Origin of the sequence: Spongiibacter sp. UBA1325 (assembly GCF_002306875.1) — a bacterium.
GTDB lineage: Bacteria > Pseudomonadota > Gammaproteobacteria > Pseudomonadales > Spongiibacteraceae > Spongiibacter > Spongiibacter marinus.
Window position 1 is genome coordinate 171997 of record NZ_DBTD01000009.1, and the last position, 57671, is coordinate 229667.

Sequence of the window (57671 nt, forward strand, 5' to 3'; positions counted from 1 at the left end):
TCGATTTGGTCGCCAGGTAGACTACCTGCGCCTCTCCGTTACCGACCGCTGCGATTTTCGCTGCGTCTACTGCATGGCCGAGGACATGACCTTTCTACCCCGGCGCGACATCCTTAGTCTGGAACAACTCTACGACATTGGCGCCGCATTTGTGCAATTGGGTGTCACAAAAATTCGTTTGACCGGCGGCGAACCGCTGGTGCGCCGCAATGTGCTGTCTCTGGTGGAGCGCTTAGCGTCGCTGGACGGCCTCGAACAATTAAATATGACCAGCAATGGCGCCCAGCTGGATCGCTATGCTGAGCCCCTGTATCGCGCGGGCTTAACCGGCATCAATATCAGCCTGGACAGCCTCCGCGAAGATCGCTTTAAAGAGCTGACGCGCGTTGGCGAACTGAGCAAGGTATTGGCCGGCATCGACGCCGCCAAAGCCGCCGGTTTTGAGCGGATTAAATTGAATGCGGTCATTATGAACGGCCGCAACGACGACGAGATCCTGGACTTGGTGGATTTCGCCCGCGACCGCCACGTCGATATCAGCTTTATTGAAGAAATGCCCCTCGGCCATATCAGCGAGCACGACCGGGCCCTCAGCTTCTGTAGCAGCGACGAAATTCATCGGCGCATAAACGCGCGCTACCCACTTACCGCCAGCGCGGAAACCAGCGGCGGTCCGTCGCGCTATTACCGTATGGCTGACAGCGCAAGTCGGGTTGGTTTGATCTCGCCCCACAGCCACAACTTCTGCCATCTCTGCAATCGCGTGAGGCTGACCGTTGAGGGGCGTTTATTGCTTTGCCTGGGCAATGAATACTCCGTCGACCTCAAAAGCGTGCTGGAAAACCAGCCAGAGCAGCTTCAGCAACGTATTATCGACGCCATGGACATCAAACCTGAGCGCCACCACTTCGACCTGAATGATGAACCTCAGATCGTGCGCTTTATGAATACCACTGGCGGCTAAGCGCCATGCAAGCGCAGCAAATTATCGAGCAGCTTAAACTGGAAGCCCACCCCGAGGGCGGCTATTTCAGGCGCAGCTTTACCCACCCACAAACCACTGGCGACGGCAGTGCGCAGCGTCCGCTGATGAGCAGCATCTATTATTTGCTCACCGCCGACAGCGCCACTGGCTACCTGCACCGCAATCGCAGCGGCATCCTGCATTTTTGGCAGGGCGGCTCCCCCCTTCACTACACGCTCTTGAAAGAAAACGGCGATGTTGAGCACCTCGTCATGGGGCCAGACCTCGAAAAGGGGCAGCATCTGCAGCTCTATGTGCCCGGCGGATGGTGGAAAGCCTCTCAGCTCAACGAAGGCGACTACGGCTTGATCTCCGAAGCGGTTAGCCCGGGCTTCGACTACCGCGACCATGAATTTGCCAACGCCGACGATATTCAGGCAGTCTACCCACGGCACTGGCAAGCTCTGCAGCAACTAGTGCGGCCCTAGGCAGCGAACACAGGACTCTGTATGAATACGGCGAGACAAGCCATCGATGAACTGATTTCACAGCTGGCCGAGCAGGGCTACATCGCCAGCGAGCAAATCGCTACCACCCTGCACCTTGCCCGCGCGCTCCAGCGCCCTATTTTGATTGAGGGGCCGCCCGGCGTTGGCAAGACCGAGCTCGCCAACGCCAGCGCGGCGATGCTCAAGTTACCGCTGTTTCGACTGCAGTGCTACGAAGGTTTGGACGAAAGCAAGGCACTGTACGACTGGAAATACAGCAAGCAACTGCTCTATGTGCAAGTGCTAAAAGAGCAGCTACAAGGCATTCTTGGCGGCGCCAACGACCTGTCCGCAGCCGTGGAACGCCTGCACAACTTTGATGACATTTTCTACTCAGAGCGGTTTCTGGAACCTCGCCCTCTGCTCAGCGCTCTGCAAAGCGATGACGGCGCCGTACTGTTGATCGATGAAATCGACAAAGCCGACTACGAATTTGAATCGCTGTTGCTGGAAATCCTCGCCGACTTTGCAGTCACCCTGCCGGAAATTGGCACCCTGCGGGCCAAACACAAGCCGCTGGTGCTTTTGACCAGTAACAATACCCGCGACCTCAGCGATGCACTCAAGCGACGCTGCCTGCACCTGTACATCCCCTTTCCCGAAGCAGAGCTAGAGAGCCGCATCGTGCAAAGCCGGGTGCCAGACGTCGCCGACAGCCTGCGCCAACAGCTGGTCACTTTTGTGCACGGGGTTCGTCAGCTCGACCTGAAAAAACAACCGGCCATCAGCGAAACGATCGACTGGGCGCGCAGCCTACTACTGCTGCATGCCGACAGCCTGTCCGCCGCACTGGTTGATGACAGCCTGAATGTGCTGCTGAAATACGAGGAAGATATCAACATCGTGCGGCCTGAAATCACCCGCCTACTCAGCCAGCGTTACTGAAACAACGTGGAAGCCACCTTACTGCAGTTTATTCGCCACCTGCGTCATGCCGGGGTCGGTATTTCCACCGCAGAAACGCTAGACGCCATGCAAGTTGCTGTCAGCCTTGGCTATGGTGATCGCCAGCTTTTACACGACGGCTTGGCGAGCTGCCTAGCGAAGTCAGAGGAACAACGTCAGTTGTTCAGCCGCTGCTTCGCCCAATTCTTTGACCTGGCAGAAACACCCAACGACACCACACACACCGTCGACCCAGAGATCCCACAAGACCGCAGTGCCGACGACGGCGAAACCGCGGGCGAGGGAGAGGGCCAAGGGCAGGGTGGCGGTGGCGGCATGGGCAGCGATGCACTGCGCGCGGAGCTGATGCGCGCCGCAGGCGACGTCGACCTGGCCGCAATGCAATACCCCACCCAGCGCGGCATATACCGCCGCCGCATCCTCGATGCCCTCAATGACAGCGGCCGCCGCGAGCGTATCGCCCAATTGGCCAGTGGCAGCCCACCAGAGCAACAACAGGCACGGTGGCTGGAACGCGAGCGGGAAACGCAACTGGCACAACTCAGCGAACTGCTAGACCGACAGTTATTGCTCAACAACAATGCCGCTACCCGCGAGTTTCAAGAAACCTTAATGCGCGATAGCCAGCTGTCGGCACTGGACACCTACTACCGCGACCGCCTGCCGCCGCTGATACGTAAGCTGGCCAAAAAACTCGCCGCCAAGCACCGGCAGCGTTATCGGCGCGCCAAACGCGGTCGCCTAGACCTCGGCAAGACCTTGCGCCGCAACATCGCACTCGGAGGGGTTCCCTTCCACCGCTACTGGAAAAGCACCCGCCGCGAAAAAAGCGAAATTTTTGTGCTGTGCGACCTCAGTGGCTCGGTTAGCAGTTGGTCGCAAGTGCTAATGCTGTTTATGCAGGCCCTGGCTGACGTACTCCCCAACACACGCAGCTTTGTTTTCTGTGGCGAAAGCGTTGAAGTCAGCGAGCTATTCCGCCAGCACGATGCCGACGAGGCCCTCGCGATTATTCAGCAGCGCCACGGCATGGGCAGCAGCGATTACGGCCGCGCACTGAACAGCTTTCGCCAGTTAGTTGAAGAGCGCGTCAATCGTCGCAGTACCATCATTATTCTCGGCGACGGCCGGGGCAACGGCGGCGACACCGGCATTGCCGCACTGCGAGAACTCTACCACCGCGCCCGCCTGGTGCTGTGGTTCAATCCAGAATCCCAGGGCCGCTGGAATACCGGTGACTCGGAAATACGCCGCTACCAGACGGCGTGTCACTACGTCGCGGAATGCGGTTCACTGCGCAAGCTCGAGCGCTTGCTGGACGAGCTGCTGACACTGATTCGGTAAAAAACGGCAAATATTGCCATTAGTTTCGCAAGCGGTCGTGCCGAGCGCGAACAAACTGTTTACTATTAGCTCCGCCGACAAGCAGGAATCCGCGAGTCATCATGAATAAGTTCAAGCACTTTATCGGCCAGTCATTTATTGGCGGCATCCTTGTTATCGCCCCGATTGTTATCCTGTTACTGGCATTGCGCTGGGCGGTAAATGCCGTGCAAAGTTTGATCGCGCCGCTCACCGAACCACTGGTGAAAATTAGCGGTGCGCCACCTGCCTTGATCGATGTTGTTGTTATTGCATTGATTTTATTCGCCTGCTTCGTGGTGGGTACCTTGGTCGCCACCAGCGCCGGTCGCTTCGCTCAGGGCTTTATCGACCGCCACCTGTCACGTTTCGCCCCCGGCTACCGGCTGATCCGCGACATCCTTCAGCAAATGTTTGGCAACGACAGCAACTCGCCCTTTACCCGCGGCGAGGTCGCTATCGTTCAGCTCTATGGCCGCGACGTTCCCACCCAAGCCACCGCCATCGTCACCAGTCGCCACGACAATGGCTGGTTTAGCGTATTCGTTCCCACTGGCCCCAACCCCACCTCGGGCTTTGTATATCACCTGCCCAGTGATTGCGTTACCTTGCGGCCGGATATAAAACTCGACGCGGCATTTAAATCCATTATTGCCTGTGGCGCCGGTTCCGCTGAATTGGGCGTGTGTCGCAATAACGACTTACCACTGGGCGCAGAGTAGGACCCAGCATGAGCCCTCAGCGCCTGATGATGCCCGTCGTCAAGGTCTGCAGCTTTACCATCGCCGTTTTCGGCCTGAGCCTGATGCTGCCACTGGCCACCGCATGGATTTACAGCAGTGACAACGCCGCGGCCTACACACTGGTACTGCTCATCTGCGAAAGCCTGGCACTGGCTGGCGCCATAGCCACCTGGAATTACCAGATTCACGCGCTCACGCCGCGCCATATGTTCTTAATTACCAGCGTGAGCTGGCTGCTGATGTCCCTGCTTGGTGCCTTGCCGCTGCTATTAACCGACACGGTGTTCAGCCTTAGCGATGCCGTTTTCGAGTCGACTTCAGGGCTGACGACAACCGGTTCAACGGTGCTTACCGGCCTGGGCAATCTGCCCGCCGACATCCTGCTGTGGCGCTCCATGTTGCAATGGATAGGCGGCCTCGGCGTTATTGCCATGGCCGTGGCGATACTGCCGTTCTTACGCGTTGGCGGGATGCGCCTTTTTCAAACAGAGTCCTCCGACTGGTCAGACAAAGCGCTGCCGCGCGCCAAGACGATGATCAGCCGGATCATCTATTTTTACCTGGTACTCACCGCGCTGTGTACTGGCGCTTATATGCTGGCCGGAATGGACAGCTTCCACGCCATTAACCACGCGATGACCACGCTATCGACGGGCGGCTTTTCCACCTCGGACAATTCCTTCGCTCAGTTCGACGACCTGGGAAGCCACTGGGTGGCGATTGTGTTTATGATGATCGGTGCGCTGCCGTTCACCCTTTATGTGCAATCGCTGTCACAACGGCGCTGGCTATTGTGGAAAGATCAGCAGCTGCGCGGCTTCGTATTGATCGTCATCGCTGCCTGTTTAATCCTCAGCCTCTACCAAATACTGGTTAATCATCAGGCGCCGCTGCGCGCCATCACACTGTCCAGCTTTAACCTTATCTCGGTAATCAGTACGACCGGCTTCGCCAGCGGTGACTACAGTCACTGGGGGCCATTTGCCGCCGCGCTGTTTTTCTTCGCGACGTTTATGGGTGGCTGCTCAGGCTCGACCAGCGGCGGGGTGAAAATGTTTCGCTTCCAGCTGCTCGCCATTAGCCTGAAGGAATCGCTTTCACGGGCCCTGCACCCCCGCGCGGTCGTACCGAGGCGCTACAATGGCCACAAGGTAGACGACGCTATCCTTCTGTCATCCGTTGGCTATTTATTTGTCATGCTGATCAGCCTGATGCTGATTACCTTGTTGCTCAGCTTCAGTGGCGTCGACTTCGATACTGCGCTCACGGGCGCCAGCACCGCACTGATGAATGTCGGCCCGGGGCTGGGGGAGTTGATCGGGCCCGCTGGCAACTTCGCCAGCCTGAGTGATTCCAGCAAGTGGATTTTAAGTGTGGGAATGCTACTCGGACGCTTGGAATTTATTACCGTGTTGGTGCTATTCACCCCCGCCTTCTGGCGCAGCTAAGTTTCACCGCGGCCAAAACTCAGGCGAACCAACTCACTGCCAATGGCACAAACAGGGCTGTGAACGCGCCCGTCAGGCACAGCGCCAAACTGGCAAAGGCACCGGCCACCGGGCTGCGCTCGAAGGCGCGCGAGGTACCAATGGCGTGGGCGGCCAACCCCAGGCAGAAGCCCCACAAACGGTCATCACGGATATTTAGCCGCTCAAACAACCAGCTGATTGTGGTGATACCCGCCACCCCGGTGAGAATCACTGATCCAACGGCAACCGACGTAATACCGCCAATCTCTTCAGTCACCGTAATCGCGATCGGCGTGGTGATCGACTTGGTCATCAGCGACAGCAGCGTTTCCTGTGTCGCCCCGAGCCACCACGCTAACAACAACGCCGAGGCGCACGCAAACGTCGCCCCAAAAAACAGCGTGACCAGTAAGGGGCCAGCAAGCTCGCGGAGCAGGGGTAATTGCCGATACAGCGGCACTGCCAATGCAACCGTGGCCGGCCCCAGCAAAAAGTTGAGCCAGTTAATATCCTGATAGTAGGCAAAGTAATCAAGCTGCAGGGCTTTTAAGGCGACAGCAATCAACACGGCCCCACTAATCGTCGGGTGCAACATCGCCATTTTGCCACTGCGAGTGTAGGCCCACATTGCGCATTGATAGGCCAGCAGGGTTAATGTCAGCCCAAACAGCGGGGTGTGCATCAGCTCAGTCATGGCCTTGCTTCCGACCGCGCGTTAGCATTTTCAATAACAGGCCGCAGGCAATCATCGTCAGCACGGTGCCAACACTTACCGCGGCAATAAAACCCGGCCATTGATCCGCAAAGCCAGCGCCAAGGAAGAACACGCCGGCCGCCGGTGCCATCAACAGCATCGGCAGCAACTCAATCAACCGCTGACTACCTTGACTCAAGCCCTCGGGCACCGCGTCGTCGCGCAGCGCACCGCGCACACACAGCAGGATAAACAGCAAGAACATGCCCAGCACCTGCCCCGGCAAGGGCAAGCCCAATACCCGCTGCAGCCATTCACCGGCTAATTGGCAGGCAAATAAGGTGAGAAATCCCGCCAGCATTAACGGCGTACCCAGGGCAGGGCGCTCGCCACGGCGGCCAAGGCTAAACCGACAAAGGCGATCAACGACCAGGTTGGCATGCTCATGCCGAACATGGTCCAGACCACTTCTGCGCAATTGCCATCACCCATCAGCAGTGTACTGAACGCCTCGCTCATTGGCAGATTCTCAAACATGTATTCCAAACTCGGACCACATGCCGGTACTTGTTCCGGTGGCAACCCTTGCAGCCAGATTTGCCGATAGGCAAAACCGCCGCCCGCGGCACAGCTGGCAAACATAAGGCCGCTGGCAATATAACGACCCAGTTGTTGTGGGTGGAAAATCAGCGCCATCACCGCAACAACGCCGGTGAATACAAAGAAGGCCCGCTGGGTAATGCACAGAGGGCAGGGGTGCAAGCCATCAACGTACTGGGTGTACAGCGCGTAGGCCAGTAAACCGGTGCAACAAGCAAAGATAAAAAAGTAAATCCAGCGTGAGCTGATGGCCATGATAATTCCCTTGTTGTGGTTAGCTGCCGCCGGTTCCGCTCGGCAAGTCAAGCGGTAGCTCCGTTGGCAAATTCGTCGCTGAGCTGTGCGAGCAGGCGCGGGTACAAGGTCAGAAAACTGGCTTCGATCTCACCCTGCATAGGCTTCAGGATCGCCCCGCAGTCACTGAGCGGATTGTCCCGCTGCAAACGGCGGGCGATGCGCGCTAGCGTACGCTCGATATTATGCCAGTCTTGCAGCGAGCACAGAACATTGTATTCGGCCAGAAAACGGCTCTGGCGTCGCGCAGCCTGAGGAAAGTGCCGACTGTCTGCCTGCAATTGTTGGTAACACTGCTCGCTGAACGCCGCCAGCGCCTGGGGCGCTGTATCCAGCCAGTCAGCCTGCCAATGGCGACTCAAGAAGTGGTCGTAGCACACGTCCAGGGCAATGCCGCCGTAGCGTCGAAAGTGGGCGGGGAAGGCACGCAGGCACTGACGCGTGGCTGGGTCGCTATCGGTGAGCGCATCAATGCGCCGATGCAGGCGAATCCCCTGTTCCCAGTGACTGGGATATTCGCCCTTCAGCGGCCCTTTAACATGATCCCCTAACAGTGCACCCACTAGCAGGCCGTGATCGGCCTCTCCACGTCGACGACGGATGACGTCGGCAATATGGAAGTGGGCGAGGAAGTTCACAGGGCTTTATATTGCTGGTAGAAACGCGCCAGATAATCCTCGAAACTGCCACTATTTTCCGCCTCAATCTCAGCCTGCTGGGCCTGCGACTCCACTTTAAGGCCAGCGAAACGGCTGACATCGGAGGGCAGCAGCGGTGACTGCTTAAAGCGCTCTGCGTGCTCCTGGGACTGGCGTAAAGCAAAGTGGAAGAAGCTGCCATCGCGCTGCTGGATTTCATCGAGAATGCGCGCTGAAGGCGTTAGCGCAGGGTTGCGCAGCTTGGCTCGCTGCGCGGCACAGCTTTCCCGGTAGTGTGTTTCACCGTGCGCCCGGTCAAGCTGCTCGGCAAGCGCGTCAATATCATCGAGCAGGGATTCTCCCCACTCGACCAATAAACGTTTTTCACCCGCCTCGCCGGTCAAAGTCAGGCCGGGCTTGCGCCCCTCGTTAACCACTTTTAACAGGTTATCGGTGATCGCCGCATTGGCGTCATCGTCACATAGGTCGCTGTTTTGGCACAGGCAGAACAGCAGGAAAGCATCGATAAAGCGCACCTGCTGCGCATCGATACCCAGAGGCAGTAGCGGGTTCACATCCAAGCAGCGAACCTCGATGTATTCCACGCCACCGCGGCGCAACGCACCCAGTGGAATCTCACCGCTGTCGGTCACCCGCTTGGGCCGAATGGGACTGTAAAACTCGTTTTCGATTTGCAGCAGACCACTGCTCAGCTGCTCACTGGCGGGAATGCGTTCGTAATCTGCGTGCGAGGTGGTAATGGCGTTGCGCAGTGTGTCGATATAAAAATCGAGGTGGTTGTAGCAGATATCGAGGTTCTTCTGGGCATTACTCTGGTAACCCAGATCTCCCATTCGCAGCGAGGTCGCATACGGCGCATACAGTGTGTGCTCACCCCACTCCTGGAGATTGTGGCTCTGGCCATTCACAAAACACTTAGACACCGCCGGGGCGGCGCCAAATAAATAGATCAATAACCAGGAGTAACGGCGAAAATTGCGAATCAGCGCAAAATAGCTGTCGGTAATAAAGTCCTTGTCGGCTTTTCCCTCACCGCCCTGAAGCTGAAAGAGTGCATCCCACAGCGCTGGCGGCAGCGAGAAGTTGTAGTGGATACCCGCGATGGTTTGCATTTTCCGGCCGTAGCGATGGCCCAAACCAAGGCGGTAGCGGGTTTTCATAGTAGCGGAATGGCTGCTGCCGTATTGTGCAACGGGAATGTCGTCGCTGGCAGGCAGGCGGCAGGGCATGCTGGCATTCCACAACATCTCGTCGCCAAGACTACCGCTGGCAAAGCGATGAATGCTGTCTAACTCAGCCAGTGTTTCCTCTATGCTCTCGCTCACCGGCGTGATGAATTCCAGCAGCGCTTCAGAAAAGTCCGTCGTGATTGACGGATGGCAGAGCGGTGAACCAAAGGCCTCGGGATGAGCGCTGCGCGATAACAGGCCGTCGCCATCCATTCTCAGGCTTTCCTTTTCGATACCGCGACGGATCGCTCTCAGTAGACTGTGCTGCGCAGGCTCGGCAAGAAAAGCCAGCCTTTGCTCAAAACGTGTAGCCAATACTCTATCCTCGGCGGGGCGCGAAAAGGCCAAACAGTGTAATTCCGCCACCTATTGTGAACAAGCTTTGCCGCAAACGGGATTGCCAGCCCCGCAGCGGCCTGTTAAAAAATGACTTTTCGCACACCAAAAGAGAACACCGCATGAGTCTTCCCCAAGCCGGCATTTTTGTCGAAGGCAGTCATCGTCATATCTTTCTCGAATTTGAATTGTTAGACGCCACCAGTGACGCGGCGTTACAGGCATCGTTGGCAAACGCCATAGGCGCCCTTCAAGACCTCGACGGCCGCCAGCTCAACGTCGTTTGGGCCTTCGGCGCAGACTGCTGGCAGCGGCTGGGCCGCTCTCAACCCGCCGGGCTAAAACCCTTCAGTGCTGTCGGCAATGGCGCCGTCGCCGCCCCCGCCACACAGCGCAGTATTTTACTGTGGCTCAATGGCGACGAATACAGCGCATTGTTTGACGCCGCCATGAAAGCCAGCGAATTACTGGCGGACGTGGCTGCCGTTTCCCTTGAGATAAACGGCTTTCTGTACAAAGACTCCCGCGACCTGAGTGGCTTTATCGATGGCACCGAAAACCCGAAAGGAGAGGGCCAGCGCAAAGTCGCACTGATCCCCGAGGGCCAGCCCGGCGCCGGCGGTAGCTTTGTGCTCTCGCAGCAGTGGCAGCACAATTTGAAGCACTTTCGCGCAATGCCACAACACGAGCAGGAAAAAGTAATCGGTCGCACCAAGCCCGACAGTGTCGAGCTGAAAGGAGATGCCATGCCGGACGACTCACACGTGAGTCGCAGCGATGTGAAGATCGATGGCGTGGCACAAAAATTATATCGACGCAGCGTTCCCTATGGCGGAGTCTCTCAGCACGGTCTTTACTTCCTGTCTTTTAGCTGCGAGATCGAGCGATATGACCACATTTTAGCGAGCATGTTTGGCAAAGCCGACGATGGCATTGTGGATCGCTTGAATGATTTTTCGACGCCGCTAAGCGGCAGTTACTGGTTTGCACCGTCGGCGGCGGAACTTTCTGATTTGGCGTCTGACTAAGATTACGAAGTCTCCTACTCTAGGTATGATTAGGGCGCCCCAAGCGGCGCCCCTTTTTTTGCCTGCTAAACCCCCTCAGCCTCTGACAACGCCCCCGCCATTGCCCCGCGGATACTGGCGACCATTGCCCGCACCGCCTCCATACGCGAATAGTTTGGCCTGACCAACAGGCAGATTTCCCTACTCGGCGGCGGCGTACCAAAAGGCACGTAATGCAGCCCCTGATCTTCGTCGGCAGGGCGCACAGCGAGCTGTGGCATCAAGGTAATACCCAGGCCACTGGCGACCATATAGCGCAGGGTTTCCAGGCTGGTAGCCTGAAAGCGTTGGTCCTCTTTCGCTCCTGCTGAAAAGCAATAGTCCAAGGTTTCATCACGCAGACAGTGCCCATCTTCCAAAGTAAGCACTAACTGACCATCCAGATCAGAGAGCGCAGCGCAATCCAGTTTTGCCAGCGGTGTATGGTTTGGCGCCGCCAACACCAAGGGCTCTCGGTAGAGGTTGTAGCGCTCCACATTTTCGATGCTGTCCAGCCACGACAAGATCACCACATCGAGTTTGCCGTCATCCAACTGTTGCAACAGAACATGCGTCTGGTCTTCGTGGAGATAAAAATTCACCTCCGGCAAGTCCCGCCCCAGTGGCCCCATAATATGGGGCAGTAAGTAGGGTGCCACGGTGGGGATCAGGCCCAGGTGGAAGTCACCCGACAGCGGTGCCGACAGTGCCCGCGCACTGTCCTCAAAGTCTTCAGCAGCGCGCAGTACGGCCCGCGCGCGCCCAATCAAGGCCTCGCCCGCGGGCGTCAGCATCACTCGCTTACGGTGGCGTTCAATCAGCACCAAACCGATCTGCTCTTCCAGTTTCATAATTTGCCCGCTCAGCGTCGGCTGACTGACAAAACACGCCTCGGCCGCACGGCCAAAATGCTGGTGGCGCGCCACTGCATCGAGGTACTGCAAATCGCGAAGTTTAACCATGGCTCCTCCTTGCTTTAGCGCAGCATACCATAGGAATTATCTATTGAAATAATTATTACGATCGATTAGATCGCATCTAAATCCCTGCGTAAACTCACTCCTGTCTTCACATTTTCGACGCCAAACAATACAGGAGAGCACTATGTTCCCAACGATTATTAACAGCAAAGTACAGCCCTTCACGGCGACCGCCTTCCACCAGGGTGACTTCATCGACGTTAGCGATGCCGACCTGAAAGGCAAATGGTCGGTCGTGATGTTCTACCCGGCCGACTTCACCTTTGTCTGCCCCACCGAACTGGGCGATATGGCTGACCACTACGCGCAGCTGCAAGAGATGGGTGTTGAAGTTTACTCCGTGTCCACAGACACACACTTCACCCACAAAGCGTGGCACGACAGCTCCGACACCATCGGCAAAATCCAATTCCCGATGATCGGCGACCCCACTGGCAAGATCTCGCGCAACTTCGGCGTAATGATCGAAGAGGACGGCCTGGCCCTGCGCGGCACCTTCGTAATTAACCCCGAGGGAGAAATCAAGGTCGCCGAACTGCATGACCTGGGTATCGGGCGATCAGCCAAAGAGCTGGTTCGCAAGGTGCAGGCAGCACAGTACGTCGCCGAACACGATGGCGAGGTCTGCCCAGCAGCTTGGCAGCCTGGCGAAGATACGCTGTCACCGTCGCTGGACCTTGTCGGCAAAATTTAAGGCCACACCGGCCCCAAACGGGGCCGCTCTTACCGACTCAATCTACAGGGAGCCACTATGTTAGACCTGAAAATGAAACAGCAACTGGCAAACTACTTGGAAAACCTGAAAACGCCGGTAGAGCTGGTCGCCTACCCCGGCCAAGGCGAGGCCTCCCTGCAACTGGAGGCACTGATTCAAGATATCGATAGTCTTTCCAGCGATATTCGCGTTCGTCGCGATACCCATGCTGACGTCCGCCGCCCAGCCATGGGCGTGCGCCCAGCAGCCGGCGACACCGAAATTCGCTTTGCCGGTTTACCTCTGGGGCACGAGTTCACCTCGCTTGTGCTGGCCATTCTTCACAGCGGCGGCCACCCAATGAAAATTGACCCGGCACTGATAGAACAAATCCGCGACTTGGACGGCGAGCTGAACTTCGAAACCTATATTTCACTGAGCTGCCAAAACTGCCCCGATGTCGTTCAAGCGCTGAACATGATGGCGGCCATCAACCCCAACATCCGCCACGAGATGATCGACGGCGCACTTTTTCAAGATGAGGTCAGCGAGCGCAACATCATGGCCGTGCCCTCGGTGTTGTTAAATGGCGCGCCGTTTTCACAGGGCAGGATCAGCCTTCAAGATATTTTGCTGAAGGTCGACAGCAATGCCGGAGAACGTCGCCGCGCCCAGCTTGCCGATAAAGACGCCTTCGATATGCTGGTTATCGGCGGTGGCCCCGCCGGTGCATCGGCAGCCATCTATGCGGCGCGCAAAGGCATCCGCACGGGAATTCTGGCCGAGCGATTTGGCGGCCAGCTGATGGATACCGTCGGAATTGAGAACTTTGTCTCGGTGTCAAAAACCGAGGGACCAAAATTGGCGGCGAACCTGGAAGCGCACGTCAGTAGTTACGACGTCGATATTATGGAGGGGCAGCGTGCCCGCGGCCTCAGCACCGACCAGCAAGGCCTTATCCGCGTTGATATCGGCGACGGCATGGCGCTGCGCAGCAAATCGGTGATGCTCGCCACGGGTGCCCGCTGGCGCGAAATGAATGTTCCCGGCGAAAAACAGTACCGGGGCAAAGGTGTGGCCTACTGCCCACACTGCGATGGCCCCTTGTTCAAGGGTAAGTCGGTAGCCGTAATCGGTGGTGGCAACTCCGGCGTTGAAGCAGCCATTGACCTGGCTGGCATTGTCGAGCATGTCACGGTGTTGGAGTTTGACACTACCCTGCGCGCCGACGAGGTGCTGCAGCGCAAAGCCAACTCTATGGCAAATATCGAATTTATCCTGAACGCGCAAACCACCGAGGTACTCGGCGATGGCAAACGTGTAACCGGCCTGCGATATACCGACCGCAATTCCGGCGCGTCGCGCGAGCTTGCACTGTCGGGCATTTTTGTTCAGATCGGTTTAGTGCCCAACACGGAATTCCTGCAGGACAGCGTGGCGCTCAGCGAACGCGGCGAAGTGATCACTGGCGACCGCGGCGAGACCTCAATGCCCGGCGTGTTCGCGGCTGGCGACGCAACCACCACCCCATACAAGCAGATTGTTATTGCCATGGGGGACGGTGCCAACGCCGCTCTCGGTGCATTCGACTACTTGATTCGTCAATCGGTAAGCGATGCGCAAGCCGACGGCGACCGACACCAAGCTGCCTGATTCTCCCACCCTGTGCGACACCCCATGCTTGCCCCGGTATCGGGGCTTTTTTAGTGGCGCGACGTCGTACGCGCTTCGGCTCTGTGGTCCAACTGATTTGCCCAGTCTTCAAGCAGCTTGGCATTGCGATCATTTTTACGAAAGGCTATGTCGGCAATGTCACCGACGATCGGTACCGCGCCCAGGGCAAAGTCCAGGGCGATATTGCCAAGCATTTTTACCTTCAGTGCCCGCGGCGCCGATGCTTTGTGGGCCTGCCAGACAATGCCCAAGCCGAGCAGCGCCCCGACCACGTCACCGGCCACAGGAAGTAGACCCAGCAAAGGGTCAATACCGATACGCCAACGGGTAAACGGAATTCCCCAAGCGCCGTCGAGTAGCGTCGCCCACTGACGGCTGCGACGCACCCGCAGTGCGATGTTGTCATCCGTCATTTTTTGGCAATGATATAAACCGCGTGGATAATGCCGGGAAGGTAGCCGAACAGCGTAAGGATGATGTTAATCCAGAAGTGTTTGCCAATGCCCACCTGCAGGAATACACCGAGGGGCGGCAGCAAAATGGCAAAGATGATGCGGATGATATCCATAAAAAAATCCCTGATAAACAAGCTGTTGAGTAACTTAAGGTAGCACAGAAAAAAAAGCGCCGTGAACCTCGGTAAGGCACCGGCGCAAATGGAGGAAGCGCAAATCTCTGCGGTATGGGGGCGTTAACAGCCCCTAGAACTGCACGCGGCCCTCTAGATAATAAGATCGGCGTGGCTCCAGGGTGCCGCGATACCCGCCAACATCCAACACCGTGGGCGAGCCAATACCAATCGTCAGCTCGTCGGTAATATTCTTACCCACCAAGGCAAGGGACCAGTCGCCATTGCTGTCGCCGAGCGCCAAGCGCGCATTGAACTTGGTGTAGGCACCCTGAATGCCGCGAGGGTCTAGGTCACCCGAGGTAAAATGGGTATCTTTAAATGAGGCGTCAGCGGTGAAGTCGAGCATTAAATCGGCTGGCATGGGAATACTCACCGTACCCGATAGCGTGGCCGTCCACTCCGGCGTTTGTTGATTTTCTTTGCCGCTGAGGTCGCATATATCCTCGTCGGCAGTGGCCACACAAGGCCCCTCTTTGTATTCGAGCCACTCAAAATCCAAGTAGGCAAGCGAGCCGCTGAGCATAAACCATTCACTCATTAGCCAGCGCCCATCCAGCTCTACACCTTTCGTCAATGCACTACCTGCATTGGACACCACAAAACCGGCTACGCCATCAAAGACACTGACCTGCATGTCTTCGTACTCAACGTGATACACCGCAATATTCAGTTCCGCCGCGCCATCAGCCAGCTGCATTTTACTGCCTACTTCTATGGCATCGGCCACTTCGTCTTCAAACTCAAAGTTCTCGCCACCACCGCCCGGCCCATCTTTGGCATTGTTGTTGCGCGCGTCAAAACTGCCTGACTTCGCCCCGCGGGTAACGGTGGCGTAGGTCATAATGTCTTCATTGAGATCCCACTGAACATTGACCGACGGCAGGGTGACACCCACCTCGCGGTCACCCTCGATCTCATGCTCCTCAATGTTCAGCGCCCCCAGTACGGTCGCGGTCACCGGATCAACGGGATTTTTCGTCCCCGACTGATAGAGAAATAATTCACGGAAGCCGGTTTTTTTCTCGTTCACGTAACGCAGGCCCAGCGTTGTTCTCAAAGAGTCCGTCCAGTTGAACGTTACCTGGGCAAAGGTCGACCACGCCTCGCTGTCCATGTAGAAATCTTTTTCAAGGTCCGCAGCCACGTTGGTCTGTGTATTGATCAGACAGCCCACCGGATTACGGCCCGCATCTGCCAGTGCGCCATTGCGCACCTTCAAGGGCGTAGACTCGTAGAAGGTCATCTCACCCTCCTGATAGAAGGCACCGACAATGTAGTCGATAAACTCTCCACCTGGAGAGGTAAAACGGAACTCCTGGCTGCGTTGGTCGTACTCTTCAATACCCAACAGCGGCACGGTATCAAAACTGCTGGAATCGCCGTCAAACAAGTCTTCTGATTCGAAGCCGGTCGCCGCGGTTACCGAGCTAAACGTTCCCTTCTCAAAATCGATATCGACGTTGAGTGTGGCATTGTAATTATCGATTTCGGCGTACTCTTCGGCGTCGGTATTTTTAATGCCGTCCAAGGTGACATTTTCACCGCTACAACCTGTCAGTGCGCTCTCGTGCGTAATTTCAAACTGACGACCATCCTGCTTGCGATTGGTTTTTTCAAGCTTCAGGCTGGTCGTGATGTCATCGCTGGGCAGCCAACCAAAGGTGATACGGCCCGAGAATTCCTCGACGCCCGGTTCATCGCGATCGACGGCGGGATTTTCATTGGTCATATAACCATCTTCGTCTCGCGTTCTCACCGCCGCACGAATGCCAAAGGTATCGCTGAGCGGCATCGACAACATTGCAGAGATTTCCCGCTGGCCATCCGGGCCGCCACGCAGCGCGCTAAAGTTCGCCTCCAGCTCGTCGCCAGGCTTGGCGGCAATCAAACTCAGTGCACCGGCAATCGCATTTTTACCGAACAGGATAGACTGCGGGCCGCGCAGCACCTCCACTCGCTCTAAATCCATGAAGGCGCCACGAGTTTGGTGGGGGCGCCCCAAGTGAACGCCATCCGAGAATATGCCCACCGACAGCTCAAAGCCCTGGTTTGAACCGGAGCCCACGCCGCGCATATACACATTGGGAATTAAGCCGCCTTCCACCAGTTTAAAATTCGGCGTGTAATCGGAAAGGTCGCTCAGGTTTTCAATGCCGGCTTTTTTAAGCTTGTCACCGTCCAGTGCGGTTACTGAAACCGGCACATCCGACAAAGACTCCGCGCGCTTCTGCGCGGTCACGATCACTTCTTCCAGCTTGAGTTGCTTGGCGGGCTCAGATTCGGCAGCGCCGGGCAGGGGGGTAACCATTAGCGCACTCGCCGTGAGTGCGCCAGACAAGGCTTTGTGCATAGTCGATCTCGCTTTTATAGTTATTGATGCGATGCTTAGCGACTTTCAGTATTGCACTATTTTCAATATCTGTACATTAGCCAGCTGTCTGGCCGCCATCAATGGCGAACGCGACACCGGTAACAAAGCGCGCCTCCTGCGACGCCAAATAGGCCACGGCGGCGGCAATTTCCTCGGGCTGACTCATTTCCAACAGGGGGAACATACGCCCCATAAGCGCGGGGTCGGCCCCTTCCGGCATTTCAAATTGAGCACTCAGCGGCGTTTCCACCGCGCCGGGACAGACGGCATTCACGCGTACGCCCTTGCCCGAGAACTCCATTGCCAGCGACTTGCTTAACATCACTACCGCGCCTTTGGTTGCGCAGTAGCCCGCGTTGTAGGCCAAGCCCTCCAGGCCCGCCGTCGACGCCATATTAACGATGTTCCCCCGGGTCTCCACCAAGTGGGGCATCGCCGCCTGACACATGTAAAACACCCCGTTTAGATTGATCGCAACGATCCGCTGCCATTCCTCTGCGGTGATGTCAGCAAGGTTGCGACACAGCGATATGCCGGCAATATTGCACAGCACATCCAGCCGTCCGAAATCGATCATGCACTGGGCGACTGCTTGCTGGCAGCTGTCGATATCGGTCACGTCCAGCTCCTGGCACTGCACTCTTGCAGACGGCGGCATCAGACTGAGCGTTTTCTCTAGACCGCTCATATTCACATCGCAGAGCATAACGCTTGCGCCCTCTTGCGCCAGCCGAATCGCTGTAGCGCGCCCGATACCCGACGCCGCGCCGGTAACCAGCGCAACACTGCCCTTATGTCTTTGCATATAATTATTCTCCCTACCTCAGCACTCTGCTAAGTTAAATTCGCTGGGCCGGCGCCATGTCACCCGGCCCGAGCAGCGCCAGCGCCAACATCAAATAAAACACGCCACCGAGCGCCACTGCCAGCCAATTCCAACCCTGTATTTTGTCATTCAGCTCCACAGGGGGCTGCTGAACAGCGTTGATCCGGCTCATCGCGGCATTTGCCGGCAGCAGGGCACTAAAAGACAGTATCGCCAACAGGCCCACTGGCGCTTCAAATTGCGACAGCACCTGAAAGGCAAGATAGAGTAGCGCCCACGCGCCGGCGACAAGCGTGCTTGCTATGTACAGTTCTTTAAGCTGGTCGCGCAAATGATCAAACAATACATAGGCCCACAGCGGCGCGAACACGGCTCGCCAAAATGGCATCATCTGTGCGCCGGTTTTTTCTTTCACGCGCTGCCAGTTTTTATAAAACCAAAACACCTCATACAGCCCCAGCGTGCACGCCGACATGACAATGAACTTTGTCGTTGATACCGCAAAGTAACCGGGGAATTCTGCACCTTGATTGGCCGCTGACTCCTGCTCTAGCGACGAGGATTCTTCCATAATCGATGATCCCTTTAACTGTTCATTGCCGACCTTATCGACGGCCCTGCAGCCAATAAAGCTGACCCGCCAGCGCGCTCAACCAAAGTACCGACACGCCGTAGTTAAGGCGCTGGTATACGCCAAAGTTTTCCCCTGACTCGATGGCTGCAGCCATGGGCCACAAGGTCAGAATTGCCAATGCGCAGCAAGCGGCTGATAGCACAGCCAGCCAGCGACACTGCAGCACTCGCCAGCTGAGGCTACCCCACAGTGCGCTCGCTATCAGTAAACTCAAAAACATCACCGCCCCAAAAAGATTGTGCAGCTGCTGATCAACAGAAGGAGACGGCGGATTACAACCCATGTCGCAGGAAAACAGGCCAGCTCCGATACTGGCCACGCCATGTACGCCTATGAGCACGGCGCTAAACTTTGCCAACCGGGAGTGAGGGAAGGTTTTGAAAACCGCATAGGCGAACAGTAGAAACAGCCCGCCCAACGGGAAATTATTGATCAGTGGTGACAGCACATCGGTCGGCGCCCCAGTCGCGCCCAATTCACTCAGCGCTTGGTGGCGATGGCTATAGCCAGGGTAGAACGATGCGGCGAGCATCACCCCAACTAGCAGCCAAAGAGGAATTACAATACCGGCGATATATCCCAGCCAGCGCCAATCTTGCGCCATACACTCATTCCTTGGTGTCACCGCTGGCCATGCAAGCTAGCGCGCCGCCGAAGCGCTGTGTGCTCCAGCGGCGCAGCGTGCATTACAGCTGACTGATGTCCCTTACAGCGCCTTTATCTGCACTGGTTGCCATTTTGGCATAGGCTTTGAGCGCTGCAGAAACCTTGCGCGGACGCTCTTTTAGTGGCTTCCAGGCCTCGCTGCCTTTGGCATCCATCGCCTTGCGGCGCTTAGCCAATTCAGCATCATCGAGCAGCACATTAATGGTGCGCGCGGGAATATCAATGCGAATGATATCGCCCTGTTCTACCAAACCAATGGCGCCGCCCGCTGCGGCCTCTGGTGAGGCGTGGCCGATCGACAAGCCAGATGTACCGCCCGAGAAACGGCCATCGGTCAACAGCGCACAGGCCTTACCCAAGCCTTTCGACTTGATGTAGCTGGTGGGATACAACATCTCTTGCATCCCTGGGCCACCTTTGGGGCCTTCATAGCGCACAATCACCACGTCACCGGCTTTTACACGGTCATTGAGGATGTCATCAACCGCATCTTCTTGGCTCTCGCAGATATGCGCCGGGCCTTCAAAGACCAAGATGCTTTCATCCACGCCCGAGGTTTTTACAACACAGCCGTCCTCGGCGATGTTGCCATGCAGCACCGCCAAACCACCTTCTTCCGAGAAAGCGTGCTCCAGCGAGCGAATGCAGCCATTTTCACGGTCGGCATCCAGTGACGACCAGCGCGTGTCCTGGCTAAAGGCGGTTTGCGTCGGAATCCCTGCGGGGCCAGCCTTGTAAAAGGTTTTCACCGCGTCGTTGTCGGTCACCATGATGTCCCAGGTTTGCAGGGCCGAGGCCACACTGCTGGCATGCACGGTAGGCAGGCCGGTGTTGAGCAGGTCAGCGCGCGCCAACTCACCGAGAATACCCATAACACCGCCAGCGCGGTGCACGTCTTCCATATGGTAGAGCGGTGTATTCGGTGCAACCTTACAGAGCTGAGGCACGCGACGAGACAATTCGTCGATGTCCTTCATGCCAAAGTCCAACTCCGCTTCCTGCGCGGCGGCAAGCAGGTGAAGAATCGTATTCGTTGAGCCGCCCATGGCAATATCGAGTGCCATCGCATTATTGAACGCCTCACGACTGGCGATATTGCGCGGCAGCACGCTGTCGTCGTCTTCTTCGTAGTAGCGCTTGGCAAGCTCAACAATTCGGCGGCCGGCTTCCAGAAACAGTTTTTCGCGGTCGGCGTGAGTGGCCAGCAACGAGCCGTTACCCGGCAGCGACAGACCCAGCGCTTCGGTAAGGCAATTCATTGAATTCGCGGTAAACATCCCGGAGCAGCTGCCACAGGTTGGGCAAGCTGAGCGTTCGTACTCGGCAACGGTCTCATCGTCCGCATTTTCATCCACGGCAATCACCATGGCATCAACCAGATCCAGTTTGTTTTCCGACAGCTTGGTTTTTCCGGCCTCCATCGGGCCGCCAGAGACAAAGATAACCGGAATATTCAGACGCATCGCTGCCATCAACATTCCCGGAGTAATCTTGTCGCAGTTGGAAATACATACAATGGCATCGGCGCAGTGGGCGTTGACCATGTACTCAACGGAGTCGGCGATGATGTCCCGGCTCGGCAGGCTATACAGCATGCCGTCGTGGCCCATCGCAATACCGTCATCTACGGCGATAGTATTGAACTCTTTTGCCACACCACCCGCTTTCTCAATTTCGCGGGCAACCAATTGCCCCATGTCCTTGAGGTGGACATGACCCGGCACAAACTGGGTAAAGGAGTTGGCAACAGCGATGATGGGTTTATTAAAGTCATCATCTTTCATACCCGTGGCGCGCCACAGCGCTCGGGCACCTGCCATATTGCGGCCGGCGGTGGAGGTTTTGGAACGGTATGCAGGCATGCTGACCTCTTTGTTAAATCGACTCTCCATTTGAGCCAGCCAGTTTAACACAGCGCCGGGCCCTCACCCTATGCCTGCACAGGACTATCCGCGACACAGCGAGCAGACTACACTGAGCACCATCAAAGCTCGGAAACTCGGCGAAGGTAAGGCAAAAACGTATGGAACAGGCGATAGACGCAGCACAGGGCATTTTACCTACCTGGCTTGGGCTCTGGGTGCCAGCGCTTGTTGCCCTGCTGCTGATCGTCATTGGCTGGCTGATTACCCGAAAGCTCTTCAGCGTTCAGAAAGAGCACGGCGCCGACATCCGCTACCGCGAGCAGGGCATGCGCCTGGTGTTTCGGCTGCTCGGCCTGGTTGCGCTGATAGCCACCTTACCCATGGACAACGAATTACGCGGACAGCTGTTTTCGCTGGTCGGTCTGCTCGCCTCTGCGGCAATCGCACTGTCGTCAACCTCGGTTATGGGCAACCTGATGGCGGGTTTTATGCTGCGCACCGTCAACAGCTTCAAAGCGGGCGACTACATAGAGTTTCGCAATGAATTGGGGCGGGTGAGCCAACTCGGCTTATTGCATGTGGAAATCCAAAACGAGACCAGCGAGTTGGTCACCGTACCCAACCTGTTGCTGGTGCAGGAGCCCTACAATGTGGTGCGCTCCTCTGGCACCGTGGTGTCGGCGGACGTATCGCTGGGTTACGACGTTGACCGCCGCGATATTGAGGCCGCGCTGTTAAGTGCCCTCAATAAAGCCGAGCTGGAAAACGGCTTTGTACAAATTCGCGAACTGGGCGATTTCTCGGTGCTCTACCGTGCCAGCGGATGGCTGAAAGAAGCCTCTCTGCTGGTTAGCACGCGCTCCAAACTACGCGGACGCATGCTCGACGCACTTCATGATGCCGGTATCGAAATCGTCTCGCCAAACTTTATGAACCAGCGCGTACTCAATGCCGACGAGCCTATTATTCCGGTTAAGCGCCGCTATTACCGTGAGACTCACAACGATGGTCACGCCGAAGAGGTTTTATTTAATAAAGCCGAATTGAGCAGTGCCGTTACCGCACTGGAAAATAAAATTAACGCACTGAAAACCCAGCTGAAAAACGAAGAAGAGCCCCTGGAAGGCGAGGCCCGGGAAGCGGTGAAAGCCGAACTCGGCGCGCTTACAGAAGAGCTCGAAGCCGCTCGCCTGCTGGCAAAAAATGAAGCGGAGAAAGATCGCGGCACTGCCAGCGAGGAGGAATAATCAGGCGTCGCGACGCCGCTGCGCCAGCCAGTCATTGATCGCCAGGCCAGTCCCCATATCCCACCCTTTAAGCTGCTCAACAGGAATGATTTTATAGTCGTCCAACTCGTGATTCAGGCGAATCTCTCCGGCCGCTTTCACATGGTAGGCGATGATCACTTGGTTTTGCCGAGCAAAGGGGTAAACCCCCACTAAATCAGTTTCCAGGGCGTGCAGATTAAGCTCTTCCATGGTTTCGCGGCGAGCGCACTCCAGAGGGTCTTCGCCCGCCTCAAGAAAGCCCGTAATAATTGAGTAGAAAGCTTTGGGCCATGCCACATTGTGTGCCAGGACCACGCCGCCGTCCACTTCGACAATCATCGCCACAACGGGCACCGGGTTGTTGAAATGGACGTAGCCGCAGCCCCTGTCCGGGCAGCCACTGCGAATTTCGTTGTCCACCAAAACATCGCCCATAGGACTGGCGCACTGCGGGCAGTAATTCATGGTTTTTTCCTTAAACGATGGGGCGGGGTGAAAGCCCCGACGCCACGATAATTATTCACGATAAACTATTTAGGTAGCGCACGGCGCAGTAGGAAATAACCCAACACACCGGACATCAACGAGCCGACAATAATCCCCAAGCGTTCGTCAAACAGTTGGTTTACCCCGGTCTCCTCGAAGGCGAGCGACCCGATAAATAAACTCATGGTAAAGCCGATACCGCACAGTGCTGCGGTACCGTACAAGCTCATGGTATTCATACCTGAGGGCATCTCGGCCAAACGCAGTTTTATGGCCAGGTAGCACAATCCAAATATGCCTATCTGCTTACCCAGGAATAAGCCTGCGGCAATACCCATTGGCACGCCGTGCATCAATTGCTCAACGCCCACACCGCTTAGATTGATACCGGCATTGGCAAAGGCGAACACCGGTAGCACAAAAAACGCCACCACCGAGTGCAGGTCGTGCTCCAGACTTTTTAATGGTGATGGATTATCCGGGTCGTTACTGCGCAGGGGAATGAACATCGCCATCACTACCCCGGCCAGGGTGGCGTGCACCCCCGACTTCAACAAAGCCACCCACATAATGGTACCAAGCAGTATGTATGGACTGTTGGCACTCACGCCGCGGCGATTGAGAACAATTAATGCGGGAATACAGCTAGCGGCAATCACCAGCGCCGCAATGGAAATATTGGCGGTATAAAACACCGCGATGATAACAATCGCCCCGATATCATCAAAAATTGCCAGCGAGGTTAGAAAGATCTTTAAGCTCACCGGCACCCGTGAGCCCAGCAGGCTTAAGACGCCCAGCGCGAAAGCAATGTCTGTTGCGGCGGGGATCGCCCAGCCCTGCATGGCAACAGGGTTTCCAGCATTAAAATAGGTATAAAACAGCGCCGGTACCGCCATACCACCGACGGCCCCGATACCCGGCAATATAATATTGCGGGGGTCAGACAACTCGCCCTCAACAAGTTCGCGCTTTAACTCCAAACCCACCAGGAAAAAGAACACAGCCATCAGGCCGTCGTTAATCCACAATAACAGCGGTTTGGCTATTTCCAGCGCGCCGACGCGGACTTCTACGGGTGTGGTAAGGAGTAATTCGTAATAGGGGGAGAGGGCTGTGTTGGCAAAGATGATTGCCAACAAGGCAGAAAACATGAGTAGCAATCCGCCGGAGGACTCTTGTTTAAAGAAATTAACGATAAATGAACCGTTGGTATTCGCCATAAGTCTCCTTCTGAAAGGGCGTAGTCGCGGAGTGTTGACACCCCATAAACAAAACACTCGACGCTAATATTGCATCAGCCGTCGCCCGCTGTCAGCAAAAACCGGCACTCGCCCCCAGCGAACACTCAGCGACATCGCACCAAGCCGTCATGGATTGCTATGTGCCGGGAAAGGCGATTTTCGACGAAAATTGACTGTGTAGATGACCGACTAGCCCTCAAGGAATTCACTGAGGATGCTATCGATAAAGGCGAAGCCGCGCTCGCTACAGGCGATACGCTGAGGATCGTCAATTAACAGGCCGCGAGCCTGCAGGCGCTCGAGGGTCGGCGCAATAGCCGCAAGAGGAAGGCCGGTGCGCTGTGAGTAAAGCGCACTCTCAACACCCCCGCGCAGGCGCAGTGCATTCATCATAAACTCAAAGGGCAAGTCCGCATCGATAACGCCTTGCGATTGACTGGTTCGCGACGGAGAGCGGCTCAAATAGTCCTCTGGCTTGCGGGTTTTTTGGTAGCGTCGCACGCCGCTAGCCAAAGTCACTTTGCCGTGAGCACCAGCGCCCAGCGCCAAATAGTCGCCAAAGCGCCAATAGTTTAGATTGTGGCGAGCGCGGCGACCGTCGCGGGCGAAGGCCGACACTTCATAGCGCGTCAGGCCAGCGTCTGACAGTAGCGCAAAGCCAGCTCGCTGCATGGTCATTAATGCGCTCTCTTGGGGTAGCTCGGGCGGGCGCTTGTAGAATTCTGTATTCGCCTCGATGGTGAGCTGATACCAGCTGATATGTGGCGCGCCGCTGTCAATCGCGATGCGCAGATCATTGAGTGCATCGGCTTCAGTCTGACCACTTAGCCCGTGCATCAGATCAATATTGAAGTTGTCGTAACCCGCGTCGCGCGCGCTGGCAATGGCCGCCAAGGCGTCGCCGGCGCTGTGAATGCGGCCGAGCTTTTCCAGCTGCTCGGCATCAAAACTTTGCACCCCAATCGAGAGGCGGTTGATACCCAGCTCGCGGTAGGCGGCAAAGCGACCCTGCTCAAGCGTGCCGGGGTTCGCTTCAAGGGTAATTTCAATATCGCGGGAGAACCTCAGGCGCTGGCGCAGGCCCTCAAAGAGTTGCGCATACGCGTTGGCCGAGAACAGACTGGGCGTACCGCCGCCGATGAAGATAGAGGCCAACTCACGGCCCTGAATGTAGTCGAGGTCTTGATCGAGGTCTTCAAGCATGGCGGCAATGTATGCCGCCTCCGGCAGGTCGCCGCGCTGGGCGTGGGAGTTAAAGTCGCAGTAGGGGCACTTCCGCACACACCAGGGAATATGAATATACAGCGACAGAGGCGGCAGCTGCGCCCCGACGCTACTCATTCCAGGCCCAGCTCCGACCAAATATCGTCGACTTTCTTCACCACGTCGGGGTCTTTAACAATCGGTCGACCCCATTCCCTGTCAGTTTCGCCCTGCCATTTATTCGTGGCGTCCATGCCCATTTTCGAGCCGAGGCCAGAGACCGGCGAGGCGAAGTCCAGATAGTCGATCGGTGTATGCTCAACCATCACCGTATCGCGCTGTGGGTCCATGCGGGTGGTGATCGCCCAAATCACATCGTTCCAGTCGCGGGCGTTGACATCGTCGTCGCAGACGATGACAAACTTGGTGTACATAAACTGGCGCAGGAACGACCAAACACCAAACATCACGCGCTTGGCGTGTCCCGGATACTGCTTTTTAATCGTGACCACCGCCATGCGATAGGAGCAGCCCTCCGGCGGCAGATAGAAATCGACAATTTCCGGGAACTGCCGGCGCAGCAAGGGCACCAACACCTCGTTCAAGGCGACACCCAGCACCGCCGGCTCATCAGGCGGACGGCCGGTGTAGGTGCTGTGATAAATCGGGTTTTCACGGTGGCTAATATGCGTCACGGTGAACACAGGGAAGCGGTCGACTTCGTTGTAATAACCGGTGTGATCGCCATAGGGGCCTTCGTCGGCCATCTCTTCCGGGTCGATGTAACCTTCGAGAATAAACTCACAATTCGCGGGCACCTGCAGGTCGTTGCTGAGGCTCTTCACCAACTCGGTTTTTTCACCGCGCAGCAAACCGGCAAAGGCGTATTCGCTGAGTGTGTCGGGCACCGGCGTCACCGCGCCAAGGGTCGTCGCGGGGTCGGCCCCCAGCGCAACAGAAACGGGAAAACGCTCACCCGGGTGCTGCTGTTTGAACTCCTGAAAATCCAGTGCGCCGCCGCGGTGAGATAACCAACGCATAATCAGCTTGTTCTTGCCGATCACCTGCATGCGATAAATGCCCAGATTTTGCCGCTCTTTGTTGGGGCCGCGGGTAATGACCAGCGGCCAGGTAATCAGCGGCGCGGCGTCTTCCGGCCAGCAGGTTTGAATGGGCAGCAGGTGTAAGTTGACGGCGTCGCCCTGAATCACCTTTTGCTGGCACACCGCCTTGGACACCATCTTCGGGCCCATATTGAGCACTTGCTTGAAGATCGGCAGCTTACTCCAGGCATCGCGCAGACCTTTCGGGGGATCAGGCTGGCGCAAAAATGCCAACAGCTCTCCCACCTCTTGCAGCGCCTCGATATCTTTTTGGCCCATGCCCATGGCCACACGCTTTTCAGTGCCGAATAAATTTGCCAGCACCGGCACGGAGTAACCCTTGGGGTTTTCAAACAACAATGCCGGTCCGCCTGCCCGCAGTACGCGGTCGCAGATTTCGGTCATTTCCAGGTTGGGGTCTACAGGATAGCTAATACGCTTCAACTCGCCTTGTTGCTCAAGGTAGTTGAGAAAATCGCGGAGGTCTTTGTGCTTCATAATCCGGTGTCCGATATCCGGCGCCCGGCGGGCGGGGGCGGGGTTTCGCCACTGCGGCGAACCCCGACAGCGGCCTTATTTACGCTTCATTGAATCGAAAAATTCAGCGTTGGTTTTGGTGTCTTTCAGTTTGTCGATCAGGAATTCGATCGCCGGCGTGTCTTCCATACCGTGCAACAGTTTGCGCAGAATCCACATACGCTGCAGCTCGTCTTCGCTGGTTAGCAGCTCTTCGCGACGGGTACCGGAACGGCGAATATTGATCGCGGGGTAGACGCGCTTCTCGGCAATTTTACGATCCAGGTGCAGTTCGTTGTTGCCCGTCCCTTTGAATTCCTCGTAGATGACCTCGTCCATCTTCGAGCCGGTGTCGATCAGTGCGGTCGCGATAATGGACAAGCTCCCGCCTTCCTCAACATTACGCGCCGCACCAAAGAAACGCTTCGGGCGCTCCAGTGCATGAGCGTCAACACCACCGGTCAACACTTTGCCCGAGCTCGGCACGATCGTGTTGTAGGCGCGAGCCAGGCGGGTAATTGAGTCCAGCAGAACCACAACATCCTTCTTGTGCTCTACGAGGCGCTTGGCCTTTTCGATGACCATTTCCGCCACCTGCACGTGACGCGCCGGCGGCTCGTCGAAGGTCGACGCCACCACTTCAGCCCCGCGAGCACCCACCGAGCGCTGCATCTCGGTTACTTCTTCCGGACGCTCGTCGATCAGCAATACAATGACGTAGCACTCGGGGTTGTTGCGGATAATACTCTGCGCGATGTTCTGCAGCATCAGCGTTTTACCGGCCTTTGGCGGCGCAACAATCAAACCGCGCTGCCCCTTACCAATGGGCGCAGCCAGGTCGATAATACGACCGGTTAAGTCTTCAGTAGAGCCGTTACCCAGCTCTAAGGTTAGGCGCTCATTGGGAAACAGAGGCGTGAGGTTTTCAAACAGAACTTTGTTCTTGGACTGCTCTGGACGCGTGAAGTTAACCTCATCAACCTTCAACAGAGCAAAATAGCGCTCACCTTCTTTCGGCGGCCGAATCTTACCGGCAATGCTGTCGCCCGTGCGCAGATTGAAGCGACGAATCTGGCTGGGTGATACGTAGATATCGTCAGGGCCAGCAAGGTAAGAACAGTCGGCGCTGCGCAGGAAACCAAAGCCGTCTTGCAAGATCTCCAGTACACCATCGCCGTGAATGTCCTCACCACTTTTAGCGTGACGCTTCAGAATCGAGAAAATGATGTCTTGTTTGCGAGAGCGGGCAATATTGTCGAGGCCGATCTCTTTGGCGATGTCGAGCAGTTCTTGGGCGGACTTGGTTTTTAGGTCAGTAAGGTTCATAGGTTTTGGGTTGTTGGCTTCGATTTGATAAGGCTTGGACGATACGCAGGAACGGCAAAGTCGCGGCCGGCGCGTGCTCGACGTATTAAGCAGATATGAAAAAAATTAAGGTGTTATTTTTGAATATTTTGGGGATTGATCGAACTCTATCACCGAATGGCAGGTCCGTAAAGCAGAAAAGAAAAGGCCCCGCGTTAGGCGAGGCCTCTTGCTATTACAGTGCGCTGTCAACGAAGTCGCACAGCTGCGACTTGGACAAGGCGCCTACTTTGGTGGCTTCAGCATTACCGCCTTTGAAGATCATCAGCGTTGGAATGCCACGAACACTGAATTTGGCAGGGGTTTCTGAATTGGCGTCAACGTCGATCTTGCAGATCTTGATCTTGCCAGCGTAATCGCCAGAGATCTCATCAAGGACCGGCGCGATCATTTTACAGGGGCCACACCACTCCGCCCAAAAGTCTACCAGTACTGGTAGATCGGACTTCAGCACTTCTTCTTCAAAGCTGCTGTCGGTGACGTGAACGATGTTGTCGCTCATCTTGGTTCTCCAAGTTGATATCGTGATAACGGAATCGCGGATGATAACACAGCTCTAGACGCGATGTGAAAGCCATCAACATCGGCCTGCGCTGGCCAGCGTCGCCAGCGACCGCTATGCTAGCCGCCGTATCACTGACTAAGCTTAACGCCATGCCGCGCCTACTCTACAGCCTGTTCTTCTACCTGATTTTACCACTGGTCCTGTTGCGGCTAGGCTACCGAGCACTGCGCGCGCCCGACTACCGCCGCCGCATCGGCGAGCGCTTTGGCTTTGTCTCAGTGCCCGAGCAAACAGGGGGGCTGTGGGTACACGCGGTTTCCGTTGGCGAAAGCATCGCTGCTGCGCCGCTGATACAACATATGCTGGACCGACACCCAGAACTGCCCATTGTCGTCACCTGCATGACACCCACCGGCTCCAGCCGGATTCGCGCCATGTTTGGCCAACAGGTGCACCATGTCTACGCCCCCTACGACCTGCCTGGTGCCGTGGCCCGATTCCTGCGCCGCACCCAGCCGCGCGCGGCGGTCATTATGGAAACTGAGATCTGGCCAAATATGGTGCAAATGACAGCGCGGCGCGGCATTCCTGTTGTGCTCGCTAACGCCCGTCTTTCCGCGCGCTCAGCCAGAGGCTACCAACGCCTATCCGGACTGAGCCGGCCGGTGATAAAAGCCTTTAGCCGGATCGTCGCCCAGGGCCAGGACGACGCCGAACGCTTTCTGAGCATTGGCGCCCACGCCGATCAACTGCGCGTTTCCGGCAGCATAAAGTTTGATGTCGCCATTCCCGATACCCTGCGCCAACACGCGCGGCAGACGCGTGAGCAATTTGGCCAGGACCGTCCCGTGTGGATCGCCGCCAGCACCCACGACGGCGAAGACAGCATATTACTGGACGCCCACCAGCGCGTACTCAAACAACAACCCGATGCCCTTTTGGTATTGGTGCCCAGGCACCCCGAACGCTTTGACGCCGTCGCCAAGTTGGTCGCCGCCAAGGGCCTGCCCTGCCAGCGTCGCAGTACCGAGAGCGCTATATCCCCCGACACTCAAGTTCTGCTGGGCGATACCATGGGTGAACTACTGCTGCTGTTGGGCACCGCAGATATTGCCTTTATCGGTGGCAGCCTGGTGCCGCGCGGCGGCCACAACAGTTTGGAAGCTGCCGCCTGGGGCTTACCGGTACTGGCCGGCCCCAGCGACTTCAACTTTGCACAGATTAGTGAATTATTGCAGACCGCTGGCGGCCTGAGCCTGCTAGACAGTGCCGAAAGCATCGCCGCTGAACTCATCGCCTTGTTTGCCGACAGCGAGATGAGAGAAACCCGCGGAGGCAACGCCCTGGCCGTTGTCGAGGCCAACCGCGGCGCACTGGCAAAACTGATTGAGGAAGTTGAGGGCGCGCTAACTCGTTAGTGCGCCCTTCGAAAGGGAAAATTACGCGGCGGGAACCGCGTTAGCAGACGGGAATATCAGCGTTTGCCATTGCCGTTCAGCAATACTGCATCACCTTCCTGCAGCCACTGATTAAGCCCCTGCACATCCGCCGGGCTCAGGGTGCCGGCGTTCAGCTTGAGCTTGAGCATATCGACAACGTAGTCGTAGCGGGCGTTACTGTAGTCACGCAGTGCCGCATATAGCTTGCGCTGGGCGTCCAATACATCAACCACGTTGCGCGTGCCGACATCGTAACCGGCTTCGGTCGCATCCAGGGCGCTACGCGCAGAGACAATATTCAGTTTGCGCGCCTTCACGGTTTGCACGGCAGTATTCACCGCAATGTGCTGGGCGCGCGTGCCGGCAATAACCTGGCGCTGCGTTAGCTGCGCGGTGTACTGCGCCGAATTGTATTGCTCGTAGGCTTGGCGGCGACCCGCACTAACGCCACCACCGGTAAACAGCGGCACCGTCAGCGTGACACGCAGGGCCTCAGTTTCATACTCACTGTCTGGCGGCACAGCAAAGGAACTGCTGGGGTTGAAACGCCGCGAGCCGTCCAGGTCTTCCTTGGTGTAGCTGAAGCTACCGCTAATCTTTGGCAAGTGCTCGCTCTTTTTCGCACGGGCATTTTCATAGGCGGAACCAGACGCCGCCGCTGCCACCTTAAGCTGGTAATTGTTCTTTAAAGCCATATCGACCCAGGCTGCGCGACTGGCAGGCAGTGGATTATCGATAGGGAAACTCTCTTTCAATGACCACAGCTTGCCGTGATCTTTGCCTGTAAGGGTAGTGAGGTTCTCGCGGGCGATCGCCAGTGCGCCCTCAAAACCAAGGCGCTGAGCCACGGTAGAGTCGTATACCGCGCGCGACTCATGCACGTCGGTAATCGCGATCAGGCCAACATCAAAGCGCTGCTGCGTTTGCTCAAGCTGGCGCTTGGCCGCGCGCTCTTCTGCACGCGAGGCATCGAGATTTTCCCGCGCCTTTAGCACTTCAAAATACGCTTCGGATACACGCACAATCAGCTCTTGCTGGTCATACGCCAACTGCGCCTTGGCGCGCTCGGTGACTTTTTGGCCCGCCTTAAAGCTGAACCACGCCGGCAGATCGAAAATGGCCTGGCTCAGGCTCAAGGAGTAATTTTCCGTTTCCGAGCCGGTATGCACCTTCTGGTCAATTATCGACGTCGACCCACCACCGAAACCGCCACCGGAGAACGTTGTGCTCTTTGACTGCGAGTCGGTTTCGGTATCCTGGTAGTAGGCTTGGCCACTCAGCTGGGGTAACAGCGCTGAGCGACTGAGGTTTTCAGACTCCAGATCGGCGCGGTAGGTCGCCTCTGCGGCTTTTAACTGCGGATCGTTATTCACTGCAAGCTCGTAGACATCTAGCAATGTGTCGGCATGGGCGCCGGAAATACCCATAGCCAGTGCAACAGCTGCACTGAGAAAGTGACGTTTGGCAATCATAGAGTTAACCTGTTCTGCTAACGGAGGGGCTGCGTCAGGCCCGCAGTGTATCAGACTCGCCCTATGCGAGAATGATTATTAAAAAATCTTATTGAATTAGAACGCAAATTCGGGAGCCTTGTGAAGACGCCGAACTACCAAGTTGACCTCAACGCGCATCTCGCCGACTGTGAGATGAATTATCTGCGTTTGCAGAAGTTACTGCCCGACGCCCTTCAGGCCGGTGACGAGCTCTGCATTGGGGTAGGCAATCACGCGCTCAATATTCGTGTGCGCGAGTGCGCGCCGTACACCAGCTTTCTCGACTTGCGGCTGGCCCAGGCAAAAACACAAGCCTGGGCCGCTATGTGCTTACAGGTGCGCATCTATCACGACGCAAAGCTTGCCGAGGTCAGCGGCGCCGAGCAGGTCTATGCCCTGCGGCAACGCTACGACTACCCGAATAATAAAATGTTCCAACGCGACGAAAAGGCCCAACTAAACCGCTTTCTTGGCGAATGGCTAAGCCAGTGCTTGCGGCACGGTCACCGGCACGACAGCGCCGTATTAGAAAAGGTCAGCGCGACCGGCACACAATTTTAGCAGCGAGACTGCAGTCGCAAATCACACATTTATTGTCGCGGGGCAACGCCCTCTGATGGACTGCGTCTGGATTTGTGGCAACCCATACCGTATAAAAGCCGAAGATATTAACGAGGCTTACTGTGAACAGCGCCAACGCAACAGCGACTCCCGCTTTCTGCTTAGTGCAGATTACCGACTGCCACCTGGGCGCCAGCCCGGGCAGCTCGCTGTTGGGCATGGATACCGACCATAGCCTCGACGAAGTGCTCACTTTGGTGCAACGCCAGCACCCACACATCGACATGCTGGTGGTCTCTGGCGACCTCTCGGGTGACAGCAGCGCCGCCGCGTATCAACGCCTCCTTCCCAAGCTCGAGGGGCTCGCGGACACGATTGTATGGCTACCCGGCAACCACGACGAACCCGCCACCATGCACCAATGTGCGGGCGAGGCGCTGATGCCAAAGCAGGCGACACTCGGCAACTGGCAGCTGTTATTTTTAAACTCGGCGGTTAGCGGCCAAGTAGGCGGTCATCTCGCTGAAAGTGAATTGGCGCTGTGCCGCCAACACCCCTGCGACAGCAACACCTTAATCTTTGTTCACCACCACCTGAATAAGCTCGGTGCCGAATGGCTGGATGAGCAATTGATCGATAACGCCGATGCGCTGTTCGATATTCTCGACGACAAACCAGGCGTGGCGGCCATTGTATCCGGCCACGTACACCAAGCCTCAGCGCAGCGCCACCGCCAGCAACGCTTGCTGACGACGCCTTCAACCTGTATACAATTCGCGCCTGGCAGCCGCGACTTTGCCCTGGACGACCTAAACCCCGGCTACCGTTGGTTCACCCTGCACACCGACGGCAACTGGCAGACAGGCGTGGAGCGCGTTAGCGGTGTGGAATTTACGGTAGATAAAACGGCAAACGGCTACGAATGAGCGCAACAGTCATTTATATACACGGCTTTCTCTCCTCCCCCCAATCACACAAAGCACAACTGGTTAAACACTACTTTGCCCAGCATCACCCGTCGGTCAGGCTGTGTATTCCCAGCATGCCCAACAACCCGGCAGGCGCCTTTGCCAAACTGGAGCAAGTGGTGGAAGAGGAACTGGCCGCAGCACCGGACACCCTGGCACTTATCGGTAGCTCGCTGGGCGGTTTCTTCTCGACCGTACTGGCCGAGCGCCACCAGCTAAAAGCCGTACTGGTCAACCCGGCGGTTACTCCGGGAGAGTGGGGAGAGCAGTTCATCGGTGAATACGACAACCCCTATACCGGCGAGCATTTCAGCGTGACCGAAGAAGACCTCGCCTGCCTGCGCAGGCTAACGCCAGCCGACATTACACCCGAGCACTACTGGCTAATGGCGCAAGAGGGCGACGAAACGCTGGATTACCGCCTTGCCGTGGCGGCTTATCACAACTGTAAGCAGCTCGTTGAGCCCGGCGGTGACCACAGCTTCGTGAATTTCGAAGCGCATTTGCCCGCAATAGTGGAATTTCTGGGCGTGGCTGGTTAACAATAGCCGACCCAAACCGATTCATTCACGGCGCCGCGATGCGGCCTCGCAGTGGTAGAGCATGTCACAATACACCTCACAATCGATCGAAGTCCTCACTGGCCTTGAGCCTGTGCGCAAGCGTCCGGGCATGTACACCGACACCGCCCGCCCCAACCATCTGGCGCAGGAAATTATCGACAACAGCGTCGACGAAGCACTGGCCGGCCACGCCAGCCAGATCACCGTCACCCTGCACAACGATGGCTCGCTGAGCTGCGCCGATGACGGCCGCGGTATGCCGGTAGACATCCACCCGGAGATGGGCCTGCCAGGTGTCGAAGTGATTCTCTCCACCCTGCACGCCGGGGGTAAATTCTCCAACGACAACTATCAGTTCTCCGGCGGCCTCCACGGCGTGGGGGTATCGGTGGTCAACGCCCTGTCATCCCTACTGGAAGTCACCATTAAACGGGACGGCCAGGTTCACCAGATGCGCTTTGCCAATGGCGACAAAGCCTCCGACCTGGAAGTCATCGACAGCTGCGGCAAGCGTAATACCGGCACCCTGCTGCGCTTTTGGCCCGATGCCCAATACTTCGACAGCGCCAAGTTTTCCGTGCGCCGCCTCAAGCATGTGTTGCGTGCCAAAGCCGTACTCTGCCCGGGCCTGAAAGTTATTTTCAAAGATGAAACCGGCGAAGAGAGCGAGGAGTGGTACTACGAAGATGGCCTGCCCGACTACCTGGCCAGCCACACTCGCGAATACGAAACGCTGCCTGCGCAACCCTTTGTCGGCCATTTCAGTGGCAATACCGAGGGCGTGGACTGGGCTGTGCAATGGCTGCCCGAAGGCGGCGAGCCGCTGGCCGAGTCCTACGTTAACCTGATCCCCACCGCTCAGGGTGGCACCCACGTTAACGGCCTGCGCAGCGGCTTGCTGGATGCCATGCGCGAGTTCTGCGAGTTCCGCAATATGATCCCGCGCGGCGTAAAATTGACCCCAGACGATATCTGGGACAAGTGCAGCTATGTGCTGTCTTCCAAGCTGGCCGACCCACAATTTTCCGGCCAGACCAAAGAGCGCCTCAGCTCCCGCGAAGCCTCTGCCTTTGTATCGGGCGTGGCCAAAGATGCCTTCAGCCTGTGGCTTAACCAGCATACCGAAGAAGCCGAAAAACTCGCCGAGCTGTGCATCAGCAATGCCCAAAGCCGACTACGCAAAGCCAAAAAAGTGGTGCGCAAGAAAGTCTCCGCCGGACCGGCACTGCCCGGCAAACTGGCAGACTGTGCCGGTGTAGAGAGCGAGCGTTCAGAATTGTTCCTGGTGGAAGGGGACTCAGCGGGGGGCTCGGCTAAACAGGCTCGCGACCGTCAGTTTCAGGCCATCTTGCCGCTGCGCGGTAAAATTCTGAATACTTGGGAGGTGGACTCCCAGCAAATTCTCGCCTCGCAGGAAGTTCACGACATCTCCGTGGCACTGGGGGTCGACCCCGACTCCGATGATTTAAGCGGCCTGCGTTACGGTAAGATCTGTATTCTTGCCGATGCGGACTCCGACGGCGCCCACATCGCCACGCTATTGTGCGCGCTGTTCCTGCGTCACTTCCGCACAATGGTCGAGCAGGGTCACGTGTTTATTGCCATGCCACCGCTGTACCGCATCGACGTTGGCAAAGAGGTGTTTTACGCCCTCGACAACGATGAAAAGCAAGGCATTATCGACCGCATAGAGGCGGAAAAAATCAAAGGCAAAGTGTCTGTCACGCGCTTTAAGGGCCTCGGTGAAATGAACCCCTTACAGCTGCGCGAAACTGTTATGGACCCGGATACTCGCCGGCTGGTGCGCCTTGGCATCGAGCCCGGCGACGACACCGATGCCCTAATGGATATGCTGCTCGGCAAAAAGCGCGCTGCAGACCGCAAACAGTGGCTTGAACGCAACGGTGACGAGGCCGACATCATCGTTTAAGCCCTGTCATAAATTCACAGTAAAAGCGTCGCCAGCAAGCATTCACTAATTGTGGCCGCCGCGTAGTATCGGCAGGCACACACTAACAATAATAGGAATGCACCATGGAACAGCAACGGGAACCGATTCCCGGCTGGGCGCGCGCTTTTCTCGCCCTCGTCGACAAACTTATCTGGAACGCACCGGGCAAACCGCGCATTCGCGTTGCCTGGGCGGTGGACTTCCACAAGATTTTTACCCTGTTCATCATCTACGCCATGATGAATTACTACGACAATTTCACCACCACCGCCTGGGTCTACCTTGGCCTGCACGGCATTTATGGTTACTGCTGGCTGATTAAAGACTTCGGTTTTCGCGACCACCAATTCAACGACCGCATCAGCCTACTTGCCTCCATCAACCTCTATGTTTTTCTCATCGGCTGGTACTGGATCACCCCGTGGCTGCTGATTTCGCGCTTCATCGAGCCCAGCGGCGCGGTCGTGTTTGCCGCCATTGCCATTCACACGCTCGGCGTTGTCACCATGATGGCCGCCGACGGCCAGCGCCACTGGATACTTAAATACCGCCAACAACCAGGGCTGATTACCGACGGCGTCTACCGCTACACCCGCAACCCGAATTACCTCGGCGAGCTAATGCTGTACGCCGCCTACCCAATGCTGGCCCAACACTGGATCGCCTGGGCGATCTACGCGTATATGGCCAGCTATTTCCTGGCGCGGATGAAGAACAAAGATCACGCGATCTCCCGTCACCCTGGCTGGCAGGAATACAAACAACAAACCGGCCTGCTGATACCCTGGCGCTTACTGACCGGCGCCGCCATTGCCGACCGCCTAAAGCAATCCCCCTCGCACCCGGAGGCCAGCATCAATGCAAAATGAAACTTCCTGGAAGCGCTTTTACCGCTTCGCCGCATTCTTCAACTTCGCGGCGGCGTTTATGCTGCTATTTGCTACTGAGGCCTTCTTTACCCTGCTGCAAATGCAAAGTCTCTATGTGCCCGAGCTACTGCCCTGGGCCCATCAATTTGGCGTGCTGGTATTGGTGTTTGGCTTTGGTTATTGGCGCATTGCCGGCAACCCAAAAGACCACAAAGACATTATCTGGATGGGTTGCATCGGCAAAACCCTGGTCTTCATTGCAGCCTGGGTGGATACATTGAGCTTTCCGGCACTGATGCCCTTCGCTATTTTTGTGATCGCCGATCTCGCCTTTGCGGTGTTTTACGGCCTGTACCTACTCAACCATGCCCGATACGAGGGCCAGCGCCAATTGCGCTAGCGCTCAACGCACGCGTAGTGCTTGTGGAAGGCTCCTGGGCCTTCCACCTTTTTAATTCTCGTCAGACTCTATGGCCCGACGCTCGCGATCATAGTCATCGTAGGGCTGCACCGTCTGCGCGATACATGCCTCGTACTGAGAGGGCGGCAGCTTATCGCACTCGAAACGGTTACTCGCCTGAATACTCCCGTATAACTCTCGGCTCGCACAACCGCTGAGTAAAAACAGCGCGCCAACCGCCAATACACGTTTCATCAGCATACTCCATGGATGTCGCTAGCGCCGACGCCCGCCTGTTTTAGGGCCATTCTGTCGCCGTGGACGCGACTTGCCAGCCGCGCCTGCGTTGCCCGACAAACCGCCCACGGCTTGATTGATCTCTGCCATTTCCTCAGCGCTGAGGTTGCGCCACTGACCGAGCTTCAACGCATCCAGTTTGACGTTCATAATCCGCGTGCGCTTGAGCCGCGTTACTTCATAGCCAAAGTGTTCGCACATTCGCCGAATCTGGCGATTCATACCCTGCACCAAGATAATTTTGAACACATTGCGACTGAGGATCATGACCTTGCAGGGCTTGGTAACGGTGCCGAGGATAGGCACGCCTTTGGCCATTCGCTCGGCAAACTGTCCGCTCAACGGCTTATCGACGGTGACGATATATTCCTTTTCGTGGGCGTTTTCAGCACGCAGAATTTTATTCACGATGTCGCCATCGCTGGTCAGAAAAATCAGCCCCTCGGAATCTTTGTCCAGGCGACCCACGGGAAAAATGCGCTTTTTGTGGCCGACGGCGTCGATAATATTGCCCGGCACATGGGCTTCGGTGGTACAGGTGATGCCCACCGGCTTGTGGTAGGCGATATACACCCTGTCGGTTTTATCCGGGTTAACCGTGCGAATGCGTTTGCCTTCCACCATCACGACATCGCCGGGCATCACCTGTGCGCCGAGACCGGGGCGTTTACCATTGATACTGACTTGATTCTGCAAAATCAGCTTGTCGGCTTCGCGACGCGAGCAATAGCCCGAGTCACTGATAAACTTATTTAAGCGCCGTCCTTCACCATTACTCACGCTGTATCTCTCTTTACTTGCTACTCACGCCCGTTACCGATGGTGGTCTCGGGATAACAAGTCTGACACAGAAATCATTGAGATGAACTACAAGCGCGGAGCAAAGCAGGGGCGAGGGAGAAAAAAGAGGTGGTCGCCAGGGCGATAGCGGCCACCTCCCTCCCCGAGGGGATTCTTAACGGGCGGTATAGCCACCGTCCATAACCAGTTCCGAGCCGGTCATATAACTTGCCGCGTCGGAAAGCAAAAATACAATACCCTGGGCAATTTCCTCTGCCCGCGCCATACGTCCCATCGGGATACTGGCCACCACGCGCGTAGCAAAGGCATTGGCGTCGTCCTCTGACAGCTTGGCCAGGGCGCCGCTTACCAGAGGCGTTTCTACATAACCCGGGTGAAGGGAGTTCACGCGAATACCGTAGTCGCGATCGGCACAATACAGCGCCAGTGACTTGGTCAGTGCGCGAACGGCGCCTTTGCTGGCGTTGTACGCTGGCAGCATTGGGTCGCCGACAATGCCTTCAATCGACGAGACATTAACGATCGCACCGCCGCGCGATTTCATGGCCTGAATGGCCGCGCGACTGCCGAGAAAGACCGCGTCGCTATTGATAGTCTGGGTGCGCCGCCACCCCTCCAGACTTTCTTCCTCGGGGCCGCAAATTACCGCGATACCCGCGTTGTTCACAACGCCATCCAGCTGACCAAAGCTGGCGACAACCGTTTCCATGCAATGCTGCCACTGCTGCTCGTCGCACACGTCCAAGGGAAAGAATTCCGCATCGGCGCCCGCCGCGCGCAGTGCCTCGCACAGCGCTCGGCCAGCGTCCTGATCGATATCGCTCACCGCCAGCTTCGCACCTGCTGCCGCCAGGGCATGGCACGCCGCCGCGCCAATGCCTTTGGCGGCGCCCGTGATCAACACCACTTTGTCTTTACAATGAATACTCATCACACTCTCCTACGCTGCGGTGAAACCGCCATCCACGGTCAGCTCAGCGCCACTGATATAGGCGCTGGCATCACTGGCGAGAAACAGCGCCGCATTGGCAATATCCTCTGCTGTGCCGAGCCGCCCCATCGGGATCATCTGCTGCTCCAATACCGCACTGGCTTCCTCGCGAGACTGGGTGAGCCCAACATCCACAAAGTCGTCGTAAACCTGTTCGGCCATGGCGGTATCGATCAAACCGGGGTGCAGCGAATTGACGCGAATGCCGTAGCCAAAGCGGGCGAACTCAACCGCAGAGTGCTTGCTGATGGAGCGCACCGAGCCCTTGGTTGCACCGTAAATGCTGTGACCAGGGACGCCGATCAAGCCGGCGATAGACGACAGATTTATCACGCTGCCGCCGCGACCAAAGCAGCCGCTGGGCTGCATGGTTTCAGCCGCATAGCGCAGGCCGAGAAACACCGATTGCACATTGACCTCGTGGATACGGGTCAGTTGCTCTACCGAGTTGTCTTCCAGGCGGCCGCCAATGTAAATGCCGGCGTTGTTCACCAGAATATCCCAGCGGTTGTGCCACTGTTTCAACTCTGCCACCAAGGCCTGCCAGTCTTCCTCCAGCACCACATCTTGCTGAATAGCGCGCGCGTCAAAGCCCTGTTCATTCAGCTCCGCTGCCAGGCGCTGACAGGCGGCCACATCGATATCACTTAGCAGCACCGAGGCGCCCGAGTAAGCCATGCGCTGGGCGCAGGCCTTGCCAATGCCCGCCGCTGCTCCGGTCACCACAGCGACTTTGCCCTGCAGCGAAAAAGGATTGTTCTCTTTCATTGTTATTTTCCGTTGAGTATTGATGTTCAGCGCGCGGCGATATTCACTACCGCGCGGCCACGAATTTTCCCTTGCAAGATTTGCCCAGCGGCGTCAGGAAGATTGTCGAAATCAATTTCAACCGCCATCGCTTCCAGTTTGTTCAGGTCGACAGACTCGGCCAAACGCTGCCATGCGCGCTCACGCAGCGCCATTGGCGCGTGTACCGAGTCCACGCCCAGCAAGGCGACATTGCGCAGTGCAAAGGGCATCATGTTACCGGGTAAGTCTAGGCCCTGAGCCAAGCCGCACGCGGCCACGGCGCCGTTGTAGTGAAGTTGGGCAATAACATTGGCCAGGGTATGGCTGCCACAGGAATCCACCGCCGCTGCCCAGCGGGGCGCTTGCATCATCTCACCGGCTTCTGACAACTCGCGGCGATCGATCACAGAGTTTGCACCCAGGCTCTTTAAATAGTCGCTTTCTTCAAGGCGGCCCGTCGACGCTGCCACGGTATAGCCCAGGCCCGCCAACAACATAATGGACACGCTGCCCACTCCCCCCGACGCGCCTGTTACCAGCACTTCGCCCGACTCAGGGCTAATACCGAGCTGCTCCAATCGCAGCAGAGACAACATCGCGGTGTAGCCCGCCGTACCCAGCAGCATGGCGTGGCGGGTAGTGAAAGCCTCAGGCACCTTCAACAGGTAGTCGCTCGAAATACGCAGGCGCTGGGTATAGCCGCCATTGTGCGTTTCTGAGGCGCCATAGCCATTCATCAGCACCTTGTCACCGACCTGGAAGCGGCTGCTCTCAGACTTAACCACAGTGCCTGCCATATCAATGCCGAGAATTAGCGAAGGTTTTTGAACAATGGGAATGGCGTCGCTCATCGCCAGGCCATCTTTGTAGTTAACGGTAGAGTATTCCACCGCTACCTCCACATCGCCGTCGCCAAGTTGTTCGCTGCTGAGCTGCTGAAATTCAACGCGGTAGCCACTGTCGTCGCGTACGCCAAGCAAGGCTTTGTATGTGTCTGTCATGGTGAGTCCTTTTGTTGTTAGTTACCCAAGCGGCGCAGGGCGCCGTTGGTTAAATAGCGGTTGTAAATATCGTGATCATTCACGCGCATTCGGTGGCCGCCAGAAATTTCTGCCAGTTGTTCTATGCGGGTCATTTTTCCGGTCTGCACATCGAAAGCGTGAACATGGCACCACGACCAATAGGGGTGCTTACCATCCATTACCCGGCGATCACCGTCCTCGTATAGCCCGTAGGCACCATCGAAGGAACGGAACAGATCGCCGCGCCTGTCAAAGGTGACCATGCCCAGCGGCAATTGGGTGCGCGCATCAAACCACACCCGTTTAACGCCGACGGGTGCACGTGGGAAGCCCGTGGGCTTGGCATCAACGGCAATGGCTTCGGGCACTAATTCCACGTCGGTATCCCAGAAGGTTTCTCCCTGTGGGCCGCCATGGGTGTTGTGCGACCAATCTTCACTTTGCGAGGCCCAGCCACCGCTGACGGCGGCCAGCATGGGTCCGCGCCACACCACTTTGTAGTCGCCCCAGGTGTGCAGGGGGTCACCCGCCGCCCAGGCGTCGGACAGGTATAGCGATGAACCCGGCACCAATGGTTCAAAGCGCTGGTCGGTGGGGAAGCGGCGAATGCGTTTAAAATCGGGAATGTAGCCGTATAACTCGGGAAATTTGTTTTGGTCGTAGTGCCAAATGTTCAAGAAAGACGTGCCGCGTACGCTGTCTGGCGCCGTGAAAAAGACGCTCTGATAGCGCAGCTTGTCTTCGTGGCCTTTCCAGTAAACGCCGGGCAGTACCAAACGCCCCGTCGGCGCATATTCAGCCCAGCCATTTTCGTAGCCGTAGCTGACTTTGCCATCGCGGTTGAGGTCGTATTCGCGGATCGCATAGAACGAAGCATCGTGTCGCCCCCAGCTTAACGTTAGGCCGGCAAAAAGCTCCACACCGGTTTTGGCATCGGGAAAGGGCAAGCCACCAATCCAGGGTTTGCCGTCGGCCGTCACAACATTGCCATTGTCGTCAAAGCGCGCTTGGCCGCGGTGGCGAAAGCTCGCTTCCATATATTCCCATGGGCTCAGCTTCATCACATCGCGAGTGGTCTCACGCAACCTCAAGCGACGCCCCATGTCTTTGACTTGCATGTACTTCACCGGCTCGAGAAGGTCTTTTACCAGCTCGACATTACCGGCGTCGATGACATCACCGACCTTGAGCTTGCCGCCGGTATATTGCTCTATCGACAGCAACTCCTCTGGATAAGCCGCCGCATAATCGCCGTGTTTTTCCATTGCCGCCCAAGCCGGCATCAGCAGGCCCGCCCCGACAAAACCTGAGCCTACACGCAAAAATTCACGCCGGGAAAACTGCCGGTCAAACCGCCTGATATGAAAACTCATACAACATCCTCGCGGTAAAAAAGCCGGCGACAAAGTCGCCGGCAAGGTCCCATTACTTCCTGAGGGTGGGGGTAGGGTTCGCTAGAATTGGTAGGCTACGCGCAGACCAAATTCATCGGCCCAGTCCACGGTTTGCATGATATTTTCATTCTCGTTGGCGCCATCAACGTAGCCGTCCATGTGGTTGTAGAACATTTCTATGTTCCAGTTACCGGAGGGCTTCCATTTCAGAGCCGGCTGCACAAACAAGCCGCCGCGCGTGTCATACAACACCGACAAATCTGCTCGCCATACCAAGCCGGGGAAGGGCTGCTGAAGGGCTAATACCAAGCCATTCCAGCCACCATCCACACCTTTAGGCGTGTTGTTTACCGTGCCGCCCATACCACTTAAGTGGCGGCCAAACAGATCGCTCTCGCTGCGGTGCATCCACTGGAAAACCATGTAGGTAGCAGGGAAACTGCGGCTGAAGCGCTGATATTTTTCTAATACCAGGGCAGTCACGTATTCATCTTCAACAATGTATTCCTGCCCCAGGTCGATAGGGGTAAAGGTTTTGTCCGGCGTGAAGGAAACCTCGAAGTTCAGAATCAACTGATCCGTCCAACTACCGGGCTCGCCACTGAATACATAGCTGACACCAGTGCCGAAAACATCTTCGCGGTGGTAGGTGCGCTCAATGTGACCGCGCAGACCGCCGCCGCCCTGACCAGACAGTGGGTTATTCAGGAAACCACCCGTCAGGATAAAGAACAGATCGAGCTCTTCTTTTGCCGCATCGATGCCCTGAACAGGCCGTGCCAGCAGCAATTGCGATGCGGGGAAGTCGGTAACAATTTTGTTCAGACCTTCGGTGCCGTCAAGGCGCGCCATACCCGCATAGGTAAACCACTCCTCAGCACTCCATACCCCGGTGGGGTCAATTTCAAGCGGGGTCTCCGCAAGGATGGCTCCCGACAAGGGGATGCCCGGTGCATCGCGGTTCACACCCGACTTGGTCCAGCGCACAACACCGTCGGGGTTGTAGCGGTTGGTATACATAAACTGCAGACCAAAGTCGCCGATAAAGCCTTTCAAGCGGAAACCGCTATTCACTTCTTCGTCAACACTGCTGTAACGATCGTGCACGGTAAACTGCGAAGGAATCACGTTGTAGGGCGTGTTCGGGTTGCCGTAAATGGTCGGCTGGAAGCTCTGCGCAAACATGTCCAGTTCCCAGTTGGAATTCAGCTGGTAGGACACGCGGATGGCCGGTGAGGCGATACGCTCATCGGCGTACTCCTCGGAAGCGAAATCGAAGATTGAGTGACGGCGCAAGTCCAAGCCGTTGGCCACGTCGAATACCCGGAAGAACAAGGCCTGTCCCCAGGCAATTTGCTGGTTACCGGCGCGCACCAATAGTGGCCCGTTCTGATAGTCCAGGTACAGCGACGGAAAGTCGACCATGTAGTTGTCGCCAGCGATCTCCAGAGGATTCTGTTCACCGCCGTTTTCAAAGTCGTCGTACTCAAAATAATTGGGCTCGCCATAGAGGTAACCCGCGGCGTTGCTGTTCACCGAGTCCGGATCAAATTCATCGTATTCGGCTGCGTCAAAAATGCCGCGCAGCTTTGCCGTCGCTGACCAGTTGTCACTAAACTTCAGCTGCAGGGTGCTCTCTAAACGCACCTGGCTGTGATTAAAATCGTTGTCGGCCGGAACACCGTTGCGCGTCGCGGTATCCGAGATCGGTGCACTGATAGGAATGGGTAAATTCAGGCCGAGCAGCGTGCCCACGTTGAGGCCACCGTTACGCTCAACCTCCTTGCCATTAAAGAGGTTACCGCGTTGGTTGTAGGGGTTTTCGTCACTTACCGTTTTGGCAGCCAGCTCTACACGAATCAAACCACTAAGGCTGTAGTCGACACCCAGCAGCTCACCACTGGCCGACCACGATGGACTAGACAGTGCCATCGCCGTTGTGGCGAGAGCCCAATTAAGCCGATTATTATTTTTCATCTCGCTTCTCCGAGGCTATTTTTAAAGAGAAATTTTGATCACTTTGGCTTGTTCACCGACGGCATAAAAAGCGTTACCGAGTACCGTAATATCGCTGTACCAGCTTTCTAAAAATGCGTCGTGATTCAGTACCCGCGCCTGACTGCTGGTCGGCGAAATACTCAAGGCCTGACGAATACCCGTTGCGACCGCCTTGCCATCCGCGCGGATGGCAACATCCATCAAGATGGCGTCGCTATTACTGGTTATGGCTTTCCAGCTGTCGCCACCATCCTTGCTGCGCAATACCGTTCCGCTCTGACCAACCGCATAGGCCAAACCGGTATCGCTGAGGGCGAGGCCGAACAGCGACGCTTCACCGCTGTGCAGCGACTGCCAGCTTTTCCCGGCGTCATCAGAGCGGGCGATCATGCCAAACTCACCGACAATGTAGATGCGACCGCGCGCATCAATTGCCGCGTTATACACATGTGGCTGATAGTTCTGTCCGATCAGTGCTGGCCAATCGATCTGTGACTGCCGCCAGCTGCGACCACCGTCTTGGGAACACAGCACCGCACCAAAAGCGCCAGTGACAACCGCCAGACCGAAGTCTCCCTGCGCAACGGCAAACAAGCGCTCTTTTACAGGTGCCTCGACAGCCTTCCAGCCGTCGCCGGCATTGTGAAAAATGCCGCCCTGCTGGCCCACAGCCAACAGGTTGCCCTGGCGCTCCGACACCGCGAGTAGCGCGCGACTATCACCAACATTGCTGTTGCTCTGCCACTGGCTACCGTCGCGGCTCTGCCATAAGCGGCCATTGCTACCCACGGCAAGCAAGCCGTCACTGCTGGTATTCACGCCGAAGAGCACATCGTGGGGATGACCTCGGTGTACCTGTTCGCTGCTGGCTGCGGCGGCGGGCATCGCCCCCGCCGTCAGCAGCAGCGCACAAACCCCCGCGGCAACGCGGTTCTTAACGCTAGCCATATCAGCCTCCCAGGCGCTGCATCGCTTGCACGGTGAGGTACTTGTTGTACACGTCGACATCGCCGGGATTGAAGTTGGTCTTGTAACCGCCCGTTACGCCCTTGGCCTGTACAAAACGGCTCATGCGGTTGGACTGCACGTCGTGGCTGTGAACACTGGACCAGGACCACGCGGGATGGGCGCCGTCCATTTTGGTCATCTTGTCGTTCGACTGCTGCGCGTAATGCGGCTCGAAGGACTTCCAGATCTCACCGCGACGGTCGTAGGTCACGTAGGCGACATACATTTGGTTGCGTACATCGATCCATACACGGCGCTTACCCACGGGCGCACGTGCATAGCCGGTTGGCTCCGACTCCAGCACGATGCACTCAGGCACCAGTTCCATGTAGGTGTCGAAGAAGGTCTGGTCTTTAGGGCCACCGTGCACGGGTTTTTCCCAGTTGTCGTGATAGCCACCGTGGAAATTGCGCGGACCGATGCAACCCAGCATTGGCTGGCGGCCGACAATTTTGTAGTTGCCCCAGGTTTGCAGCGGGTCACCCGCCGCCCAGGCATCTGACAGGAACAAAGTGATACCCGGTACCAGCGGCTCAAAACGCTGGTTAGTGGGGAACTGTCTTACCCGACGGAAAGCGGGGATATAACCGTGCAGTTCGGGGAATTTACGTTGATCGTAATGCCAAATATTCAGGAACGAGGTACCGGCACTGTCGTTAGGCGCGGTGAAGAATACCGACTGGTAGCGCAGCAAGTCTTCTTTGCCCTTCCAAACCTGACCGTCGGAACGCGACGTGGTATTCAGCTCACTCCATACAAAGTCGTACTGGTAAGACAGACTGCCGTTATTGTCTATATCCCAGTCGCGAACCGCGTACTGCGACCAGTCGTGACGACCCCAGCTCATCGTTAGGTTGTACTGCGCCTCTACCCCATTTTTGGGTTCGGGGAAGGGGTTACCGCCAACCCAGGGCTTGCCGTCTTTTGTCCACACATTGCCGTCACTGTCGAGCACAGCCTTACCCTTATTGCGCAGGGTGGCCTCGAGGTACTCAGCGGGGTAGAGCTGCGTAATATCTTTCACCGGTTCAACAATGTGAATACGGCGACCCATGGTTTTTACTTGCATATACGCAACGGGGTCGAGCAAGTGCTTCACATGTTCAACGTTATCGGCGGTAATCACATCGCCCGGTTTGATCTTGCCTTTGGTTTGCATCTCGATAGACAGCAGCTCATCGGGATAGGCCTTACTCATGTCAGCGCCGTTGGCGATCAGTGGCCACAGCGGCGCAATCACGCCCGCTGCACCAATACCTTTAACGGTTTTTTCCAGGAAACTGCGACGGCTAAAGTCTGTATCGTATTTTTTAATATGCATCGTTTACCTCCGGGTGGAACCCTTGATTATCTTTTTATTGATTGTCGGTCAGCTCAGGCTCAGCTGACCGCCTCGGCCCTGATTGCAGCGCGTTGCTGAACGGCTGCGCGCTCGTCTTCTTCTAAAAGTTTGCTAATGTCCATGCCCTCGCCCAAGACCAAAATGTCTTTGCTGGACACGAATTTCGGCTTCATTACCCACACCAACAACGGCAGCACCACCAGCGCGATCACCATGTTGATCAGCATCACCAGCACCAGCAGCAAGCCCATGTCGGCCAGGAATTTCAGGCCGGACAGGAAGTACCAGGGGAGAATGCCCAGCAGCATGATGCTGGCGGTGAACATGATGGCTTTACCGGTGGTGGTCAGCGCGGAGGTAATGGCCACGCCATAGTCCTCACACTCGTGATATTCCTCACAGATGCGGCTGAGCAGATAGATGCCGTAGTCGATACCAACGCCGACACCAATGGCAGCAACCATCAGCGAGTTAATGTCCAGACCAATGCCCATGAACGACATGCTGGTGGTTAAAATCATGTTGGACAGGTTAACCGGGATCAGCAGTACCACACCGGCAACCACCGAGTGATAGGCATAGCTCGACACCGCCAAAATGACCAGGTTGAGCAAACCCATAATCAACCAGTGATAACGCTCTACCACATGGTTAATGGCCTGTTGGATAGCGATGGTGCCGCTGCCGAGGCGCACAGTGAAAGCGTCGTGGTCTGCACCCACTTGTTCCACGGCCGCCCGCGCAGCCGCCAGCGCGTTGTCGACGGTGTCTTGTTTGTTATCGGCATACCAAAAGGACACGGTGGAGTTTTGCAATTCAAAGTCCACGACATTCGAGAACGCTTTGGGGCTCGTTCCCATCAGTACTGCCGACGCCGCAGCGTTAACGGCTCGGTCGTTATTGTCCAGCGGCAACCACTTGCTGTGGCCACCGGAGATCAGCCGGTTGGCATCCATTAAGTAATCGGCAAAAGACAACGTCGCCCGCGGCGCGTGCTCGCCCGATTCCATAATCGATTGCAGCTGCAACATCGTTGCCACTGCATCAGCTTGTTTGGCCACGCGATCGCTACCGCTTTCGCCCTTCGCCTCCAGGATCACTTCGAGGGTATTCACACCGGGGAAGTGATTATTGATCTGGGCCACCGATACGTTGTACTCAGAGTCCTCCCACAACAGGTTGCTGCCCTCCACCGGATTACCGATCTGAATACGCATCGAGTGGTACAGCGAGAACACACCCACCGCGATCACAACAATCATGGTGTAGGGAGCAATACGACCTTGGGACAGGCGCGAAATACTGGCTAGTGCTGCCTTCACCTTGCCGTGGAAACCACCGGAATGATCGCTGACAATCTTTTTCAGGTTGCGCGGCTCAGGCAGCACTGACAGCAACAGCGGTGCAAGAAATACCCCAGTCGGCGCTAACATCATTGCCCAGAAACCGCAGAACAGCGCGAAGCGTTCCATTGCCGGGATCGGTGCGATAGAGATCAGGAAGATACCCGCAGCGTCGGTGATAATGCCCAGAATAGAGGGCGCCATCATCACGCTGGTTGTTAAACCTGCGGCTTTTACTTTGTCGCCGAGTTGATCGAAAATTTCATAGAAACGCTCGGTGAATTGTACGCAGTGACTAAACGAACGCGCGATCAACAGCAGCGGTACAATCATCAACAATGGCTCGATCGGCATCTTCATCCAACCGGCAAAACCAAAGCCCCAGATCGCGGCCACAATACTGGCAAATATCGGTGTAACAACGCCCGCCATGTTCTGCGTATACAGCACCAGGGCGATAACCAATGCACTCAGGGTAATGGCGAAAATACCGATCATTTGATGCTGGTATTCATAGACCCAACCGGTCAGTGCGGGCTGGCCCGCCATGTATACATCGTGATTCGCATCCGTCGCATCATCGGCCAGCTTTTTAACAAAAGCGAAGGCCTCACCGTAGTCCAGGCGCTGCTCAATAAATGTTGCGGTTACCAATGTAGCGGTTTCGTCTTCTGAAATAAGAAACCGACGTGCATTCGGCGACTTGCGAACATTGTCTTTAAATTGCTGCACTTCTTCGGGCGTTGCCGGTACCGAATCACCCATCAAAGGTTGGGCGTCAATACCGAAAGGCGTGGCCTCTGCGTAGCGCGCTTTTGCCGATGCGATCGATAGTATCTGGTCGTGATCCACCCCCGGCGACAAGTCGATGTCGCGAGTGAGATCCCAGACTTTCGACAGCGTTTCAGCATTGTATATATCGCCGTTTTTATTCTTCACCATCAAGGTGAATGTCAGTGGATTACCGAAATTCGGATGGTCCTTAAAAACATGAATAAACGGATCGTCCTTGGGAAGCAGGTCTGAAAAAATGGTTTCTAAACGGACATTTTTCAAACCGGCGGCAAAGAACAGGGTTATTGCGAGAAACAATATCGAAGCAATTATTCGGTGCTCAAGCACCGCCATTGCAATTCGGCCTCTTATATTATTCATCTTGCCGGTCCTTCAAGATCGCGGAAAATTAGTCATTAATTTTCCCGCGTATTATTTTTTTTAACGTATCAACGAGAACGTGATTAGCAGTCAGATTAATCGCTTATTAAAAGGCCGGTAATGCCTGTTCCCGACCCTTTTGCTGTTAATTTACGACAGCGTTTTCCAGCTATGACGCGAAGTCATAAACATGATTTTTTTGCTCTTGGAAAAGCTGATAACAGAAGCGCGCCTGCGGTTTTTCCGAGGCGGTTTTCGGTATTTCTGACATGACCTGGATGTAGCTCGGCAGCTCTGTTCTACCCAGCACGGCTCGACAGTGATCGAGTAGTTTTTGCGGGCTGAACAAACACACATCCACCGGCACTACCGCGGCAATGACATCTTTCTCGCCGGGCACACCACTGGTGGCGGGAATACCATAGACAAAAACATCGGCGACATCGGGATACTCGGCGATGGTTTTTTCAATTTTTGCGGTATCGATAAACTCGCCATTACGGCGAATTTCATCACCCTTACGGCTGTCGAAATAAAACCACCCGTCCTCATCACGGTGACCAATGTCGCCGGTAAAGAACACGCCGTTTTGTACTTTCTTCGCCGATGCTTCTGGATTTTTAAAATAGCTTACTGCCAGTGTGGGTTGCCCTGGCGCCGCCTCGAACACAATTTCGCCACGCTCATTCGGGGCGCATTCGCGGCCGTCTTCGTCGATGACTTTGGCAATCAGGCTGGCGGGGGGCTTACCGATACTGCCTATCGGACCACCCGGTGGATTAAAGGTCATCCCACCTTCGGCTGCGCCGTAAAATTCGAACAGCTCAACGTCGAAACGCTGTTTGAAATCTTCCCATATTGCGGCGGGCATACCCGCACTGAGAATATAGCGAACCGGGTTATCGGCATCGTCGGCTTTGCGCGGCTCACTGTATATTGCCGTGGTCATGCCGCCGAGCAGGTTAAACATGGTGCAGCCATAGTGGCGGCAAATATCCCATAAACGGGATTTACTAAACTTGCGGCTAATGACCCCGCGCAGGCCCATTTTCAACACATTGCCCAGGGTAACCAGTTGCGCGTTAGCGTGGGTTAGCGACAGGCCGGTGTAGGGGCGGTCCTCACTTTGCAAACCGATCGCGGGCCCAATTGATGCCACATTGTCAAAGCGTGTATAGGGCGCGCGTATCGCTTTTGGGTCGCCGGTAGTGCCAGAGGTATACAGCATTTGCATAACCTCGTCGGCGCTCTCTACCCGACAGACGCGCTCTTCATAGGGACCGGAAATCACGTCGCTGTATCGTGCCACGCGCTCGTCAGCCGATTGCAGGCTAACCTTCTCGCCGGTGTCCATCACCCAGATCCAGCGGATCTGCGGCATGTCCTTACACACTTGGTAAACGCTATTAAAGCAGTAGTCTGCGCAGACCACGCCCGAGCACTCGGCCCAGCTCAGCATATAGCGCAAACGGTCGCCGCCGGTACGCGGATCAATCGGCACGTATACCGTGCCCGCCAGCGAGCTGCCAACCATGCAGTCGATAAATTCCGGGTGGTTTTGCATCACTAAAGCAAAGCTACTGCCGCGCTCCATGTTCTGCTCCAACAAGGCCTGGTTGACTCGCTGACCTTGTTCCCACAAATCGCGGTAGCTTCGCTTTTCATCTTCAAAGCCACCACAGGGTTTAATGTTTACAAATGTCAGCACGTCCAGATCGGGCTGTTGCTGCATTTTCGCCTCAATTAAATTGGCGAATATTCGTTGATCTTTCATGGTGTCCCCCAACAGTCTTATTCTTTGGACAAAATGCTTAACACCAGCGCAGCAGCGTCGCTGCCAATGAAGCCGCCGCCGTTTTCAGCCAGAGCATGCTTCGCGCCGTGAACTTGTCGGTCTCCCGCCTCGCCGCGCAGCTGTGTTACCAACTCGACGATTTGGGCGGCACCAGTGGCGCCAATCGGGTGACCCTTGCGCATTAGTCCACCCGAGGTATTCACCGGCACGCGGCCGCCCAGCGTGGATTCACCGCGAGCGACAAAGTCGCCGCCTTCGCCTTCTGCACACAGGCCGAGGTATTCGTAGTATTTAATTTCAGAGATCGCCGAAGCATCGTGCAGCTCGACGCAGTCGACATCGTCGGCGCCGATGCCCGCTTGCTGATAAATGGCTTCCGCGGCCTGCGGCACCATTTCCGGCTCGTCGTCAACGCGGTCCCAACCACTGTGCAGAGAAGAGGCGCGTACGCGCACGCAGCGCGACATACCCAGCTCTCGCGCTTTCTTTTCACTCACCATGACCAGCGCCGCCGCGCCGTCGCCAATTGGCGCGCACATTGGCAGGGTCAATGGGTCGACAATCGCACGCGCCGACAAGACGTCTTCGGCGGTAATACGGTGGCGAAATTGGGAGAGCGGGTTGAGGCTGCCGTGAATGGAGTTCTTCGCCGACACCGCCGCCAGTTGTTCACGGGTGGTGCCATACTGGTGCATATGTTCACGCGCCCAGGTGGCGTAAATATCGATAAACAGCGATCGACTGATACCGGCCTGGCTCATATCCAGGTCCATGCCGATGGCGGCATTGCGGGCTTGCAGGCCTTCTCGAATACTGTCCATCTGGTCGATATCCACCGCGCCGGTAAATACCGAAAAGGTTTTTTCTTTATCTTGGTGATAGAGCTTTTCGTAGCCACACACCAACACCACATCGTAGACGCCGAGGCTGATCATGGTGGCGGCTTGCTGAAAGGCCGTCGCCGAGGTGGCGCAGGCATTTTCGACATTGATAACAGGGATGCGCCCAATGCCCATGTTGCGCAGCACCACCTGGCCTGGCACACAGACTTGGCCTGTAATGACCGCCGCCGCGCCATTTCCCATGTAGGCGGCGTTCAACTCAGAGGCTTCCACATCAGCATCGCGCAGCGCCTGCTGAATAGCAGCGCCGGCGAGCTGACTCAAACTCTGGTCAATAGCATTCCCAAAGGGCGTCATGCCGACGCCCGCAATATAGGCTTTTTGTTCCACAGGGTTCTCCGGCTTAGTTGCCCAGTTTTTCTTCGTCGATCAAGTAGCTGCCGCCCTTAATAGCGAGCACTTCGTTGCAGCCGTCTTCAATCATTGATGCGCGGGCATCGCGGAGCATTTTTTCCATCGGGTACTCGCGAGTCAGGCCATTGCCGCCGAATATTTGCAGCGCATCGCTGCACACTTCGAAGGCCTGTTGCGTGCCGGTGGTTTTCGAGAACATGGCTGAACACAGCGAGGGGATCGCCGTTGCCGGGTCGTTGTTGTAGTCGAGGGCACGACGCGTCACTGCGCGCGAGGTCTCCACCTTGCGGAACATATGGAAGAGACGGCTTTTCACCGATTGGTGATGAATAATCTGCGTGCCACCAGCAACGCGTTCGTGAGCGTAGTCCAGCGCCATGTCCGCGGCCGCCTGCGCCAAGCCGGTGAAGGTAGCCCCCATCAGTGCGTTGGCTTCAGCGTGAATGCAGTACACCGCGCGCTGGTAATCTTCAGGACCAGCCAGCAGATATTTGCGTGGCAGCCGAACATTGTCGAAGAAGATTTCACCTTGGTTCAGCGCGCGCTGCCCCATTTTATCCAGCGGCTTGCCGCGAGAGATGCCCGGCAGGTTCATCGGGAAAACCAGCACGCAGCCATTGTGCGGATCAACACCATTACCGCTGTCGGCCGCACAGTACAGAATACAAACGTCGGCGATCACGCCGTTGGAAACCCACGCCGCTTTCTGGCCGTTCAGAATAATGTCGTCGCCGGTCAAATCGGCAACCAGATTCGGGCGGCCGTACTTGCCACCCGGCTGAGCGGCAGCGCCGTTGGGGTCGAGCATATCTGAACCGTGGTCGGGCTCGGTGATACCCCAGCAGCCAAGCATCGCGTCGGGGAATTCTTCCAGTAGGTCAGCGCGACCAAATTTGGCAGACAACCACTGCGGCAAAATACCGGCACCCACAGAAATCGCCAGACCGGCGTCGCCATAGCCCAGCTCTTCAAACAGTATGCTAAACAGCAGGGCGGCCTCGCGCGGCGGCATCTCTGACAAGGCTTCAATCGTTACGCCCAACTCCAAGTACTTCTCACGGAATTCCCAAAAGCGCGAATCCTTGGCAATCACCTCTTCCGGGCTCAGCTTATCCAGTTCAATACCAATGGGGCGCACCACGTTAATCGCAAAGTCGCGCAGGGTTTGTTGGAATTCAGCAATATGCTCAGGCAAACTCGCCTCGGCACCTGAGATGGTCAGCTTGCTTTTGGGGGTAGCGGGCCAGCGGTACAGAGGGGCTTCTAAGTTGCGGTAGTCAACATCCACAGGGCCTGTGGCAAGAGCGGTATCGTTCATGACATTTCCTCTACTTCGTTATGTTTGTTATGTGTAAGCGATATCGATGTGAGGATAGTAGCCAGCGCCCCGGCAAAGTTAGATGTTTACAGCAGACAATCTGGTTGTTAATTTACGACAGCAATTTTCAGCGCGTGACGTGTTCATGGAGATTCGATCTTCTTTATCAGTGCCGCCGGCCAGACATCTTGGCTACGGTCTAAACCCCCTGATTACCCTGCTCAAGGAGCATGGTGCCGACCCGTTGCTGGTGCTGGATAAAGCCAATATTCCACCCGAAGCCTTGGACAGCCCGACCTACCAACTTACCCCACAGCAGGAATTGAGTTTTACCTCCGAAGTGATTCGCGCGCTGGATAAGCCCGAGCTGGGGCTGGTGGTGGGCAGCCGCTATCACCTGTCGGCGTATGGCTTATTGGGGCTGGCGGTGATGACCAGCGAGAACCTGCTTCAGGGTATGCAGGTGCTGTATAAAAATATTCTGATGACGTGGACCTATATGCAATGGATAACCACCATTCGCGATGACCGCGCCTATATCAGTTTGGAGCCTCTGCGCGACCTCGGTGACAGCCACCAATACATGATTGATCGCGGACTGGTCGCCTCGCATATTATTTTTAAGGAAGCCCTCGGCCAGCCCATTCCCGTGCACGAGGTGCATTTACGCCAGCCGGAACCCAGCTACGCAGAAGAGTACCGACGCTATTTCAACTGCCCGGTATATTTCGAAGCTGCCGAAAACTGCTATGTCTTCGACAGCGCGCTGCTGTACCAAGAATTGCTGCAGGCCGAACCAGAAACTGCCCGCATTTACGACAGCCAGTGCGAAAAGATATGCGAACAACTGGCCAAGAATTACACCTTCTCGGACGTGGTGCGCAATCAAATCCTGTCATCACCGCGGGAAATTTTTACACTGGAAACCATCGCCGATCGCTTAGGCATGACCGCTCGCACGGTGCAGCGCAAGCTCAGCCAGGAAGACAGCAGCTACAAAACCATTCTGGAGGACGTGCGCAAAAATCTGGCGGTGGAGTACCTGCAAACCACCTCATTTACGCTGGAAGAAATTGCCGTGCGCCTCGGCTATGCTGACTCATCCAGCTTTTGTCACGCTTACAAGCGCTGGACCGGTGTTAACCCCGGCGAGCGCCGTCAGGCGGCGGGCGCGCCGCGAAACTGAGAGGGCGGACAGCCCGACCAGCGCCGAAAGGCATGGCAAAAGTGAGCGGCATCGCTATAGCCCAGCAGCGATGCCACCTGCTCAATCGACATTGCCGTGCCCTGTAAATACTCCCGCGCTAGCTCATAGCGCAGGTCATCAACAATTTTTTGATAGCCGCTACCACTGGCCCGCAAGCGGCGCCGCAGTGTGCGCCCCGAGATATTTAACTTTTCCGCCACCGCCTCAATACCGGGAAAGTAACCCGGCCTGAGCAACAGCATTTCCCTCACTTCATCAACAATATTGTGCTCTTCTGACAGGCGCGCCTTAATGCGCTCGCAGCGGTCGATGCACAGCGCCGCAGTATCGCTGTCGCACTGCAACAACGGTGTTTCCAATACATCGAGGGAGAAGCGCATGGCGTTCTCTGTTGCGCCAAACGTGGGAGCCACGCCAAATACTTCCCGGTAACGGCTCAACTCCACCTGCCGGGCGTGGCGAAAACTCACCTCAGCAGGGTGGAAGTCATCGCCCAGCAAGCCGCGCAAAATCATGAAAGTGGCGGTCATTTCCCGCTCGCTGAGCATGGGTAGATCTTCGACGTGGTAATCATCGGCGGCCATTGCCATCACCACAAAGCCGTCTTCAACGCGCATGTGGTGCTCGTAAAAGGCAAAACTCAGCTCCACAAAGTGGTAGGCCAACTTCAGCGCCTCGCGCATTGTCGAGGCACTCATCAATGCGTAGCCATACAAGCCGAATACGCTCAGTGGATAGCAACTGCCCACATACAAACCAATACCGGGGTCACCGCTCACCCGGCGTAGGTTGCGCAGGAAGGTCAGCTCCTGACTGAGATTAACGTGCTGTTCCGGGCGCTCCAGGATCGACAGCGACAAACCCGTGGCTGTGAGCGACTGCGCGACAGAAATGCCCTCGCTGCGCAGCTTCATCAACGGCGCAAGAATGGTTTTGGCAGAGTGGTATTTGGGCTTCATGGGTCACCGGTTTTTTGCTCACGCTAGCATCGCTGTCCTCATTTCGCAAATAGCTGTCCTCATTTCGCATTCAGACGAGAGCATCACTTAATTAACGTAATTAGCGACGCAAATCGCCGCTCAGGCGGCGTGGCCAAGTACTCACTGAAAAACAAAAATTACAGGAGCAAGACCATGTCAGAAGCACCCAAAATTCTCATCTATGGCGCAAGCGGTTACACCGGCAAACTCGTGGCCGAGTGCCTGGCGCAGCGCAACCTACCCTTCTACTTTGTTGGTCGCAACCAGCAAAAACTCGAAGACGCCCTCGCCATCGTGGAAGAGCGACTGGGCCACAAAGCCCCCGCCACCATCGTTCGCGCCAGCAACGACAAAGCCGAATTGGCGCCACTGTTCGCAAAAGTGGAAGTGGTTATCAACGTTGCCGGCCCCTTCATGCAGCTGGCATGGCCGGTGGTTGAAGCCTGCCTGGAAAACAACTGCCACTACCTGGACACCACTGGTGAGCAAGACTTCGTGATCGCCGTTCGCGACAAATACGGCAAGGCTTTCGCCGACAAAAACCTGTTGCTCAACCCCGCCAACTCCTACATGTGGGCAGCGGGTGCCCTGGCCGCTGAAGTTGTACTGGAAACCGAAGGCGTCGACACTCTCGACATTACCTACCAGATCAATAACGCGCTGCCTTCGCAGGCCTCAACCAAATCCTTCCTGCGCATGGTAAACAACCCGCAGTACATGATTAAAGAGGGCGAAATGGTTGAGTGGCAGGGCGACCGTCACTTCACTGTTTGCGTTCCCCACCTGTCGCAGCCGGTGCTGGCCCTGCCCTGGAGCGGTGGCTGTGAGCCCGCTTGGTACGAGCACGACGACCGCGTGCGCAACTGTCGCGTACTGACCGCTTTCGGTGATGAAATCATTGAAAACGTCGTTGCGGTTATCCATCGCTTCAACGAAGAATCCAAGGGTATGAGTCAGGAAGAGAAGGAAGAGCTCACCAACCGCTACGGCGATGAAATGACCCCCGCCGAGCCACCCAAAGACGATCGCGACCTGCACCGCACCGTGATCACCTGTATTGGTCAGGGCCGCCAAGTGACGACGGTGTTCCCGCTGTCGCTGAACGCTCCGTATACCTTTACTGGTGAAATCTGCGCCGAGGCCGCACAACGCCTGCTCAACGGCCAACTCAAAGCCGCCGGTTTCCAAAGCGCCACAGGAGCATTCGGGCACCGCGAGCTGCTACAAACCTTCCACGAACTGGGTTACACCAACCTGCCAGCGTAAAACTAACAAGCCCCGCTTTCGCGGGGCTTTTTGTTTGGCTGACGACGGCTTAAGAATGTAAGAATTAAGGCGAGTAAACGCCGCGAATCGCGGGCAGGGCAGCAGGCAAAACAAAACGGTTGATCTGCCGCCTACAGCCGCCAGGTGTAACTCAAACTTAAACCGAAAGCTTTCGCATCACTCGGTTTGATGGCGTCGCTTTTTAGGTCTAATTTCAAGCCCTGATAATTTACACCCAGCATCAGCGCCTGCTGTTCTATATCCACCCCCAGCTGCCACTGCGTCCCGCTACTCACCCAAGACGCATGAAGCTGTGGGAACAGGTATTTGTCGACACTGCGCAGTCCAGCAGTGAGTTGCACACTGCCGCGCCATTGATGGCTAAGCATGGCAGCAATCCGGCGGGGCAGGGTCTGACTGTGGTCGCGATAGGACTCAATCCCCGACACCGTCGGCTTTACGTCGATAAAGCCCTGATCGTCGTAGCTTACGGTATCGCTTATGGCTGTGGCTCGCGTGTAGGTAACATCTCGCCAACGGATCTCTGACACCAGGTCGCGGGCACGCACATCCAGCGTCCATCG

54 protein-coding genes (2 of these 54 only partly in view) are annotated in these 57671 nt (G+C 56.5%); 19 read left to right on the top strand and 35 right to left on the bottom strand.

The genetic code is table 11. The annotated features are described in order from the left end of the window. The 6 genes from moaA to B3K78_RS09350 form a co-directional block, all read left to right on the top strand. Nucleotides 1-964 carry the 3' portion of a GTP 3',8-cyclase MoaA gene (moaA, locus tag B3K78_RS09325; RefSeq protein WP_286695231.1) on the top strand. The gene continues 29 nt to the left of window position 1, outside the view, so the window shows 964 of its 993 coding nt (coding positions 30-993); the start codon falls outside the window, past its left edge; the stop codon is at nt 962-964. A 5-nt stretch (nt 965-969) separates the two neighbouring features. Further along, the gene (locus B3K78_RS09330) at nt 970-1452 is read left to right on the top strand and encodes a cupin domain-containing protein (protein ID WP_286695232.1); all 483 of its coding nucleotides are present in this window, start codon (nt 970-972) and stop codon (nt 1450-1452) included. Between the two features lie 21 nt (nt 1453-1473). After that, the gene (locus tag B3K78_RS09335; protein WP_204994826.1) at nt 1474-2397 is read left to right on the top strand and encodes an AAA family ATPase; all 924 of its coding nucleotides are present in this window, start codon (nt 1474-1476) and stop codon (nt 2395-2397) included. 6 nt (nt 2398-2403) lie between these two features. After that, on the top strand, nt 2404-3762 hold the full coding sequence (locus B3K78_RS09340) for a VWA domain-containing protein (RefSeq protein WP_286695233.1): 1359 nt from the start codon (nt 2404-2406) through the stop codon (nt 3760-3762). Between the two features lie 101 nt (nt 3763-3863). Beyond that, a complete protein-coding gene (locus tag B3K78_RS09345) occupies nt 3864-4502 on the top strand; it encodes a DUF502 domain-containing protein (protein ID WP_286695234.1) in 639 nt (212 codons plus the stop codon). Between the two features lie 8 nt (nt 4503-4510). Further along, nucleotides 4511-5971, top strand: a complete 1461-nt coding sequence (locus B3K78_RS09350) for a TrkH family potassium uptake protein (RefSeq protein WP_286695235.1) — start codon at nt 4511-4513, stop codon at nt 5969-5971. Nucleotides 5972-5990: 19 nt separating this feature from the next. On the opposite strand, the gene B3K78_RS09355 is transcribed toward B3K78_RS09350, so the two are convergent. The 5 genes from B3K78_RS09355 to gshA are packed head-to-tail and all read right to left on the bottom strand — an operon-like array spanning nt 5991 to nt 9783. Then, nucleotides 5991-6686, bottom strand: a complete 696-nt coding sequence (locus B3K78_RS09355; protein WP_286695236.1) for an LrgB family protein — start codon at nt 6684-6686, stop codon at nt 5991-5993. After that, nucleotides 6679-7047 carry a CidA/LrgA family protein gene (locus B3K78_RS09360; protein ID WP_204994831.1) on the bottom strand — a complete coding sequence of 123 codons (369 nt, stop codon included), beginning with the start codon at nt 7045-7047 and terminating at the stop codon, nt 6679-6681. Before B3K78_RS09360 ends, B3K78_RS09355 begins: the two co-directional genes overlap by 8 nt. Next, nucleotides 7047-7541, bottom strand: coding sequence for a disulfide bond formation protein B (locus B3K78_RS09365; RefSeq protein ID WP_286695237.1), 495 nt, complete (start codon nt 7539-7541; stop codon nt 7047-7049). The genes B3K78_RS09360 and B3K78_RS09365 overlap by 1 nt, the downstream gene beginning before the upstream one ends. Nucleotides 7542-7588: 47 nt before the next feature. Then, nucleotides 7589-8218 carry an acyl carrier protein phosphodiesterase gene (locus B3K78_RS09370; RefSeq protein ID WP_286695238.1) on the bottom strand — a complete coding sequence of 210 codons (630 nt, stop codon included), beginning with the start codon at nt 8216-8218 and terminating at the stop codon, nt 7589-7591. Further along, nucleotides 8215-9783, bottom strand: coding sequence for a glutamate--cysteine ligase (gene gshA / locus B3K78_RS09375; RefSeq protein WP_286695239.1), 1569 nt, complete (start codon nt 9781-9783; stop codon nt 8215-8217). The genes B3K78_RS09370 and gshA overlap by 4 nt, the downstream gene beginning before the upstream one ends. A gap of 143 nt (nt 9784-9926) precedes the next feature. On the opposite strand from gshA, the gene B3K78_RS09380 reads away from it, so the two are divergent. After that, a complete protein-coding gene (locus B3K78_RS09380; RefSeq protein ID WP_286695240.1) occupies nt 9927-10832 on the top strand; it encodes a Dyp-type peroxidase in 906 nt (301 codons plus the stop codon). A 65-nt stretch (nt 10833-10897) separates the two neighbouring features. Here the strand turns inward: B3K78_RS09380 and oxyR are convergent, their stop codons facing one another. Beyond that, nucleotides 10898-11812: a DNA-binding transcriptional regulator OxyR gene (oxyR, locus tag B3K78_RS09385; RefSeq protein WP_286695241.1), complete on the bottom strand. Its 915-nt coding sequence runs from the start codon at nt 11810-11812 to the stop codon at nt 10898-10900. 142 nt (nt 11813-11954) lie between these two features. On the opposite strand from oxyR, the gene ahpC reads away from it, so the two are divergent. Both ahpC and ahpF read left to right on the top strand, forming a co-directional pair. After that, nucleotides 11955-12524, top strand: a complete 570-nt coding sequence (gene ahpC / locus B3K78_RS09390; RefSeq protein WP_027873320.1) for an alkyl hydroperoxide reductase subunit C — start codon at nt 11955-11957, stop codon at nt 12522-12524. Nucleotides 12525-12581: 57 nt separating this feature from the next. Next, nucleotides 12582-14177, top strand: coding sequence for an alkyl hydroperoxide reductase subunit F (ahpF, locus tag B3K78_RS09395; protein ID WP_286695242.1), 1596 nt, complete (start codon nt 12582-12584; stop codon nt 14175-14177). A gap of 50 nt (nt 14178-14227) precedes the next feature. On the opposite strand, the gene B3K78_RS09400 is transcribed toward ahpF, so the two are convergent. The 7 genes from B3K78_RS09400 to ilvD all read right to left on the bottom strand — a co-directional run bounded on the left by B3K78_RS09400 (nt 14228) and on the right by ilvD (nt 21188). Further along, on the bottom strand, nt 14228-14611 hold the full coding sequence (locus tag B3K78_RS09400; protein WP_027873322.1) for a DUF4112 domain-containing protein: 384 nt from the start codon (nt 14609-14611) through the stop codon (nt 14228-14230). After that, nucleotides 14608-14766 (bottom strand): YqaE/Pmp3 family membrane protein, encoded by a 159-nt coding sequence (locus tag B3K78_RS09405; protein ID WP_036255757.1) that lies wholly within the window; start codon nt 14764-14766, stop codon nt 14608-14610. The genes B3K78_RS09400 and B3K78_RS09405 overlap by 4 nt, the downstream gene beginning before the upstream one ends. A 133-nt stretch (nt 14767-14899) precedes the next feature. Beyond that, nucleotides 14900-17179, bottom strand: coding sequence for a TonB-dependent receptor (locus B3K78_RS09410; protein ID WP_286695243.1), 2280 nt, complete (start codon nt 17177-17179; stop codon nt 14900-14902). A gap of 76 nt (nt 17180-17255) precedes the next feature. After that, nucleotides 17256-18005, bottom strand: coding sequence for an SDR family NAD(P)-dependent oxidoreductase (locus B3K78_RS09415; RefSeq protein WP_286695244.1), 750 nt, complete (start codon nt 18003-18005; stop codon nt 17256-17258). A 34-nt stretch (nt 18006-18039) separates the two neighbouring features. Further along, the gene (locus B3K78_RS09420; protein WP_286695245.1) at nt 18040-18597 is read right to left on the bottom strand and encodes a hypothetical protein; all 558 of its coding nucleotides are present in this window, start codon (nt 18595-18597) and stop codon (nt 18040-18042) included. 34 nt (nt 18598-18631) lie between these two features. Beyond that, on the bottom strand, nt 18632-19264 hold the full coding sequence (locus B3K78_RS09425; RefSeq protein ID WP_286695246.1) for a DUF998 domain-containing protein: 633 nt from the start codon (nt 19262-19264) through the stop codon (nt 18632-18634). 82 nt (nt 19265-19346) lie between these two features. Then, complete coding sequence (gene ilvD / locus B3K78_RS09430; protein ID WP_204994848.1) at nt 19347-21188, bottom strand: dihydroxy-acid dehydratase; 1842 nt, start codon at nt 21186-21188, stop codon at nt 19347-19349. 161 nt (nt 21189-21349) lie between these two features. On the opposite strand from ilvD, the gene B3K78_RS09435 reads away from it, so the two are divergent. Next, nucleotides 21350-22438 (top strand): mechanosensitive ion channel family protein, encoded by a 1089-nt coding sequence (locus B3K78_RS09435; protein ID WP_286695247.1) that lies wholly within the window; start codon nt 21350-21352, stop codon nt 22436-22438. Here B3K78_RS09435 and B3K78_RS09440 read toward each other — a convergent pair whose 3' ends face one another. The 6 genes from B3K78_RS09440 to trxA all read right to left on the bottom strand — a co-directional run bounded on the left by B3K78_RS09440 (nt 22439) and on the right by trxA (nt 28878). Next, entirely contained in the window at nt 22439-22924 is a 486-nt protein-coding gene (locus B3K78_RS09440; protein ID WP_286695248.1) for an NUDIX domain-containing protein, read from the bottom strand. A gap of 65 nt (nt 22925-22989) precedes the next feature. After that, on the bottom strand, nt 22990-24168 hold the full coding sequence (gene nhaA / locus B3K78_RS09445) for a Na+/H+ antiporter NhaA (protein ID WP_204994851.1): 1179 nt from the start codon (nt 24166-24168) through the stop codon (nt 22990-22992). Between the two features lie 210 nt (nt 24169-24378). After that, nucleotides 24379-25530 (bottom strand): radical SAM family heme chaperone HemW, encoded by a 1152-nt coding sequence (gene hemW / locus B3K78_RS09450; RefSeq protein WP_286695249.1) that lies wholly within the window; start codon nt 25528-25530, stop codon nt 24379-24381. After that, the gene (gene ubiD, locus B3K78_RS09455; protein ID WP_027873330.1) at nt 25527-26993 is read right to left on the bottom strand and encodes a 4-hydroxy-3-polyprenylbenzoate decarboxylase; all 1467 of its coding nucleotides are present in this window, start codon (nt 26991-26993) and stop codon (nt 25527-25529) included. Before ubiD ends, hemW begins: the two co-directional genes overlap by 4 nt. 75 nt (nt 26994-27068) lie before the next feature. Continuing rightward, on the bottom strand, nt 27069-28337 hold the full coding sequence (gene rho / locus B3K78_RS09460) for a transcription termination factor Rho (protein ID WP_027873331.1): 1269 nt from the start codon (nt 28335-28337) through the stop codon (nt 27069-27071). A gap of 214 nt (nt 28338-28551) precedes the next feature. Then, entirely contained in the window at nt 28552-28878 is a 327-nt protein-coding gene (trxA, locus tag B3K78_RS09465) for a thioredoxin TrxA (protein ID WP_027873332.1), read from the bottom strand. Nucleotides 28879-28943: 65 nt separating this feature from the next. On the opposite strand from trxA, the gene waaA reads away from it, so the two are divergent. Continuing rightward, nucleotides 28944-30299, top strand: a complete 1356-nt coding sequence (waaA, locus tag B3K78_RS09470) for a lipid IV(A) 3-deoxy-D-manno-octulosonic acid transferase (RefSeq protein WP_286695250.1) — start codon at nt 28944-28946, stop codon at nt 30297-30299. A 56-nt stretch (nt 30300-30355) separates the two neighbouring features. On the opposite strand, the gene B3K78_RS09475 is transcribed toward waaA, so the two are convergent. Beyond that, on the bottom strand, nt 30356-31792 hold the full coding sequence (locus B3K78_RS09475) for a TolC family outer membrane protein (protein WP_286695251.1): 1437 nt from the start codon (nt 31790-31792) through the stop codon (nt 30356-30358). A gap of 120 nt (nt 31793-31912) precedes the next feature. Between B3K78_RS09475 and B3K78_RS09480 the strand changes: the two genes are divergently transcribed. From B3K78_RS09480 to B3K78_RS09505, 6 genes are all read left to right on the top strand, one after another. Next, the gene (locus tag B3K78_RS09480) at nt 31913-32374 is read left to right on the top strand and encodes a DUF1249 domain-containing protein (protein WP_027873334.1); all 462 of its coding nucleotides are present in this window, start codon (nt 31913-31915) and stop codon (nt 32372-32374) included. A 122-nt stretch (nt 32375-32496) separates the two neighbouring features. Beyond that, on the top strand, nt 32497-33300 hold the full coding sequence (gene cpdA, locus B3K78_RS09485; protein WP_286695252.1) for a 3',5'-cyclic-AMP phosphodiesterase: 804 nt from the start codon (nt 32497-32499) through the stop codon (nt 33298-33300). Further along, nucleotides 33297-33884 carry a YqiA/YcfP family alpha/beta fold hydrolase gene (locus tag B3K78_RS09490; protein ID WP_286695253.1) on the top strand — a complete coding sequence of 196 codons (588 nt, stop codon included), beginning with the start codon at nt 33297-33299 and terminating at the stop codon, nt 33882-33884. The genes cpdA and B3K78_RS09490 overlap by 4 nt, the downstream gene beginning before the upstream one ends. A 61-nt stretch (nt 33885-33945) precedes the next feature. Continuing rightward, nucleotides 33946-35835: a DNA topoisomerase IV subunit B gene (gene parE / locus B3K78_RS09495; protein WP_286695254.1), complete on the top strand. Its 1890-nt coding sequence runs from the start codon at nt 33946-33948 to the stop codon at nt 35833-35835. Between the two features lie 104 nt (nt 35836-35939). Beyond that, a complete protein-coding gene (locus B3K78_RS09500; RefSeq protein WP_286695255.1) occupies nt 35940-36725 on the top strand; it encodes a methyltransferase family protein in 786 nt (261 codons plus the stop codon). Continuing rightward, on the top strand, nt 36715-37125 hold the full coding sequence (locus tag B3K78_RS09505; RefSeq protein WP_286695256.1) for a hypothetical protein: 411 nt from the start codon (nt 36715-36717) through the stop codon (nt 37123-37125). Before B3K78_RS09500 ends, B3K78_RS09505 begins: the two co-directional genes overlap by 11 nt. A 51-nt stretch (nt 37126-37176) precedes the next feature. Here B3K78_RS09505 and B3K78_RS09510 read toward each other — a convergent pair whose 3' ends face one another. The 13 genes from B3K78_RS09510 to B3K78_RS09570 all read right to left on the bottom strand — a co-directional run bounded on the left by B3K78_RS09510 (nt 37177) and on the right by B3K78_RS09570 (nt 53634). Further along, the gene (locus tag B3K78_RS09510) at nt 37177-37380 is read right to left on the bottom strand and encodes a hypothetical protein (RefSeq protein WP_286695257.1); all 204 of its coding nucleotides are present in this window, start codon (nt 37378-37380) and stop codon (nt 37177-37179) included. 21 nt (nt 37381-37401) lie between these two features. Further along, the gene (rluF, locus tag B3K78_RS09515) at nt 37402-38202 is read right to left on the bottom strand and encodes a 23S rRNA pseudouridine(2604) synthase RluF (RefSeq protein ID WP_286695258.1); all 801 of its coding nucleotides are present in this window, start codon (nt 38200-38202) and stop codon (nt 37402-37404) included. 175 nt (nt 38203-38377) lie between these two features. Next, on the bottom strand, nt 38378-39154 hold the full coding sequence (locus B3K78_RS09520) for a glucose 1-dehydrogenase (RefSeq protein WP_286695259.1): 777 nt from the start codon (nt 39152-39154) through the stop codon (nt 38378-38380). Between the two features lie 9 nt (nt 39155-39163). After that, nucleotides 39164-39982, bottom strand: a complete 819-nt coding sequence (locus tag B3K78_RS09525; RefSeq protein WP_027873342.1) for an SDR family NAD(P)-dependent oxidoreductase — start codon at nt 39980-39982, stop codon at nt 39164-39166. A 26-nt stretch (nt 39983-40008) separates the two neighbouring features. After that, a complete protein-coding gene (locus B3K78_RS09530; RefSeq protein ID WP_286695260.1) occupies nt 40009-41004 on the bottom strand; it encodes an MDR family oxidoreductase in 996 nt (331 codons plus the stop codon). Nucleotides 41005-41021: 17 nt separating this feature from the next. Then, nucleotides 41022-42398 (bottom strand): DUF1329 domain-containing protein, encoded by a 1377-nt coding sequence (locus B3K78_RS09535; protein WP_286695261.1) that lies wholly within the window; start codon nt 42396-42398, stop codon nt 41022-41024. A gap of 81 nt (nt 42399-42479) precedes the next feature. Next, nucleotides 42480-44396: a DUF1302 family protein gene (locus tag B3K78_RS09540; protein ID WP_286695262.1), complete on the bottom strand. Its 1917-nt coding sequence runs from the start codon at nt 44394-44396 to the stop codon at nt 42480-42482. A 21-nt stretch (nt 44397-44417) separates the two neighbouring features. Continuing rightward, nucleotides 44418-45365, bottom strand: coding sequence for a WD40/YVTN/BNR-like repeat-containing protein (locus tag B3K78_RS09545; protein WP_286695263.1), 948 nt, complete (start codon nt 45363-45365; stop codon nt 44418-44420). A gap of 1 nt (nt 45366) precedes the next feature. After that, nucleotides 45367-46746, bottom strand: coding sequence for a DUF1329 domain-containing protein (locus tag B3K78_RS09550; protein WP_286695264.1), 1380 nt, complete (start codon nt 46744-46746; stop codon nt 45367-45369). Nucleotides 46747-46805: 59 nt separating this feature from the next. Next, nucleotides 46806-49265, bottom strand: a complete 2460-nt coding sequence (locus B3K78_RS09555; protein ID WP_286695265.1) for an efflux RND transporter permease subunit — start codon at nt 49263-49265, stop codon at nt 46806-46808. A gap of 169 nt (nt 49266-49434) precedes the next feature. After that, entirely contained in the window at nt 49435-51039 is a 1605-nt protein-coding gene (locus B3K78_RS09560) for an AMP-binding protein (protein ID WP_286695266.1), read from the bottom strand. 17 nt (nt 51040-51056) lie between these two features. Continuing rightward, nucleotides 51057-52292 (bottom strand): thiolase family protein, encoded by a 1236-nt coding sequence (locus B3K78_RS09565; protein WP_286695267.1) that lies wholly within the window; start codon nt 52290-52292, stop codon nt 51057-51059. Between the two features lie 13 nt (nt 52293-52305). Next, nucleotides 52306-53634: an acyl-CoA dehydrogenase family protein gene (locus B3K78_RS09570; protein ID WP_084497933.1), complete on the bottom strand. Its 1329-nt coding sequence runs from the start codon at nt 53632-53634 to the stop codon at nt 52306-52308. 82 nt (nt 53635-53716) lie between these two features. Between B3K78_RS09570 and B3K78_RS09575 the strand changes: the two genes are divergently transcribed. Then, entirely contained in the window at nt 53717-54820 is a 1104-nt protein-coding gene (locus B3K78_RS09575; RefSeq protein ID WP_286695268.1) for an AraC family transcriptional regulator, read from the top strand. Here B3K78_RS09575 and B3K78_RS09580 read toward each other — a convergent pair. Beyond that, on the bottom strand, nt 54793-55800 hold the full coding sequence (locus B3K78_RS09580) for an AraC family transcriptional regulator (protein ID WP_286695269.1): 1008 nt from the start codon (nt 55798-55800) through the stop codon (nt 54793-54795). The two genes, B3K78_RS09575 and B3K78_RS09580, sit on opposite strands and share 28 nt — an antisense overlap. 174 nt (nt 55801-55974) lie before the next feature. Between B3K78_RS09580 and B3K78_RS09585 the strand changes: the two genes are divergently transcribed. After that, nucleotides 55975-57087, top strand: coding sequence for a saccharopine dehydrogenase family protein (locus B3K78_RS09585; RefSeq protein WP_027873352.1), 1113 nt, complete (start codon nt 55975-55977; stop codon nt 57085-57087). A gap of 131 nt (nt 57088-57218) precedes the next feature. Here the strand turns inward: B3K78_RS09585 and B3K78_RS09590 are convergent, their stop codons facing one another. After that, nucleotides 57219-57671, bottom strand: the 3' portion of a protein-coding gene (locus tag B3K78_RS09590) for a hypothetical protein (protein WP_286695270.1). It continues 636 nt past the right edge of the window; 453 of the gene's 1089 nt are visible here — the last part of the coding sequence; the start codon falls outside the window, past its right edge — the gene reads right to left on this strand; it ends in the stop codon at nt 57219-57221.

Coding starts and splice junctions, on each gene's coding strand:
- B3K78_RS09330 (WP_286695232.1), top strand. CDS start 970: ATGCAAGCGCAGCAAATTATCGAGCAGCTTAAACTGGAAGCCCACCCC.
- B3K78_RS09335 (WP_204994826.1), top strand. CDS start 1,474: ATGAATACGGCGAGACAAGCCATCGATGAACTGATTTCACAGCTGGCC.
- B3K78_RS09345 (WP_286695234.1), top strand. CDS start 3,864: ATGAATAAGTTCAAGCACTTTATCGGCCAGTCATTTATTGGCGGCATC.
- B3K78_RS09350 (WP_286695235.1), top strand. CDS start 4,511: ATGAGCCCTCAGCGCCTGATGATGCCCGTCGTCAAGGTCTGCAGCTTT.
- B3K78_RS09355 (WP_286695236.1), bottom strand. CDS start 6,686: ATGACTGAGCTGATGCACACCCCGCTGTTTGGGCTGACATTAACCCTG.
- B3K78_RS09360 (WP_204994831.1), bottom strand. CDS start 7,047: ATGCTGGCGGGATTTCTCACCTTATTTGCCTGCCAATTAGCCGGTGAA.
- B3K78_RS09365 (WP_286695237.1), bottom strand. CDS start 7,541: ATGGCCATCAGCTCACGCTGGATTTACTTTTTTATCTTTGCTTGTTGC.
- B3K78_RS09380 (WP_286695240.1), top strand. CDS start 9,927: ATGAGTCTTCCCCAAGCCGGCATTTTTGTCGAAGGCAGTCATCGTCAT.
- oxyR (WP_286695241.1), bottom strand. CDS start 11,812: ATGGTTAAACTTCGCGATTTGCAGTACCTCGATGCAGTGGCGCGCCAC.
- ahpC (WP_027873320.1), top strand. CDS start 11,955: ATGTTCCCAACGATTATTAACAGCAAAGTACAGCCCTTCACGGCGACC.
- ahpF (WP_286695242.1), top strand. CDS start 12,582: ATGTTAGACCTGAAAATGAAACAGCAACTGGCAAACTACTTGGAAAAC.
- B3K78_RS09400 (WP_027873322.1), bottom strand. CDS start 14,611: ATGACGGATGACAACATCGCACTGCGGGTGCGTCGCAGCCGTCAGTGG.
- B3K78_RS09405 (WP_036255757.1), bottom strand. CDS start 14,766: ATGGATATCATCCGCATCATCTTTGCCATTTTGCTGCCGCCCCTCGGT.
- B3K78_RS09410 (WP_286695243.1), bottom strand. CDS start 17,179: ATGCACAAAGCCTTGTCTGGCGCACTCACGGCGAGTGCGCTAATGGTT.
- B3K78_RS09415 (WP_286695244.1), bottom strand. CDS start 18,005: ATGCAAAGACATAAGGGCAGTGTTGCGCTGGTTACCGGCGCGGCGTCG.
- B3K78_RS09420 (WP_286695245.1), bottom strand. CDS start 18,597: ATGGAAGAATCCTCGTCGCTAGAGCAGGAGTCAGCGGCCAATCAAGGT.
- B3K78_RS09425 (WP_286695246.1), bottom strand. CDS start 19,264: ATGGCGCAAGATTGGCGCTGGCTGGGATATATCGCCGGTATTGTAATT.
- ilvD (WP_204994848.1), bottom strand. CDS start 21,188: ATGCCTGCATACCGTTCCAAAACCTCCACCGCCGGCCGCAATATGGCA.
- B3K78_RS09435 (WP_286695247.1), top strand. CDS start 21,350: ATGGAACAGGCGATAGACGCAGCACAGGGCATTTTACCTACCTGGCTT.
- B3K78_RS09440 (WP_286695248.1), bottom strand. CDS start 22,924: ATGAATTACTGCCCGCAGTGCGCCAGTCCTATGGGCGATGTTTTGGTG.
- nhaA (WP_204994851.1), bottom strand. CDS start 24,168: ATGGCGAATACCAACGGTTCATTTATCGTTAATTTCTTTAAACAAGAG.
- hemW (WP_286695249.1), bottom strand. CDS start 25,530: ATGAGTAGCGTCGGGGCGCAGCTGCCGCCTCTGTCGCTGTATATTCAT.
- ubiD (WP_027873330.1), bottom strand. CDS start 26,993: ATGAAGCACAAAGACCTCCGCGATTTTCTCAACTACCTTGAGCAACAA.
- rho (WP_027873331.1), bottom strand. CDS start 28,337: ATGAACCTTACTGACCTAAAAACCAAGTCCGCCCAAGAACTGCTCGAC.
- trxA (WP_027873332.1), bottom strand. CDS start 28,878: ATGAGCGACAACATCGTTCACGTCACCGACAGCAGCTTTGAAGAAGAA.
- B3K78_RS09475 (WP_286695251.1), bottom strand. CDS start 31,792: ATGATTGCCAAACGTCACTTTCTCAGTGCAGCTGTTGCACTGGCTATG.
- B3K78_RS09490 (WP_286695253.1), top strand. CDS start 33,297: ATGAGCGCAACAGTCATTTATATACACGGCTTTCTCTCCTCCCCCCAA.
- parE (WP_286695254.1), top strand. CDS start 33,946: ATGTCACAATACACCTCACAATCGATCGAAGTCCTCACTGGCCTTGAG.
- B3K78_RS09500 (WP_286695255.1), top strand. CDS start 35,940: ATGGAACAGCAACGGGAACCGATTCCCGGCTGGGCGCGCGCTTTTCTC.
- B3K78_RS09505 (WP_286695256.1), top strand. CDS start 36,715: ATGCAAAATGAAACTTCCTGGAAGCGCTTTTACCGCTTCGCCGCATTC.
- B3K78_RS09510 (WP_286695257.1), bottom strand. CDS start 37,380: ATGAAACGTGTATTGGCGGTTGGCGCGCTGTTTTTACTCAGCGGTTGT.
- B3K78_RS09520 (WP_286695259.1), bottom strand. CDS start 39,154: ATGAGTATTCATTGTAAAGACAAAGTGGTGTTGATCACGGGCGCCGCC.
- B3K78_RS09525 (WP_027873342.1), bottom strand. CDS start 39,982: ATGAAAGAGAACAATCCTTTTTCGCTGCAGGGCAAAGTCGCTGTGGTG.
- B3K78_RS09530 (WP_286695260.1), bottom strand. CDS start 41,004: ATGACAGACACATACAAAGCCTTGCTTGGCGTACGCGACGACAGTGGC.
- B3K78_RS09535 (WP_286695261.1), bottom strand. CDS start 42,398: ATGAGTTTTCATATCAGGCGGTTTGACCGGCAGTTTTCCCGGCGTGAA.
- B3K78_RS09540 (WP_286695262.1), bottom strand. CDS start 44,396: ATGAAAAATAATAATCGGCTTAATTGGGCTCTCGCCACAACGGCGATG.
- B3K78_RS09545 (WP_286695263.1), bottom strand. CDS start 45,365: ATGGCTAGCGTTAAGAACCGCGTTGCCGCGGGGGTTTGTGCGCTGCTG.
- B3K78_RS09550 (WP_286695264.1), bottom strand. CDS start 46,746: ATGCATATTAAAAAATACGATACAGACTTTAGCCGTCGCAGTTTCCTG.
- B3K78_RS09555 (WP_286695265.1), bottom strand. CDS start 49,265: ATGAATAATATAAGAGGCCGAATTGCAATGGCGGTGCTTGAGCACCGA.
- B3K78_RS09560 (WP_286695266.1), bottom strand. CDS start 51,039: ATGAAAGATCAACGAATATTCGCCAATTTAATTGAGGCGAAAATGCAG.
- B3K78_RS09570 (WP_084497933.1), bottom strand. CDS start 53,634: ATGAACGATACCGCTCTTGCCACAGGCCCTGTGGATGTTGACTACCGC.
- B3K78_RS09575 (WP_286695268.1), top strand. CDS start 53,717: ATGTTTACAGCAGACAATCTGGTTGTTAATTTACGACAGCAATTTTCA.
- B3K78_RS09580 (WP_286695269.1), bottom strand. CDS start 55,800: ATGAAGCCCAAATACCACTCTGCCAAAACCATTCTTGCGCCGTTGATG.
- B3K78_RS09585 (WP_027873352.1), top strand. CDS start 55,975: ATGTCAGAAGCACCCAAAATTCTCATCTATGGCGCAAGCGGTTACACC.